This is a genomic window from Veillonella sp. VA141 (assembly GCF_003992175.1).
Classification (GTDB): Bacteria; Bacillota; Negativicutes; order Veillonellales; family Veillonellaceae; genus F0422.
The window spans coordinates 115,343-173,013 of record NZ_RQVM01000004.1; the positions used below are offsets into that span (position 1 = coordinate 115,343).

At 39.7% G+C, this 57,671-nt stretch carries 60 protein-coding genes and 2 tRNA genes (2 of these 62 running past the window's edge); 54 read left to right on the forward strand and 8 right to left on the reverse strand.

All coding sequences use genetic code 11. The features are described from left to right. Positions 1-675, reverse strand: partial view of an aminotransferase class V-fold PLP-dependent enzyme gene (locus tag EO112_RS05655; RefSeq protein WP_127163361.1) — the 5' portion only. 489 nt of this gene lie to the left of the window's left edge; 675 of the gene's 1,164 nt are visible here — the first part of the coding sequence; it begins with the start codon at positions 673-675; its stop codon lies beyond the left edge, outside the window. Positions 676-794: 119 nt separating this feature from the next. On the opposite strand from EO112_RS05655, the gene yedE reads away from it, so the two are divergent. The 16 genes from yedE (at position 795) to EO112_RS05735 (ending at position 14,482) form a co-directional block, all read left to right on the forward strand. Then, positions 795-1,847, forward strand: coding sequence for a YedE family putative selenium transporter (gene yedE / locus EO112_RS05660; protein WP_127163363.1), 1,053 nt, complete (start codon positions 795-797; stop codon positions 1,845-1,847). A gap of 18 nt (positions 1,848-1,865) precedes the next feature. After that, positions 1,866-2,069, forward strand: coding sequence for a sulfurtransferase TusA family protein (locus EO112_RS05665; protein ID WP_127163365.1), 204 nt, complete (start codon positions 1,866-1,868; stop codon positions 2,067-2,069). A gap of 1 nt (position 2,070) precedes the next feature. Continuing rightward, the gene (locus tag EO112_RS05670) at positions 2,071-2,319 is read left to right on the forward strand and encodes a DUF3343 domain-containing protein (protein WP_126940403.1); all 249 of its coding nucleotides are present in this window, start codon (positions 2,071-2,073) and stop codon (positions 2,317-2,319) included. A gap of 253 nt (positions 2,320-2,572) precedes the next feature. After that, a complete protein-coding gene (locus EO112_RS05675; RefSeq protein WP_127163368.1) occupies positions 2,573-3,361 on the forward strand; it encodes a xanthine dehydrogenase family protein subunit M in 789 nt (262 codons plus the stop codon). After that, positions 3,352-3,807, forward strand: coding sequence for a (2Fe-2S)-binding protein (locus EO112_RS05680; RefSeq protein WP_009353384.1), 456 nt, complete (start codon positions 3,352-3,354; stop codon positions 3,805-3,807). Before EO112_RS05675 ends, EO112_RS05680 begins: the two co-directional genes overlap by 10 nt. Next, positions 3,804-6,089 carry a xanthine dehydrogenase family protein molybdopterin-binding subunit gene (locus EO112_RS05685; RefSeq protein ID WP_127163370.1) on the forward strand — a complete coding sequence of 762 codons (2,286 nt, stop codon included), beginning with the start codon at positions 3,804-3,806 and terminating at the stop codon, positions 6,087-6,089. Before EO112_RS05680 ends, EO112_RS05685 begins: the two co-directional genes overlap by 4 nt. Positions 6,090-6,111: 22 nt before the next feature. Then, a complete protein-coding gene (yqeC, locus tag EO112_RS05690) occupies positions 6,112-6,867 on the forward strand; it encodes a selenium cofactor biosynthesis protein YqeC (RefSeq protein ID WP_127163372.1) in 756 nt (251 codons plus the stop codon). Beyond that, positions 6,858-7,511 carry an NTP transferase domain-containing protein gene (locus EO112_RS05695; protein WP_127163374.1) on the forward strand — a complete coding sequence of 218 codons (654 nt, stop codon included), beginning with the start codon at positions 6,858-6,860 and terminating at the stop codon, positions 7,509-7,511. The genes yqeC and EO112_RS05695 overlap by 10 nt, the downstream gene beginning before the upstream one ends. Further along, the gene (yqeB, locus tag EO112_RS05700; RefSeq protein ID WP_127163376.1) at positions 7,486-8,289 is read left to right on the forward strand and encodes a selenium-dependent molybdenum cofactor biosynthesis protein YqeB; all 804 of its coding nucleotides are present in this window, start codon (positions 7,486-7,488) and stop codon (positions 8,287-8,289) included. The genes EO112_RS05695 and yqeB overlap by 26 nt, the downstream gene beginning before the upstream one ends. Before the next feature lie 4 nt (positions 8,290-8,293). Then, entirely contained in the window at positions 8,294-9,019 is a 726-nt protein-coding gene (locus EO112_RS05705) for an XdhC family protein (RefSeq protein ID WP_127163378.1), read from the forward strand. Beyond that, entirely contained in the window at positions 9,009-9,323 is a 315-nt protein-coding gene (locus tag EO112_RS05710) for an XdhC family protein (RefSeq protein WP_009353318.1), read from the forward strand. The genes EO112_RS05705 and EO112_RS05710 overlap by 11 nt, the downstream gene beginning before the upstream one ends. Before the next feature lie 102 nt (positions 9,324-9,425). Further along, a complete protein-coding gene (gene cdaA / locus EO112_RS05715) occupies positions 9,426-10,253 on the forward strand; it encodes a diadenylate cyclase CdaA (protein WP_009353264.1) in 828 nt (275 codons plus the stop codon). Further along, on the forward strand, positions 10,250-11,179 hold the full coding sequence (locus EO112_RS05720) for a YbbR-like domain-containing protein (protein ID WP_127163380.1): 930 nt from the start codon (positions 10,250-10,252) through the stop codon (positions 11,177-11,179). The genes cdaA and EO112_RS05720 overlap by 4 nt, the downstream gene beginning before the upstream one ends. Positions 11,180-11,188: 9 nt before the next feature. Further along, positions 11,189-12,802 (forward strand): NAD(P)/FAD-dependent oxidoreductase, encoded by a 1,614-nt coding sequence (locus EO112_RS05725; RefSeq protein WP_127163382.1) that lies wholly within the window; start codon positions 11,189-11,191, stop codon positions 12,800-12,802. Then, entirely contained in the window at positions 12,795-14,141 is a 1,347-nt protein-coding gene (gene glmM, locus EO112_RS05730; protein WP_062401625.1) for a phosphoglucosamine mutase, read from the forward strand. Before EO112_RS05725 ends, glmM begins: the two co-directional genes overlap by 8 nt. Then, the gene (locus tag EO112_RS05735; protein WP_126940393.1) at positions 14,141-14,482 is read left to right on the forward strand and encodes a hypothetical protein; all 342 of its coding nucleotides are present in this window, start codon (positions 14,141-14,143) and stop codon (positions 14,480-14,482) included. The genes glmM and EO112_RS05735 overlap by 1 nt, the downstream gene beginning before the upstream one ends. Positions 14,483-14,638: 156 nt before the next feature. Here EO112_RS05735 and EO112_RS05740 read toward each other — a convergent pair whose 3' ends face one another. Together EO112_RS05740 and EO112_RS05745 are read right to left on the reverse strand one after the other, a co-directional pair. Beyond that, the gene (locus EO112_RS05740) at positions 14,639-15,574 is read right to left on the reverse strand and encodes a hypothetical protein (RefSeq protein WP_127135716.1); all 936 of its coding nucleotides are present in this window, start codon (positions 15,572-15,574) and stop codon (positions 14,639-14,641) included. Positions 15,575-15,645: 71 nt separating this feature from the next. Further along, entirely contained in the window at positions 15,646-16,542 is an 897-nt protein-coding gene (locus tag EO112_RS05745) for a helix-turn-helix domain-containing protein (RefSeq protein ID WP_164723953.1), read from the reverse strand. A gap of 174 nt (positions 16,543-16,716) precedes the next feature. Here EO112_RS05745 and EO112_RS05750 point away from each other — a divergent pair, with 174 nt between their 5' ends. After that, positions 16,717-17,334: a site-2 protease family protein gene (locus tag EO112_RS05750; RefSeq protein WP_127061440.1), complete on the forward strand. Its 618-nt coding sequence runs from the start codon at positions 16,717-16,719 to the stop codon at positions 17,332-17,334. 150 nt (positions 17,335-17,484) lie between these two features. Further along, a complete protein-coding gene (locus EO112_RS05755) occupies positions 17,485-18,201 on the forward strand; it encodes a DUF4198 domain-containing protein (protein WP_127163386.1) in 717 nt (238 codons plus the stop codon). Positions 18,202-18,856: 655 nt separating this feature from the next. On the opposite strand, the gene EO112_RS05760 is transcribed toward EO112_RS05755, so the two are convergent. Next, entirely contained in the window at positions 18,857-19,768 is a 912-nt protein-coding gene (locus EO112_RS05760) for a Fic family protein (protein ID WP_126940390.1), read from the reverse strand. 490 nt (positions 19,769-20,258) lie between these two features. Here EO112_RS05760 and cooS point away from each other — a divergent pair, with 490 nt between their 5' ends. The 7 genes from cooS to EO112_RS05790 all read left to right on the forward strand — a co-directional run bounded on the left by cooS (position 20,259) and on the right by EO112_RS05790 (position 27,436). Then, complete coding sequence (gene cooS / locus EO112_RS05765) at positions 20,259-22,397, forward strand: anaerobic carbon-monoxide dehydrogenase catalytic subunit (protein ID WP_062401644.1); 2,139 nt, start codon at positions 20,259-20,261, stop codon at positions 22,395-22,397. A 209-nt stretch (positions 22,398-22,606) separates the two neighbouring features. Next, positions 22,607-22,780 (forward strand): hypothetical protein, encoded by a 174-nt coding sequence (locus EO112_RS08280; RefSeq protein ID WP_156439334.1) that lies wholly within the window; start codon positions 22,607-22,609, stop codon positions 22,778-22,780. A gap of 87 nt (positions 22,781-22,867) precedes the next feature. Then, positions 22,868-23,590: a class I SAM-dependent methyltransferase gene (locus tag EO112_RS05770; RefSeq protein ID WP_062401647.1), complete on the forward strand. Its 723-nt coding sequence runs from the start codon at positions 22,868-22,870 to the stop codon at positions 23,588-23,590. A 9-nt stretch (positions 23,591-23,599) separates the two neighbouring features. Next, positions 23,600-24,088: a DnaA ATPase domain-containing protein gene (locus EO112_RS05775; protein WP_062401650.1), complete on the forward strand. Its 489-nt coding sequence runs from the start codon at positions 23,600-23,602 to the stop codon at positions 24,086-24,088. 148 nt (positions 24,089-24,236) lie between these two features. Beyond that, the gene (locus EO112_RS05780; RefSeq protein WP_127163388.1) at positions 24,237-25,778 is read left to right on the forward strand and encodes a nitrite/sulfite reductase; all 1,542 of its coding nucleotides are present in this window, start codon (positions 24,237-24,239) and stop codon (positions 25,776-25,778) included. 181 nt (positions 25,779-25,959) lie between these two features. After that, the gene (locus EO112_RS05785; RefSeq protein ID WP_009353293.1) at positions 25,960-26,643 is read left to right on the forward strand and encodes a PepSY domain-containing protein; all 684 of its coding nucleotides are present in this window, start codon (positions 25,960-25,962) and stop codon (positions 26,641-26,643) included. Between the two features lie 7 nt (positions 26,644-26,650). Continuing rightward, entirely contained in the window at positions 26,651-27,436 is a 786-nt protein-coding gene (locus tag EO112_RS05790; RefSeq protein WP_009353363.1) for an enoyl-CoA hydratase, read from the forward strand. A 183-nt stretch (positions 27,437-27,619) separates the two neighbouring features. Here EO112_RS05790 and guaC read toward each other — a convergent pair whose 3' ends face one another. Further along, positions 27,620-28,606 carry a GMP reductase gene (guaC, locus tag EO112_RS05795; RefSeq protein ID WP_062401653.1) on the reverse strand — a complete coding sequence of 329 codons (987 nt, stop codon included), beginning with the start codon at positions 28,604-28,606 and terminating at the stop codon, positions 27,620-27,622. A 256-nt stretch (positions 28,607-28,862) separates the two neighbouring features. On the opposite strand from guaC, the gene thiT reads away from it, so the two are divergent. The 9 genes from thiT to EO112_RS05840 all read left to right on the forward strand — a co-directional run bounded on the left by thiT (position 28,863) and on the right by EO112_RS05840 (position 42,229). Continuing rightward, complete coding sequence (thiT, locus tag EO112_RS05800; protein ID WP_009353306.1) at positions 28,863-29,417, forward strand: energy-coupled thiamine transporter ThiT; 555 nt, start codon at positions 28,863-28,865, stop codon at positions 29,415-29,417. Between the two features lie 25 nt (positions 29,418-29,442). Then, positions 29,443-30,588 carry a molybdopterin-guanine dinucleotide biosynthesis protein MobB gene (locus tag EO112_RS05805; protein WP_127163390.1) on the forward strand — a complete coding sequence of 382 codons (1,146 nt, stop codon included), beginning with the start codon at positions 29,443-29,445 and terminating at the stop codon, positions 30,586-30,588. After that, on the forward strand, positions 30,588-31,826 hold the full coding sequence (locus EO112_RS05810) for a molybdopterin molybdotransferase MoeA (RefSeq protein WP_127163392.1): 1,239 nt from the start codon (positions 30,588-30,590) through the stop codon (positions 31,824-31,826). Before EO112_RS05805 ends, EO112_RS05810 begins: the two co-directional genes overlap by 1 nt. 194 nt (positions 31,827-32,020) lie before the next feature. Beyond that, positions 32,021-33,334 carry a dicarboxylate/amino acid:cation symporter gene (locus EO112_RS05815; protein ID WP_062401663.1) on the forward strand — a complete coding sequence of 438 codons (1,314 nt, stop codon included), beginning with the start codon at positions 32,021-32,023 and terminating at the stop codon, positions 33,332-33,334. 669 nt (positions 33,335-34,003) lie between these two features. Further along, complete coding sequence (locus EO112_RS05820) at positions 34,004-35,311, forward strand: dicarboxylate/amino acid:cation symporter (RefSeq protein ID WP_009353362.1); 1,308 nt, start codon at positions 34,004-34,006, stop codon at positions 35,309-35,311. 255 nt (positions 35,312-35,566) lie between these two features. After that, entirely contained in the window at positions 35,567-37,237 is a 1,671-nt protein-coding gene (locus tag EO112_RS05825; protein WP_127163394.1) for a formate--tetrahydrofolate ligase, read from the forward strand. Positions 37,238-37,245: 8 nt separating this feature from the next. Further along, positions 37,246-37,866, forward strand: a complete 621-nt coding sequence (locus EO112_RS05830) for a cyclodeaminase/cyclohydrolase family protein (protein WP_127062425.1) — start codon at positions 37,246-37,248, stop codon at positions 37,864-37,866. A gap of 30 nt (positions 37,867-37,896) precedes the next feature. After that, positions 37,897-40,905 carry an AAA family ATPase gene (locus tag EO112_RS05835; protein ID WP_127163396.1) on the forward strand — a complete coding sequence of 1,003 codons (3,009 nt, stop codon included), beginning with the start codon at positions 37,897-37,899 and terminating at the stop codon, positions 40,903-40,905. A gap of 22 nt (positions 40,906-40,927) precedes the next feature. Then, positions 40,928-42,229, forward strand: a complete 1,302-nt coding sequence (locus EO112_RS05840; RefSeq protein WP_009353426.1) for a Na+/H+ antiporter family protein — start codon at positions 40,928-40,930, stop codon at positions 42,227-42,229. A gap of 55 nt (positions 42,230-42,284) precedes the next feature. Here EO112_RS05840 and EO112_RS05845 read toward each other — a convergent pair. Next, positions 42,285-42,360, reverse strand: a tRNA-Lys gene (locus EO112_RS05845). A gap of 240 nt (positions 42,361-42,600) precedes the next feature. Here EO112_RS05845 and rpmG point away from each other — a divergent pair. From rpmG to EO112_RS08285, 12 genes are all read left to right on the forward strand, one after another. Next, the gene (gene rpmG / locus EO112_RS05850) at positions 42,601-42,750 is read left to right on the forward strand and encodes a 50S ribosomal protein L33 (RefSeq protein WP_062401675.1); all 150 of its coding nucleotides are present in this window, start codon (positions 42,601-42,603) and stop codon (positions 42,748-42,750) included. A 35-nt stretch (positions 42,751-42,785) separates the two neighbouring features. After that, on the forward strand, positions 42,786-43,010 hold the full coding sequence (gene secE, locus EO112_RS05855) for a preprotein translocase subunit SecE (protein ID WP_009353261.1): 225 nt from the start codon (positions 42,786-42,788) through the stop codon (positions 43,008-43,010). Positions 43,011-43,022: 12 nt separating this feature from the next. Beyond that, positions 43,023-43,559 carry a transcription termination/antitermination protein NusG gene (nusG, locus tag EO112_RS05860; protein WP_009353394.1) on the forward strand — a complete coding sequence of 179 codons (537 nt, stop codon included), beginning with the start codon at positions 43,023-43,025 and terminating at the stop codon, positions 43,557-43,559. 105 nt (positions 43,560-43,664) lie between these two features. Continuing rightward, positions 43,665-44,090 carry a 50S ribosomal protein L11 gene (gene rplK / locus EO112_RS05865; protein WP_062401677.1) on the forward strand — a complete coding sequence of 142 codons (426 nt, stop codon included), beginning with the start codon at positions 43,665-43,667 and terminating at the stop codon, positions 44,088-44,090. 71 nt (positions 44,091-44,161) lie between these two features. Beyond that, positions 44,162-44,872, forward strand: coding sequence for a 50S ribosomal protein L1 (gene rplA / locus EO112_RS05870; protein ID WP_009353433.1), 711 nt, complete (start codon positions 44,162-44,164; stop codon positions 44,870-44,872). Between the two features lie 181 nt (positions 44,873-45,053). Further along, positions 45,054-45,557: a 50S ribosomal protein L10 gene (gene rplJ / locus EO112_RS05875; RefSeq protein ID WP_009353339.1), complete on the forward strand. Its 504-nt coding sequence runs from the start codon at positions 45,054-45,056 to the stop codon at positions 45,555-45,557. 52 nt (positions 45,558-45,609) lie between these two features. Beyond that, positions 45,610-45,981, forward strand: a complete 372-nt coding sequence (gene rplL, locus EO112_RS05880; RefSeq protein ID WP_009353354.1) for a 50S ribosomal protein L7/L12 — start codon at positions 45,610-45,612, stop codon at positions 45,979-45,981. Between the two features lie 336 nt (positions 45,982-46,317). Further along, complete coding sequence (locus EO112_RS05885; protein ID WP_127163398.1) at positions 46,318-47,037, forward strand: YaaA family protein; 720 nt, start codon at positions 46,318-46,320, stop codon at positions 47,035-47,037. 31 nt (positions 47,038-47,068) lie between these two features. Further along, positions 47,069-48,181, forward strand: a complete 1,113-nt coding sequence (gene hydE / locus EO112_RS05890; protein WP_062401686.1) for a [FeFe] hydrogenase H-cluster radical SAM maturase HydE — start codon at positions 47,069-47,071, stop codon at positions 48,179-48,181. Positions 48,182-48,199: 18 nt separating this feature from the next. Next, positions 48,200-48,766, forward strand: coding sequence for a carbonic anhydrase (locus EO112_RS05895; RefSeq protein ID WP_009353427.1), 567 nt, complete (start codon positions 48,200-48,202; stop codon positions 48,764-48,766). A 50-nt stretch (positions 48,767-48,816) separates the two neighbouring features. Then, positions 48,817-48,907: transfer RNA gene (locus EO112_RS05900), tRNA-Ser, on the forward strand. 280 nt (positions 48,908-49,187) lie between these two features. Next, positions 49,188-49,358 (forward strand): hypothetical protein, encoded by a 171-nt coding sequence (locus tag EO112_RS08285; protein WP_156439335.1) that lies wholly within the window; start codon positions 49,188-49,190, stop codon positions 49,356-49,358. Positions 49,359-49,536: 178 nt separating this feature from the next. Here the strand turns inward: EO112_RS08285 and EO112_RS05905 are convergent, their stop codons facing one another. Next, positions 49,537-50,196 carry a YigZ family protein gene (locus EO112_RS05905; RefSeq protein WP_062401689.1) on the reverse strand — a complete coding sequence of 220 codons (660 nt, stop codon included), beginning with the start codon at positions 50,194-50,196 and terminating at the stop codon, positions 49,537-49,539. A gap of 347 nt (positions 50,197-50,543) precedes the next feature. Between EO112_RS05905 and EO112_RS05910 the strand changes: the two genes are divergently transcribed. After that, positions 50,544-52,697, forward strand: coding sequence for a cation-translocating P-type ATPase (locus tag EO112_RS05910; protein WP_127163400.1), 2,154 nt, complete (start codon positions 50,544-50,546; stop codon positions 52,695-52,697). 326 nt (positions 52,698-53,023) lie between these two features. Here the strand turns inward: EO112_RS05910 and EO112_RS05915 are convergent, their stop codons facing one another. Beyond that, the gene (locus EO112_RS05915) at positions 53,024-53,212 is read right to left on the reverse strand and encodes a hypothetical protein (RefSeq protein ID WP_009353434.1); all 189 of its coding nucleotides are present in this window, start codon (positions 53,210-53,212) and stop codon (positions 53,024-53,026) included. A 528-nt stretch (positions 53,213-53,740) separates the two neighbouring features. Here EO112_RS05915 and EO112_RS05920 point away from each other — a divergent pair. From EO112_RS05920 to rimM, 7 genes are all read left to right on the forward strand, one after another. Continuing rightward, entirely contained in the window at positions 53,741-54,562 is an 822-nt protein-coding gene (locus tag EO112_RS05920) for a MerR family transcriptional regulator (protein WP_164723954.1), read from the forward strand. A 224-nt stretch (positions 54,563-54,786) separates the two neighbouring features. Further along, positions 54,787-55,110, forward strand: coding sequence for a YlxM family DNA-binding protein (gene ylxM, locus EO112_RS05925; protein WP_127163402.1), 324 nt, complete (start codon positions 54,787-54,789; stop codon positions 55,108-55,110). 1 nt (position 55,111) lies between these two features. Then, positions 55,112-56,461, forward strand: coding sequence for a signal recognition particle protein (gene ffh / locus EO112_RS05930; protein ID WP_127163404.1), 1,350 nt, complete (start codon positions 55,112-55,114; stop codon positions 56,459-56,461). 27 nt (positions 56,462-56,488) lie between these two features. Then, positions 56,489-56,752: a 30S ribosomal protein S16 gene (rpsP, locus tag EO112_RS05935; RefSeq protein WP_009353289.1), complete on the forward strand. Its 264-nt coding sequence runs from the start codon at positions 56,489-56,491 to the stop codon at positions 56,750-56,752. Positions 56,753-56,773: 21 nt separating this feature from the next. Continuing rightward, positions 56,774-57,001 carry a KH domain-containing protein gene (locus EO112_RS05940; protein ID WP_127163406.1) on the forward strand — a complete coding sequence of 76 codons (228 nt, stop codon included), beginning with the start codon at positions 56,774-56,776 and terminating at the stop codon, positions 56,999-57,001. Between the two features lie 12 nt (positions 57,002-57,013). Continuing rightward, complete coding sequence (locus tag EO112_RS05945) at positions 57,014-57,421, forward strand: YlqD family protein (protein ID WP_127062411.1); 408 nt, start codon at positions 57,014-57,016, stop codon at positions 57,419-57,421. Next, on the forward strand, positions 57,421-57,671 hold the 5' portion of the coding sequence (gene rimM, locus EO112_RS05950; RefSeq protein WP_127163408.1) for a ribosome maturation factor RimM. It continues 247 nt past the right edge of the window; only the first 251 of its 498 coding nucleotides appear in the window; it begins with the start codon at positions 57,421-57,423; its stop codon lies beyond the right edge, outside the window. The genes EO112_RS05945 and rimM overlap by 1 nt, the downstream gene beginning before the upstream one ends.

Genomic DNA, 57,671 nt, shown 5'->3' on the forward strand with positions numbered 1-57,671 from the left:
TATGGGCTGTATTTGATGAGCTACATCTTTAGTAAGGAGAAAGCCGCCGATGCCTTGAGGTCCAAGTAACCCTTTATGACCAGTAAAGCATAGAATGTCGATATTCATATCTTTCATATGGATAGGTAAGATACCAGCTGATTGGGCAGCATCTACGATACATAATAGATTGTGTTCTCTGCAAAAAGCTCCGAGTTCAGCGATAGGTTGTATGGTACCGCATACATTAGAGACATGAGTCACTAGAATAGCCTTTGTAGTAGGTAAGAGAAGTGATTCTAAGGTGGAGGTAATCATTTTACCTTGAGGTGTGCTTGGAATAGTGGAGTAAGAAACACCTTTCATAGATAATTGATGGAGCGGACGCATGACTGCGTTATGCTCTAAACTGGAGATTAGGAGGTGATCACCAGCGGAAAAAAGACCTTGTAAGACCATATTTAGACTAGTTGTCACATTGGGAGTAAAGATGATGTATTTTGGACTAGGTCCACCTAATAGTTGTTGTAACTGTTGGCGTGTTTCTAGGATCAAACGTTCCACTTGGTACGCATCTTCGTTAGAGGAGCGATGAACAGAAGCTCCATTATAGGAAATGTAATCATACATAGCTTGCGCTACAGTGGGCGCTTTCGGGAAAGAGGTACTGCTATTATCTGCATAGATAGACTTCATAATTATAACTCCTTTTAATATGTATATTATAATTAGTATAAAGTAATGCGTGCAAAATATCAATTTGTAGGGACTGAAGTAAACTAGTCGAAGAGGTAATGTTTAGTAGGAGAGGTACTATGAGTGTAATAAGTGAAAAGCAAAGAATTATTATTGCTGGATTAATTATTGGTGCGATTGCTAGTTTGTTAGTGCTAGCGGGAAACCCACAAAATATGGGTTTTTGTATTGCCTGTTTCATTCGTGATTCTGTAGGTGGCTTGGGTCTGCATAGAGCAGCACCAGTTCAATATATTCGACCAGAGATTATTGGATTAGTGTTAGGAGCCTTTTTATTATCTTGGTTCCGTGGAGAGCGATCTGCTAAAGGTGGTTCCGCTCCAGCAACACGATTTACCTTAGGATTCTTTACTATGATTGGTTGTCTTATTTTCTTAGGATGTCCATTCCGTATGATTTTGCGCTTAGCAGGTGGTGACTGGAATGCAATCATGGGTCTATTAGGATTCACAGGTGGTATTGCAGTAGGCACAGTATTCTTAAAACGTGGTTATTCCTTGGGTAGAACCTATATTGTATCTAAAATGGACTCCTATATTATGCCAGCAGCACAGGTGATTCTATTAGGTCTTGTGGTGGCAGCGCCAGCGTTCATTTTCTTTACTGAAAAAGGACCAGGTGCCATTCATGCTCCGTTGTGGATTTCTTTGGCAGCTGGTTTAGTAGTAGGTGGCTTGGCACAATATAGCCGTCTTTGTATGGTAGGTGGTATCCGGGATATCATTCTATTTAAAGAAACAAAATTAATTCTTGGTTTTATTGCAATTCTTGTAGCAGCGTTCCTAGTGAACATTTCTGTAGGTAACTTCCATCCTGGTTTTGTGAAACAACCAATTGCGCATACAGATGGATTGTGGAACTTCTTAGGTATGGCCTTGGCAGGTTTATGCTGTACATTAATGGGTGGTTGTCCATTGCGTCAATTAATCTTATCTGGTGAAGGTAACTCCGATTCCACAATTACAGTAGTGGGCCTAGCAGCAGGCGCAGCATTCGCACATAACTTTGGATTAGCAGCCACTGGTACAGGTGTTCCAGTAGCGGGCCAAATTGCGGTAGGTGTAGGTTTTGTGATTGCCTTAGTAATTGCTGTTAAAAATATGCGTAAATAGGAAACATAGGAGGTAAGCATGATTGATGTAAGAGGACTATCTTGTCCAGAACCAGTTATTATGGTACAAAAAGCAATGGCATCAGGTGAAAGTCAATATACTGTGCAATCTGATTCTAAAACAGCGGTAGAAAATATTACTCGATTTGTATTGGCTCAAGGTTATACAATCGTGTCTAAAGAAGAGAATGGTGAGTATATCCTCACTGTTACAAAACAATAATATGGAATATGTAGCAACATTTTATTCTCATTTTGGAGCTATACAATTTGAACAGTTTTGTAAACAAAGAGCGATTACTGTACATTTACAGCCTGTACCGAGGTGGTTAAGCTCTTCTTGTGGTACATGTGCAATTTTCCAAGTGGATCGATGCATTGTTGAAGACATTCCTGAAGATATTTTAGAAGATATAGAGCAGGTTGTAGAGAAACAAACAGAAGGATATAGAGAGATCTATAAAAGTAATTAAACATCTTGCAAACTATATCTCATATAAAGTTGATATTAGGCATACATAAACTTAGTCTCGAATAATGATAGATTCATTGTAGTTCGAAGTAGTTTGTGTATGCCTATTTTTATAGCAATGATTGTGAGTAACATATGATGTATATGGATTATGCATATATAGATGCTTAGTATCTGAGATAATTCATATGCCAAAATCTTCATATACATGGTACAATAAGGATATAGAGATGTTGGAGTCAGGAGGTATAAGTATGCTTATGTTTATGCAAGTGCAACAGCCTAAAACAGTAGAAGAGGCACATGCACTCATGGTGAAGCAAAAGATGGCACCTATCTTAGCTGGTGGTTGCTGGACGCGATTGGGAAATCGTAAATGGCCTATGGTGATTGACTTGTCTGAATTAGGTCTCCGTTATATTGTAGAGGACGAAACGGAATACCGCATTGGTGCCATGGCTACACAACGAGATGTAGAGGTGTACGAACCATTTAAAACATTCTGTAGAGGAGTGCTCCCAAAAGCTGTGAAAGATATTTTAGGTGTTCAATTCCGCAGTATGGCTACCATGGGGGGATCGGTAGCAGCAAAGTTCGGTTTCTCTGATATTATTCCTGCCTTATTAGCATTACGAGCAGAAGTACGTTTGTTTGAAGCGGGCCGTATGCCGATAGAACAATATTTAACGTATGGAACAAGAGATTTATTACTTGAAATTATTGTGCCAAAACAAGAAGTACCCGTAGCGATTGAAGCATTACGGAAATCTACTTCAGATTTTCCTTATTTAACGGGATCTGCACGATTAGATGATCAAGGCTACTCGGTATATATTGGTTGTCGACCAGGTAAACCAGCATTAGCTGCGAAATCCTGCCAGATTATTAATGAAAAAGGATTGGATGCTTTGGATGAAGCGGTAATCTTGATTCAAGAGGATTTATCCTTTCAAAGTAACTCACATGCAAGTGCAGAGTATCGCTTAGAGATGGCAAAAAACATGTTTAAACGATTGGTAAAAGAGGTGGCACAATGGAAATAATGTTACAAGTGAACGGAGTGAAACGAAATATTCTCATCGAAACGGATGAAATGTTATTAGAAACATTGCGTAACTTAGGCTTTTACAGTGTACGTTGCGGCTGTGATACAACAAACTGCGGTTTATGCACTGTATGGGTAGATGGTGATCCTATATTATCTTGTGCATACCCTACATTCAGAGCTGTGGGTCATGAAATCACTACCTTAGAAGGTGTAGCGGAGGAAGCTGCAGAATTAGCGGATTGTTTGGCTGAAGAAGGGGCTGATCAATGTGGCTACTGTACAACTGGCATGATGATGAGTGCCATTGCATTAAGCCGTAAATACCCAAATGCTACTGATGAGGAAATTAAAGCTTACCTAAACAACAATTTATGCCGTTGTACTGGTTATGAATCGCATATGCGAGGGATTCGTAAATTTTTAGGAGGCAAAACACTATGAAACATTTAGGACAAAGTTATAAAAAAACAGACTCCACAACGATTTTAAGTGGTAAAGCCGCCTATACAGAAGATTTTATTCCATCCAATGCCTTATGTATTAAGATACTTCGCAGTCCTCATGCCTTTGCTAAAATTGTGGATATTAATATTGATGCCGCTTTAAAAATACCTGGTGTGGAAGCAATATATACCTATAAAGACGTGCCACAAACTCGATTTACCTTAGCTGGTCAAAGTTATCCAGAGCCATCTGCGTATGATATGTTGATTTTAGATCAAGTGGTTCGCTATGTGGGGGATGAAGTAGCTTTAGTCGTGGCTGTGGATGAACGGACAGCATTGAAAGCTATGCCTCTTATCAAAGTAAAATATGAGGTCTATGAACCAGTCTTGGATATGCATACAGCTATCGATCATCCTAGCATCATTCACGCTGAAGATGACTTTCACTATAACTTCCCAGTAGGAGGAGACCCTAAGCGAAATATTGCTTGTTCCTATAGTCATGTAGTGGGTGATTTAGAAACGGAATTGGAAAAATGTGATTATGTGGTAGAAGAGTCTTACTTTGACCAAGCCACCTTACAATCGGCGATGGAAACTTTTAGGACCTTTGCTACCATAGACCAATTTAATCGTCTTGTGATTACAAGTTCGACACAGGTACCATTCCATATTCGTAGACATGTGGCGCATGCTTTGGGGCTTTCTGCGGCTCAAATTCGTGTTATCAAGCCTCGTATTGGCGGTGGTTTTGGCTCTAAACAAACGGGTTGTACAGAAATGTTCCCAGCTTTTGTCACATGGAAATTAAAAAAACCATCCTATATCGTATACGATCGTCACGAAGCGAATAACTGTTCCACTAGCCGACATGCAAGGGATTGGAAAGTTCGTGTAGGTGCCACAAAAGATGGTATTATCCAAGTTATTGACATGGTAGCTGTATCCGATGCAGGAGCACATGGTAGTCATGCGTTGACAACTTTCACAGCAGGAGAACATAAATCCTTGCCTCTATATAACAAAACGAAAGCGATTCGTTATGAATCTAATGTAGTGTATACAAACCATATGCCAGGCGGTGCGTTCCGTGGGTATGGTGCTACAGAAGCCTTGTGGCCACTGGAGTGTGCTATTACGAAGTTGGCGCATGCTATGGGTGTGGACGAAATTGATTTACGATTGAAAAACTTAATTGGTGTAGGGGAAACTGCGCAATCCTTCCATCCAGGTGAAGTGTTGGCATCTGGTCTATTGAAAGAAGCCATCCAAAAAGCGAAAGAAATGTCTCACTGGGACAATCGTCCAAAATCATGGAAAATCGATGACCGCTATAGGGGTGGTTTAGGAGTAGCTCTTGCGTTCCAAGGATCGGGGATTGCCAATATTGACTCTGCCTCGGTAGAAGTGCGCATGCTTGATGACGGTACGTATATGTTATTTACGGGGTCGACAGATATGGGCCAAGGATCCAATACGGCGTTAGCACAAATTGCTTGTGAAACTTTGGGCTGTCCCATGGATATGATGGTTGTCTATGAAGCAGATACTGACGTAGTACCATTCGATCCGGGATCTTATGCATCGAGTACGACTTATGTGACAGGGACTGCTACGAAACTGGCTTGTGATGAGTTGAAAGAAAAAATCTTGCAAGAATTTGGTCGTATCTTAGAAGTGAATCCAAGTACACTTTCGTTTGATGGGGAAAAAGTGTGGACTGAAGATGGTTCCAAAACAATGACTACTAAAGAGTTAGCACCGAAACTTGTATCAGGCCCGAAAGGACATTACTTAAGCGGTATGGCTACTTGGGGTAGTCAAACATCTCCACCTCCTTTCATGGTGGGTATTGCAGAGGTGAAAGTAGACCTTGAAACTGGTAAAGTAACGCCTGAAAACTACTATGCGGTAGTTGACTGTGGTACTGTTGTCAATAGAAACCTAGCCACTGTACAAACAGAAGGTGGTGTTGTGCAAGGTATCGGTATGGCATTATATGAAGAAATTCGCTATTCGTCTCGTGGTGTGTTAGAAACAAACAATTTCATGCATTATAAATTACCAACACGGTTAGATACTGGTAATGTTCGTGTAGACTTTGTGGAATCCTATGAACCAACTGGTGCTTACGGTATTAAATCCATTGGGGAAGTTGTTATCAATACATCTTGTCCAGCTATTCAAGGGGCTATCTTGAATGCTACAGGTGCTGAGGTCACTACATTGCCAATGATTCCAGAACGCGTATATATGGCGTTACAAAAAAATAAGTAGAGTAAGTAATAGGAGAGTCAAGATGAGTGATAGGAAGTACTGGGAGTCCTTACTAGAACCTGGGATACTTGCTGTCGTAGGGGCTGGTGGCAAAACAACTGTTGTATCTAAACTAGGTGCTGTGGCAGTTAGTCTAGAGCGACCAGTAGTGGTATCGACTACAACAAAGATGGGATCTGAACAAGTGGCTCCTTGGAACCCCTACTATGGGGATGACCTAACACTTGGTGAAACTCATATAGAACAACAATTGGCACAAGGACGGATGGGTTCTTGGTTTCAATCCGTAGCAGGTCATAAGGTACTAGGATTAGATCCAGAGTTGCTAGATAGAGTACAAGAGCGTCATCCAGATTGGTCGATTATCATAGAGGCAGATGGAGCGAAAACTAAGTGGTTAAAAGCCCCTAAACCTCATGAACCAGTGATACCGACTAAAACGGCGACTACCATTGCAGTAGTGAATATGCAGGTGTTAGGCAAACCGCTCACAGAGGACTATGTACATCGCATAGAAGAAGTACAGGCTATCATGGAGATTCCATTAGGGGATAGGATAACTCCAGAAGGAGTTGTGAGACTGCTACGACACGAGCAAGGTGTCTTTCAATATGCTCGGGGGAAACGAATCGTATTCTGTACAGGTTGTGATACGGTGGATTCAACAGTGGTGGATGCATTTTTACAAGCTTTGCAATCCCTTTCATTGCACAAAGTGGTGTTGGCTAATGGATATCGTGAAAATTGTTGCATACAAAGGATACTAACATGGCAATAGGATGTGTATTATTAGGGGCTGGACAATCGAAGCGTATGGGATGTGCTAAGCAATTGTTGACCTATCAAGGACATACCTTGCTAGAGAGTGCCCTCTCGAAGTATAGCAGGATACAACCTCTAGCGGTAGTTATTGACCCATGTATGGGTGTGGAGGATATGGTGCATAAGGTACAGGGGATTCCTGTGCCTAATGAGCATCCACAATGGGGGCAGGGCACATCTATCCGATTAGGAGTAGAGGCCTTATTGCAATGGGAACACACACAGAAAGAACGTTTAGAGGCAATCGTATGTGGTGTGATTGACCAACCTCTATTGAATGTGCAAGTCATTGACGACTTGTGTAATACTTTCAGAGACATTGGCGACGAGAAAGCCATTGTACAACCACAGTATGGACCGAACCAAGAACGAGGTAATCCCGTAGTATTTGGGAGATATTGGGCGGATGCATTACGCTTAATTACTGGAGATATGGGAGGGCGTGTCATTTTGAGAGGTGAAGGAGCTCCTCATGTTACATATGTATGGCTTGAAAGGCAATGCACTATGCATAGTGGTATAGATGTTGATACGAAAGAAGACTATGATCGTATTGTGAGCGAAGGAGGACGTTATGAAACCAATGATTCTCATCCGTAGCGGTGGAGATGTGGCATCTGGCGCTATTTATCGATTGTGGCGAGCAGGGTATCCTGTTGTGATTAATGAAATTACGATTCCTACCATGATTCGTAGAGAAGTGTCCTATGGGAATGCAGTGCATCGAGGGGAAATGATCTTAGAGCGATTGCGCTCACGTCATGTACCCTTACAAGATGTAGCGAAATTATTAGCTAGTCGGGAAGCAATTCCTGTGGTCACTGAGCCTTATGAAACAGTACTAACCACGATGAAGCCAACTATTGTAGTGGATGCCATTTTGGCGAAGCGAAATGTGGGAACTCAAAAAAGTGATGCTCCTTTAGTCATTGGATGCGGTCCCGGATTCAATGCTGGCAAGGATGTGCATGTTGTAGTTGAAACTATGCGTGGTCATACCTTAGGACGATGTATTTATGAGGGTCCAGCTTTAGCCAATACGGGGATTCCTGGAAATGTGGGAGGCTATACTCATGAACGAGTGATAAAGTCCCCAACGGAAGGTCTATTTGTAGCGAAAAGTCATATTGGAGATCAAGTAGAGGCGGGTTCTATCATAGGCTATGTAGAGGATGTACCAGTGCATGCAAAAATTACCGGCACTTTACGAGGTATCTTAGCCTCTAATATATTAGTAACGAAAGGCTTTAAATTAGCGGATGTGGACGCACGATGTGAAGAGAGCCATTGCTTTACTATATCAGATAAAGCATTAGCTGTCGGCGGTGGTGTGATGGAGGCCATCACTGCTTGGGAATATGAGCAGATAAAGGAGTAGTACCATGAATCTGATTGATATTGCGCAAGAACGTATGGCAAAGGATGAATCATCGTTGATTGTAACGATTTTATCTGGAGAGCGACAAGGCGATAAAGTGATGTATAGCCATACTGGTGACGTGGTGTATGGCAATGCTATTGAAGGCTTTACAGTACCTCAAAGAATAGAGCCACAATTATTTTCTATTGAAGATATGGAGTGTTTCCTACAACCAGTAGAAAAAGATCCGGAAGTCCTCATACTAGGAGCTGGTCACGTAAGCCGTTGTGTGGCTGACCAATTTTTATTCATTGGTTGTGGCGTTACCGTAGTGGATGACCGATCGGAATACTTACAAGAAAACTTTTTTGATTCTCGTGTAAAACGAGTGCATTTAGATTTTAAATCATTAAAGGATAATTTAAACCTTCATGCGTATACGGGCATTGTGGTAGTCACTAGAGCTCATGAGTTCGATAGTATATGCTTGCACCAAGTGCGTCATGTGTTGCCAACCTATGTGGGTGTGATGGGCAGTCAAAAACGTATTTTCCATGCTTTTGAAGTGTTGAAAGAAGAAGGATGGACACAGCAAGAGCTAGATATGTTATATGGCCCTATTGGATTAGATTTAGGAGCCCAAACTCCAGAAGAGATAGCACTATCCATCGTAGCAGAATACATGGCGGTGTCCTATCGTAAACAAGGCGGTTTTTTATCGAAAAAGAGGTATGCACATGAAGTATGAGTTTATAGAATATCTACAACAACATAAGCAAGATACATTGGCAGTGACAACGATTTTACAAACTCATGGCTCTACACCACGTAAAGCGGGTACTACTATGATTGTGCATCCTGATGGATCTATCTTTGGCACCATTGGTGGTGGCCGTGCGGAAAATGAAATTCGTTTGAGTGCGGTAGATGCATTAAAAAAGAAAGAACGTTTTCGTCGTATTTATGTGGATTTGAACGATGATGTGGCGATTAAAGAAGGTATGGTCTGTGGCGGTAACATGGACGTACTCATCGAAACTTACCATGTATAACCAATAGGTTTACTAGAAAAAAATACCAATATAGGATACAATAAAAGGGTACATGCATGAGCATGTACCCTTATTTGTATTAGAAAGGATAGGAGATATTCTATGCTGTTTCAATTACAAACTACATTAGCCACATTGCGGTTCTTAGATATCGTAGATATTATATTTGTAGCGACGCTATTTTATTGGTTATATCGTCTAGTTAAAAATACAAGAGCCTTAGGCTTATTAAAAGGCTTGGGTGTGTTAGTTGTTCTTAATATTGTGGCACACTTCATGGGTTTGCATACCATAAGTTGGATTATGCAACAAAGTGTGGCAGTCCTTATGATTGCGTTACCTATTGTATTTCAGCCAGAATTACGACGTCTCTTGGAACAATTGGGTAGTGGTACTGGATTTTTCTCATCCCGTACTAAAATTTCTAAAGAAGAGCTCACATCCATTGTGAAAGAAGTAGTTATTGCTTGCCGTAGTATGTCTCGTCGCAAGATAGGGGCTCTCATGGTCTTTGAAAGAAACATGAAGTTAGATGTATTATCCATGCAGGGGACTCGTATCGATGGACTTGTGACCAGTGAACTACTGATGAATCTGTTTTATCCGAAATCTCCTCTTCATGATGGAGCGGTTATTATTCGTAACGGTCGTATTGAGACTGCCGCAAGCTTACTTCCAGTAAGTCAAAATCGTGATGTGAGTAAAGAATTGGGTACACGACACCGTTCAGCCTTGGGGCAAAGTGAAGAAAGTGATGCCTTAGTGGTAGTGGTTAGCGAAGAGACGGGACAAATTTCTTATGCCTTAGGAGGGCAGATTCACCGTGGTGTCACAGAAGATACGTTGCGCACAGTTATGTTGTCCTTATTGGAGCCAACACCAAGTGCAGTCAGTTCTTTACTTAAGATAAAACGAGGTGAATCGAAATGATGCATTGGATAACAGGTTTAAAACATAATTGGGGGATGAAATTATTTTGTCTATTTTGTGCCATTGGTATGTGGGTATTTGTTATGAAGGACCAAAATCCTGTGATAGAGATGACATATACTGTACCAGTACAAGTGCAAAACTTGGATCCTAACTATTTAGTAGAAGGTGTACCTACGGAAGTGCGTGTCCATTTACGAGGACCTCGCAATGCTATCTTTGATATTAATCCGTCTGTACTGAAAGCCTATGTAAATTTAAAGAATGCTCATGTAGGACAGGAAAATATAGCCATTAACTTTACAGCACCTACAGGGACTTTCATTGACAGTATGACCCCTGAAAATGTAACCGTTACGGTGGATGAATATATGGTAAAAGAATTGCAAGTGCAGGCACAACCATTGGGGACAGTGCCTAATGACATTGCCATTAAAGAGTCTAAAATTATGCCTACGACGGTAACTATTGCGGGGCCAGCTCACCTTGTGAGCAAGGCTACTTATGCGGTGATTCGGATTAATTTAGATAAACATCGTGAAAGCTTTACTGAAGTAGGAGAAATTCTGCCAGTAGATACATCTGGAAATGTGGTAGAAGGTCTTACGGTTACACCAAAGGGAGCTCAAATTCAATATGATTTAGAGCGTATTCGTATGGAGAAAAAAGTACCTGTTCAAGCCAATGTAGTAGGTAATGTGCCAGTTGGATATACAGTGAAACGAGTGGTAGTGGAACCAAAAGAATTGACGATTGTAGGAAAAGAATCCATTTTAAATGGTATTGATGGAGTGAAAACCATTGATATTCCAGTCAATGGCGCTACAGGTAGTTTTACGGGGAACTATAGCTTTGTATTACCAGAAGGTGTGACTACGTCGACAGACCGAGTTGTAGTAAAAGTAGAAATAGAACCTCATATGTAGGAGATTGTCATGTTACGTATCATAAATTTTCGGATACCCGTACAAGATGCTGAACGGTTAGAAGAATTATTGATTAAAAAATATAGCCCTTTACAAGGACGTATTACAGCGATTCATGTGGTACGACGGGCTGTGGATGCGAGAAAGAAACCGCATATTACTTTTGTGTACACTATGTTCTTAGAAGTAGACCAAGAACAACAATTGATAAAAAAATTAAGTCGGTATAAAGATATTACTTTGATGGAACCTGAAATGCCGGAACCTATTGTGCGTGGTACTATGCCTATGCAACATCGACCAGTGGTGGTAGGTTTTGGACCGGCAGGAATGCTAGCTGCCTTTTACTTAGCGCGAGAAGGGTATCGTCCTATCGTGTTAGAACGAGGTCAAGATGTAGACCAGCGTACCTTAGATGTAGAACAGTTTTGGAAAGAAGGTATTTTCAAACCCGAATCGAATGTACAGTTTGGTGAAGGTGGAGCAGGTACCTTTTCAGACGGTAAATTAACCACTCGTGTAACCCATCCAAGACTTCATGAGATTGCTACGTACTTTGTAGAATTTGGAGCTCCTGAAGAAATTTTATATAAACATAAACCTCATGTAGGAACAGATATTTTGCGCCACATGGTAAAAGCTATGCGACAGCAGATTATTGCATGGGGTGGAGAAGTTCGTTTTGGTGCACAGGTTACAGATATTGAAGTACAAGATCAAGTTGTAACCGGTGTTGTTATTAATGGAACAGAACGAATCTCTGCAGATATTGTGATGTTAGGGGTTGGTCACAGTGCGCGCGATACCTATCGTATGCTCTATGACAGAGGTGTTCATTTAGAGGGGAAGTCTTTTGCTATTGGTGTTCGTATCGAGCATGATCAAGATGTGATCGACACGTCACAATACGGAGTACATCCAGCAGATATTGGCTTAGGAGCTGCAGAATATTCCTTGGTGTATCACGATAAAGAGCAAGATCGTTCTTGCTATAGTTTTTGTATGTGCCCAGGGGGACAAGTCGTTGCCAGTGCCTCTGAAGAGGGTGGTGTAGTCACGAATGGTATGAGTTTATACGCTCGTGACAGTGGGATTGCGAATAGTGCGTTGGTGGTCACGGTAGGACCTCGAGACTTTGGAGATCATCCATTAGCTGGGGTGGACTTTCAACGAAAATGGGAAGAACAGGCTTTTATCGTGGGAGGTCGCAATTACCATGCGCCAATTCAGACGGTAGGGCATTTCTTAGGTCGTACAGAGACAAATGACGTACAACGTGAGGCATATAGCTATGAACCTGGTGTGACACCAGCAGATATTTGTCAATGCTTGCCGGAGTATGTGACGAATACATTAGCGGAGGCGTTGCCATATTTTGGGCGACGCATACAAGGCTTTGATGCGGACCATGTGTGTATGACTGGGGTGGAAACACGAACATCAGCACCGCTTCGCATCGTACGAGACGAAAATAGACTTTCACAGTCCACGAAGGGATTATATCCCATCGGGGAAGGTGCAGGATATGCAGGAGGCATCATGAGTGCCGCTTTAGATGGGGCAGAAACTGCCATACTAATTATGAATACATATGGCTCTTTGAAAGGAGATCATCATGAGTAGATTATTCGGTACAGATGGGGTACGAGGCTTAGTGAATGAATTTTTAACGCCAGAGTTGGCCTATCATTTAGGTCGCGCAGCGGCGTCTTACTTTGGACAATCCGTAGATCGTCCTACTTTTCTAATTGGACGTGATACACGTATTTCTGGTGGTATGTTGGAAAATGCCTTAGCCTCTGGTATCTGCGCTGTAGGTGGAGATGTGATTATTTTAGGAGAAGCACCGACACCAGCGATTGCCTATTTAGTGCGTCAGAAAGGATGTACTGCAGGGGTTGTCATTTCTGCATCCCATAATCCGTATCCAGATAATGGTATTAAATTTTTCGACGGTAATGGATTTAAATTGCCAGATGCTGTAGAAGATGAAATTGAAAAGTTATGTACAGCTAGTGCAGACGATTGCTTGCCACGACCAACAAAAGGTGATATTGGTCAAATCTTCTACCATCAAGACTGGGTGGAAGAATATGTAAACTTCGTAGTATCCACTAGTGATATGCTAACTGGTTTGAAAGTAGTCTATGACGGAGCCCATGGGGCAGCTTCTTATGTGGGGCCTAAGATCCTTCGCCAATTAGGAGCAGAGGTAGTTGCTATCAATGTAACACCAACGGGTACAAATATTAACGATAATGCAGGGTCTACTCATTTAGAGGGCTTGCAAGAGGCAGTGCTAAGAGAAGGCGCTCAGGTTGGTATTGCCAATGATGGTGATGCAGATCGTTGTTTAATGGTTGATGAAAAAGGCCAAGTCTTAGACGGTGACCAAATTATGTTGCTTTGCGGTTTACACTTGAAAGAGCAAGGTAAATTGAAAGAGAACATGATTGTAGGCACAGTGATGAGCAATATCGGATTCCATAAGGCAGCTAAAGAATTGGGCATGCAAACATGTAGCACTGCTGTGGGAGACCGTTATGTGTTGGAAAAAATGCTAGCTGAAGGGTATTCGATTGGTGGTGAACAGTCTGGACATGTCATCTTCTTGGATTACAATAGCACTGGCGATGGTTTATTGACGGCAGTACAAACCTTATCCATTATGAAAGAAAAAGGAAAATCCCTATCTGAACTAGCTGGTTTGATGACGAAATACCCACAATTGTTGGTGAATGTACGCGTCTTAACTAAAGCAGGTTGGGAAACGAATACAGCCATCCAAGATGTTATTCGTGAAGCAGAAGAAGAACTGGGTGCTAATGGTCGTATCTTAGTGCGTCCATCTGGTACTGAGCCATTGATTCGCGTTATGGCGGAAGGTCCGGAGCAAGAACAATTGGATGAATTATGCCATCGTATTGGACATGTAATCCGCATTGAACAAGGAGAAGCCTAATGTTTCGGTTAGTGACGGATGAAGAAACCTATGAACAGGGAACTTGGCACGATGTAGAGAAGGTATTACATCAAATTGTAGCAGATGAACGCGTGTTCTTTAGTTTGTTTTGGGACACACCAAAAGAAAACTGCCACTTTGTCCAAGCTATTATGGATGAAGATCATCCAGATCAATTAAATCTGGAAATTGCTTTAGATATAGACGGATATAATCACATGTATGTAAAACGATATGTCACTACAAAGTGGTGTATAGAGACTTTACAATCCATGGATAGAGAGAGTCGTATACCAGATGTAACCGATTGGGAGTTTGTTGGAGCATTTCCACAAGGATAGACTTTTACATATACAAAAGAGGAAAGTTGATAACTTTTAATCAACTTTCCTCTATTTTATTTACGGGCTATTTTGTTACAGTCTTATTGTATTGGGAAATAGTTTGTTATAGTCATTGTATAGTCATTGTATAGTCATTGTATAGTTAGCGATAGATTATTCTGCAATCGGTGCTTGTAATAATTGATTGCCTGTATCCATGCCAACTGGAGCAGGACTTACCAAATATAAGCAAAGCACGATGAGGATGGTTAAACCGATGATTAACCAAGAGAATTTGCCAGACTTACTGAATCCGTAGTATCCAAACATGCGGATACCGAAGGCACAACCAACGGCAGCAATTAAGGAAGCCAAGGAGAATTGGTTTTCTAGTACAAACAGAACCATGGTACCAGCAAAAGCACCAATCACTGTGACCATAGGCACAATGCGATCAAATGGAGATGGAAAATTTCGTTTTACCCCATGAATATAGGAGGAGATTTCCAATCCGAATAGACCTAATAGTAAGGATAAGGATGGCCAAATAGCAGTCCAAGATTGACGCATAGCATAGCGATTAGCCCCTGCATAGTAAGCAAACCAAGTTAAGCCCAACATAGCAATCCCCACCAATAGGAAGTACCAAGTATCAGGAATATGACGGTATGCTAAGACACCAACAATAGTCCAACCAGCCGCAAGTAAGGAGGAAACTCCAATTTGTTGCAGGGTAGGACGCTCTGCTTGTGGAATGCGTTTGTATAAGGCTGCACCTAATTCCAAGATAAAGAAGAAAATAAATAAACCGATAGATAAGTGCGGAGATACGAGACTTAATCCAAAAGAGATAACAAGAGGGATCGCTAACTTCCAACCTGGAAAGAAGGTCAACTCTTTAAAATCTAATCGTACATCCTGTGTTTCTAAGGTGAATGTATTATACAAAGTGAATGTCAACATAAATGACACAACTTCTACTGGTGTAGCACCCCAATATAATAGGGTCGGTACCAGTAAGAATGAGATGGTAATCCCCGTAAACCGGGAGATAAACGCTGCTACGATACCTATCGTAAAGTAAGGTAGTAGGGCAAAGATATACTCCATGATGAACTCCTTTTCAAATAATGATAGACTTACTTTTAGTATACGTTACTTTAGAACGCATAGCAAGGATATCAATGGATAGATTTTTCTTTAGGTAATATATCTTTTACAATGCGACGAATCGTTTCTGGATGGCATCCGTAATGGGTGGCAATTTCAGCTATGGAAAGTCCTTCTCGTTGGTGGAAGATCTGTATAGCATGGGCGAAGTCGCGGATACGTCGTGCTTTTTGATAGACCCCATGACGGATTAATAGATTACGAATAGTATGATACTTAGTCTGATAGGTGCTCGCTAATTGTTGTAAGGAGGTACCTTGTACATAGTCAGAAATAATGGAGTATGTAGGAAGTTGATCTTTATTCCCACGTAATATAATCCCTTGTTCTCGTAATCTCGAGGCAATGGTAGAGGCTTTGACATCATATAGTTTACCAATATGAATGGTAGAGAGTTTGTGTTGTGTATAGAGATGACAAATATCATCGATAGGTAAGTCAATGCGTTTCATACTATTTCGAAGAGGAATACCATGACGTTGTAAGATATGAATAATCGTAGAAGGTGCCACCTGTAATTCTCGACCAATCATGGCGGCACTAGATCCTTTATCGTAGGATTCTAGGATATAGGAGATAGGTAATGCTGTTAGGGAAGAACTAGGGCGAGGTTCTTTTAGGTGCCATTCATGTAAACGGCTATAGATGGTTCGAGAGGACACATGAAAGTGCTGGGCGATGGCGTCGATGGATGTACCACTTGTATAGAGTGCAATTAGTTCTTCTTTGGGAATGCAGGGAGTTCTATTGTGAAAAGGAATCTCATAGTCTCGTAGGCGTTGACAAATAGTGCTTTGACTGCAGTGTAATTGCTTGGCAATAGTGCTTGTGCTTATGTGTTTCGTCACATATAGGTGGTATAGTAATTCATAAGGAATGGGAATAATGAACTTTTTTTGCTGCCTCATAAGATGCCTCCTTGTGAAAGATAGATTACTTTCAGTATGCATAGAATGAAGCATGTTGTCCACTCACTGTTAGGAGGGTGTATGACTGGTAGGAAATTTTCTATCACCTATGGAGGAAGGAGACGACTATCGTGTATAATAAAAGGAACAGTTTTAATGATAGAAGGAGATACTATGAAAGATATGATTCATTATATTGCGATGCTACCAGCTATCGCTATTGCTATATCTATATTTAACTATGCTCAGGCGAAGATGGCCATCCACCTAGGGGATACGACACCGAGACAATGGGGGCGAGATACAATCAATCCTTTTGCTCATATTGATTTGCTTGGTATTTTGGTGATGCTCATTGCTAGCGTAGGGTGGAGTAAACCAATTCCATTTTCACCGTATCACTTTAAAAATCCACGGACAGGGATGATACAAATTGCTTTAGCAGGTCTAGGCGCTAATATTTTAGTGGCATTCTTAGCCTATGCTGGTATGTCTGTGGCTATGCAAGTCAGCACAGTGAGCACAGGTTTACAAATGGTTATGTCCTATATTGTGACACTGTGCATCGGATTTGGTGTCTTTAACATGTTACCAGTGCCTGGCTTTATAGGATTTTATGTGCTATTGCAATATGTGCCTTATGAATGGCAAGAAAAATTATTGGGCGCTCAGTTATGGTTCTTTATCGGTATTTTGGTATTGGGACAATTTGGATTCTTAGGAGCCATCATCCGTCCAGTATTTGCAGTGATTTTAGGTGTTTTTGAAAGTATAGTTCAGTTGATTCTATAACAGAATAGTATGCGTTTTTTGTATATATAGATAGTTATTGTATTTGGTTATAGAAATAATTCATAATTAAAAATAAATCTTGCTAGTCATTCTCAGAAGGTGTAGAATAAAAGTGTTATAAATTTTATATTTCATAGGAGGGTATCCATCATGAAAAAAAGTAAGTTAGCAATTCTTGCATTAGCTTTAGTAGGTGCAGTTTCTGTAGGTACAAATGCGTCTGCACATGGCGTATGGTTTGCAGAACGTATTGATCAACCAACATTAGTATTAGGGGAAGGTCCTGTAGATAACGGATATATGCCATCTATGGTAAAAAGTTTTGAAGCATATGATGTAGCGTATAATCCGCTAAACGTGAAAGTAATTCCTCATGAGCACAATGTAACTATCGAAAAAAATGAAATGTTAGGTACAACAGCAACTACATTTGACTATGGTTACTTTACAAAAGATAAAGACGGCAAAATGCATAAAGCTATGATGAAAGATGTACCAAATGCGGTAAAATCTACTCATGCAGTAAAATACAATGTAAACTACTGGAATGCAGCAGTAAAACCTGAACGTTTGAATATGCCAATCGAAATCGTTCCAAGTGTTAACCCATTGACATTGCGTAAAGGCGACACTTATGAAATCCAAGTGTTCAAAGATGGCATGCCTTATGCTAACGCTCCATTGATCAAAGACGTTCTTAACGACTTGACTAATGAAAGCCAAGCTGACGCACAAGGTAAAGCAATGGTTACAGTAGCTGCTAACGGCGTGAACGTAGTAGGCGTAGAAGTAGCATTCCCAACTGAAACAAAAGGAGAACAAACTAAATACTTCTCTAGCTTGTCCTTTACAATTCAACCAGAATAAGACGTCTCTTGTAACGCTATAAAAACTTGTGGCGGTCTTAATTAGATAAAGGAAAGAGCACGGTATACCCCCTCTCAAACGGTATTTCATAATGTTTGTTCGGGGGCACACCGTGCTCTTTTTTGTTTGTCTTATTTAGTCAGTATGATCGGCCACAAGTTTTCTACGCGTAACTGCGTTCCTCAGGGGATGTTGTTTGTTCGGGGGCACACCGTGCTCTTTTTTTGTTTGTCCTATTTAGTCAGTATGATCGGCCACAAGTTTTCTACTCATCACTGTGTTCCTTAAGGAAAATCAAATCATAATATAAACGATTTGATAAATTTTGTGATATAATAAGTTTATAGAAGGGTCGCCGACGTGAGTTGGGCTCATCTCTTCCTAATATGGGAGGAGGTGGTACTATGACGAAGTATGAAAAGATTAGCTTAATCATTTCTATTTTGACATTGGTAGTTAACATCATTGCCTTATATAAGTAAGCAATGAAAACGCCTAACGTAAAAGAGGTCTCTCATACCTCAACACGTTAGGCATCATCACATTTTTTAGTTGCTTGAGATGAGCCTAACGCCTCAGACACGTTGATGGCTCTTCTTGTTATATGTATATTGTAGCATACTTCTAGAAAAAATACTACCTGTATCTACGTACTTTAGTGTGGAATCTCAAGGTATTCCAATAGACGTTTGATCGTGTCTTGTCCATCGTAACAGGTATCGATGAGGTATCCTGGTTCACGTAAAAATTCTGTTAAGCCTCGATAATAAAAATATTTTTTGCTATCTTCGATGATAAAGGGGATTAGATTGTGTTTTAGACACTCTTTAAAGGCAATGAGTCTACCTACTCGGCCGTTTCCATCTTGAAATGGATGGATGCGTTCGAAACGGAAATGAAATTCCAGGATATCTTCAAATGAAATATGTTGTTTGCTGGTATACCATGTTAGTAAATTTTGTATATCTCCTGCTACTTGCTCAGGTTTTGAGGTTTCTATGCCACCGACTACATTCGGTCGTGTTTTGTAGTTTCCTACTTTGAACCAAGGAAGTCTTTCGTCTTTAGTATTATTTTTTAATAGATAGTGAAGGTGTTTGATGTTTTCTTCTGTGAGAGGATCTTCTGCGATATCAATGCAGTAATCGATGGCTCTGAAGTGGTTGACGGTTTCGATAATATCATCAACGGACAGACTTTCATCTCCGTGGATCGTGTTCGTTTCAAAGAGATGTCTAGTTTGCTCTTCGTTCAACTTACTGCCTTCTATGTGGTTGGAGTTATAGGTCATGCGCACTTGCAGTTCATGGTAAAGTCCACCGGAGATTCCATGCTCTTTTTCTTCTCGCAACTGTTTAAGGATGGGGTTGTCAGACTCTAGTGTGTAGAGATCTGTTGGGGAACAAGAAAAGTACTCACATAACTTGCGTATGACTGAGGGTGAAAGTCTTTCACCTTTAGAAATTTTTGCGATAGTTCTTGAAGACATGTGAAGTAATTGCGTTAAGTGAGATTTGTGTAGGTTATGTTCTTGTAATAGACGGAGTAATCCTTGATAATTATACATATGGCACCTCTTTCATCTTTACTTATCATATAAAAAACAGGATAAAAAGTAAAGATTTAAGAAAAAAAGTAAAGATATACGTTTAATAAGTAAAGGATAATGAAAGATTGGACGATAATTTATTCTCAAGCTCCTGAAAGCTATCCCGTACTTGATGAGCAAATCTTGCTAGCTATATTATTCTATCGATTAAAGAGTTTAATTCCTGAAATTTACGGGAATTAAACTCTTTTGCTTTGTGAAGGAAAACTGAAAATATCGGATTTGATAAATATAGTAAATGCAGCCTTTCTTGATAAAAATGAGTCAAAAAAATCTCAAAAAGTAATTGACAGATGTCTAGTCAGAGAATATACTTAAGGTAATTTAAAACCTATTTAGGAGTAGGGTTTAAAACCTACAAGTATAGTGTTTTAAAAATCGAAATAAAAGTAGAATATGTTTTCATGTTATTGACGGTTGGCCTATGTAGGCCCCTAGGAGGTTCATTATGAGTAAAGATGTGGAAAACAAAAATACCCATGACCATAGCCATGGCGAACATCATCACCATCATGATCATGACAATCATCATGACCATTGCCATTGTGGCGGTCACCATCACGACCATGATCACAGTCATGACAAAGCACTACCAACGGATAAATGGGTGCCACACACTCATGAACCAGGCGTGCCTCATGAACATGGTGTAAATGACTACATGAAAGCCGTTGCTGAATATCGAAAAACATGGCCTACCAAACAAGATGTTATCGAACAAACACCAGATCCTGCTGTGCGCGAAATGATTCTCCGCATGGAGCAAATTGGTTGCGATACAGTATTTGATCGTTTTGATAAACAACAACCACAATGTACATTTGGTATTGCTGGTATATGTTGTCGTATCTGTTTCATGGGCCCTTGTAAAATTACACCTAAGAGTCCTCGTGGTGTTTGTGGTGCCGATGCTGACCTCATCGTAGCTCGTAATATGACACGTGCTGCTGCAGGTGGTTTGACTCAACATGGTGCACATGCTCGTGAAATTTTGATTTCTTTGAAAGCTGCTGCTAATGACCAATTGGACATTCCGATTTTAGGGGAAGAAAAAATCCGTACTGTATGTAAGGCTTTCAACATCCCTGAAGAAGGTCGTTCTTTAAAAGAAGTAGCTAATGATTTAGCGGATGTATTGCTCGAAGATTTGAGCCGTGCATTGCCAGGTGAATATAAAACAATTACAGCGTTGGCTCCTGCAGAGCGTCGCGAAGTTTGGAAAAACTTGGATATCTTGCCTGTTTCCGCATACAATGAAGCCTTTGATGCATATCATCGTACAACCGTAGGTACAGATGGCGATTGGGAAAGTAATATGAAACAATTCTTGCGTTGTGGTCTTGCTTTCACATTTACTGGTGTAGTAGCTGCAGATATCGCTACTGATGCATTATTCGGTCAAGGCGGTCGCCGTACATCCAAAGTTAATATTGGTGCTTTGAAAAAAGGTTATGTTAATATAGCTGTTCATGGTCACTTACCAACATTGGTTTCTCAAATTTGTACAATTGGTGCGTCCGAAGAGTATTTAGAAAAAGCAAAAGCTATCGGTGCTAAAGGCATCCAATTCTACGGTATTTGCTGCTCTGGCTTATCCAGTATGTACCGTTATGAAAATGTAATTCCATTGTGTAATGCTATCGGTGCTGAACTTGTACTTGGTACTGGCGCTCTTGATTGCTGGGTAGCTGACGTTCAAGACGTATATCCTGCTATCATGGACGTAGCACGTTGCTTTAACACAAAAGTTATTACTACATCTGATGCAGCTCGTTTGCCAGGTGCTGAGCATATCGGTTACGATCATCACCATACTAACTTGTCTGAGACAAAAGAATTGGCGCGCAAAATTTTGGATCGTGCTCTTGAAGCTCATGAATTGCGTAAAGGTATGCCTGTATTCATTCCACCATACGAAATCACTGCAGAAGTTGGTTTCTCTCCAGAATCTACTGTTAAACATTATGGTTCCTTCAAACCATTGGCAGAGGCTTTAAAATCTGGCAAAGTTCGTGGTATCGTTAACGTAGTAGGTTGTTCTAACCCTCGCGTTATCTACGAAAAAGCTACTGTAGATATCGTTGATACACTTATTAAAAATGGTTGTATCATCTTAACAAATGGTTGTGCATCCTTCCCATTGATGAAACTTGGTTACTGTAATACAGATGCTATTAAAAAATGTAGCCCTGCATTACAAGAGTTCTTGGGTGATGATCAACCACCAGTATGGCATGTTGGTGAATGTGTAGATAATGCTCGTTCTTCTGGTATCTTTGGTGGTATTGCGGCTGAATTAGGTCTTAACTTACCACAAATGCCATTTGCAATGTCTAGTCCTGAATGGTCTAACGAAAAAGGTATCGATGCATCCCTTGGCTTCCGCCTAATGGGGATTAACTCTTACCACTGCGTTGAGCCACCTACACAAGGCTCTGATGCTGTAACAAAATGGTTGAAAGAAGACACTAAACACACATTAGGCTCTGTTATGTATGTAAATACTGATCCTGCTAAAGTAGCTGAGAAAATCTTGGCAGATATGGATGAAAAACGCGCTGCTTTAGGTTGGGCTGAAGTAAAATAGTTTATCTTTTTGATAAATTATAATTTGTAGTTAAGTATACAAACACGCTCTATAGATCTTGTAGTTATTATAAGGGCTCTATACTAAATGTTGGGGCTACTCATATAAGAGTAGCCACCAACATTTTTTTGTTGCAATAAAATAGACATATACAAACTCAAACCGTATCATTAAAAGCAACCACTCAATTAAGAAAGGATGAGTCATATATGTCTACAGTTAATTATACAGAAATTATCTTTAAAATTAAAGAGGAATATATCAAACATACAAGAGTAAATGAGGACGGATCTGTTCATTTCACACTTGAAATGCCAGTAGCTGAGCAAGTATGTCCACATTGCGGAGCACGTACTTTAGTGTGGAATCTCAAGGTATTTTAGTAGGCCTTTATCCATCTGTTCGTGACTCAAGATACATACAAAACTATGTTCCTCATGGTATAATACGATACGATGCAAGGAGGGTATATGCAGATACGAGATAGAATTATGGCCTATTGGAAAGGGCGAAGCGATGATTTTGGAGCACTGCGCATGAAGGAATTACAATCGAATCTAGCGCCACGATGGTTGCGAGAGATTACTCCGCATCTTAAGGACACCCATCAACGGATTTTAGATTTGGGCACGGGTACAGGCTTTTTTGCCTTTTTACTGGCCCAAAAGGGCTATTCGGTGACCGGCATTGATTTGACGGAAGACATGATTGCGGTGGCGAAGGAGCAAGTGTTGGTATTGCAGGACTCATTACAAGGTACGGTGGACTTTCACTGTATGGATGCGATGAAATTAGATTTTTCAGATGAGTCCTTCGATGTGATTTTAGCGAGAAATTTAACCTGGACCCTGCCAGATGTGGAATCAGCCTATAAGGAATGGTATCGGGTGCTAGCTCCCAAAGGGGTACTCATTAATATTGATGGTGATTATGGGGTAGAACTGAAAGTGCCTGTGGTAGCACAGCACCATATTCATGAGACAGTATCGAATGAGGCTCTGCAAGAATGTATTGCCATTACGGAAGAACTATCCATCAGTCGTATGGATCGACCCCATTGGGATGTGCACATGATTCGTAAAGCAGGCTTTTCCAGAGTGTATTTAGATATGACGGTCAGCAGCCGTATTTATGATGAAGAAGATGAATTATATAATCCAGTGCCACTCTTTTCTATTGTGGCAAGGAAATAAGGAGTAATTATGCAAACATTTGAAACTTTCAAGGTAACAGAACAAAATAAATTCGCTATGGCATCTGCGTTGGCGATGACTGATTTTACAAAGTGTTTTGAGTCAGTACTTTTTGTATTTGGCCAATCTGGCGTGGGTAAGACGCATCTATTGAAAGCCATGGAGCAAGAGGCTGTAAAACAGAATGCAGCGATTCGTGTGCGCTATGTAACGGGCGCGCAATTCATCAAAGAATACAACGACAGCGTTACCTATGGTGAAGTAGCTGATTATATGGAAGAATACTGCAAATTACATCTACTCTTAGTGGATGATGTACAAGATATTGTGTATAGTGATGATGAAGGGGCGAAGAAAATGTTCATGCGCCTAGTACTTGGTATGAAAGCAAAAGCGCGTCGCTTGGTGGTGACCTTTGATGAAAGCTTTGACTCTGAGGACCGTTCTAATGATTTACAAAACGAACTCACTGATGGTGTTGTGGCGTTTATGGAATAATTAAGCCTATATTAGGGTGCACTATGTGGAATGTATATACCCCATAAAAAGAGCCGGATTTCAAGGTGTAGAAATCGTTTTTAATATCTGTTATACTTGGGAAGAAGAGTTTTCTATTGAGCGAGTGCTCAGGAGAGGAGAAAGTATAATGGCTATTTCAGAAGAAGTACGACAACGATTTGCGGGAGAGTTTGAAAAGTTCCAAGCAGGGATTGAAGGTTTCTTTAAGAAGGAAATCGCCCCAAAGGATTTCAAAGGCATTGGTGGAGGATTTGGTAGTTATGCAGAACGCGGACATGAAAGTGCAATGTTGCGTTTGCGTTTCTTGGGATCTCGTATTCTTCCTTACCAAATGAAATTCTTGGTAAATTCTGTAAAGAAATACGATTTAAAATATGTACATTTCACAACAGGTCAATGTATTCAATTCCATCAATTACAAGGTGAACAAATCTTAGAGTTGTATAAAGACTGTTTTGAACATGACATCTATAATCGTGGTACTGGTGGAGATAACTTGCGTAATGTAACGGCAAGCCCATTACATGGGGTACATCCTGATGAGCCATTTGCAGTGACTCCTTACTTGCAAGCAGCTAGTGAGTATGCTGTATCTTTAATTGGTACCTTAGCATTACCACGTAAATATAAAATTGGTTTCTCTGTGGTAGACAATGAGGGCCATGCAAATTATAAAGATTTAGGATTTTTGGCAAAAGAAAATGGTACCTTTGATGTCTATGCTGGTGGTGGCATGGGTGGTGGTTCTGCATTCGGCGTGTTAGTAGCAGAAAATGTAGATCCAAAAGAAACATTACAACATATCGATGGCATGTTGCATTTGTATCATGAATTGGGTGACTTTAACAATCGTGGTAAAGCACGTTCTCGTTTCATTGCACAACGCTTAGGGGAAGAAGAGTTCCGTAAAGCGTATCATGAATATTTAGAAAAATCTAAAGCAGCCCATGATTTGACATTGTTTGTGGCGCCTTATGAAGTGAAAAAAGTAGGTACCACAACACCGGCTACACCGTTGGCAGAGCCACAAAAGCAAGAAGGCTTGTACTACATCCAATACAAACCATTAGTAGGTACACCGCCAATCGACGTATTCGTAAAATTATTTGATTACGTAGGCGGTTTAGAAGAAACAGAAATCCGTATTTGTGGTGATGAATCTGTGTACATCGTAAACTTAACAGGAGAAGAAGCGGATGCAGTAGCGGCTATTATCGCTGATACTCATGCGAAAAATAACTTCGAGCACACTGTATCTTGCGTAGGTGCTACGATTTGTCAACTCGGGTTCCAAGATTCTTCTGGATTGGTAAAAGTAATTAAGAAGACCTTAGAAGCGCAAGGATTATCTACCGATCGTTTACCACAATTACATGTATCTGGATGTTTATCTTCTTGTGGTACACATCAAGTAGGCTCCTTAGGGCTTCATGGTTTTACTAAACTAGTGGATAGTAAACCGCAACCAGCTTTCAAAGTGTTCATCAACGGTAATGGTGAATTAGAAGGCCCACGTATGTCTGATGAAGTGGGTGTAGTCACAGTGGAAGATATTCCTCAATTCTTCATTGACCTTGTGAAAGCACTGGAAGTAGCAGGACAAGATTTTGACACATGGAAAGATCAACAACCAGAAGCATTCCAAGCAGTAATCAGTAAATATCTATAATGTATATAAAAACGTTCTTACTTAGGTAGGAGCGTTTTTACTTTGAGTAACTATGTACTATATTGAAGAAATTGCATAGATACGGTATAATGAAAGAGATATCTCAAGATTGAGAATGCAAACTTCGTGGAGTATAGTCATGTAAGTTTTGTTCATAGAATTGTATATATAGGAGAGTCCAATGAAAAAAAGTACATTAGCCTTAGTAGGAGCTATGGCATTTGCCACAACCTTTGCAGTAGCGCCACAAGCACATGCTGAAATCAATGAATATTCTAACTTAAATGATAAAACAGTGGTGGTGCGCCAACCTGGTCAATCCATGGTATTGTCCATGCGTGAAGTAGCAGGTATCTTTGTGGGCCGTTATGTAAAAGCAGCCGTTAGCTCTATTACACTGGATCCATCAAAAGGTAATTATCAGTATGTGGTGGTAGGATATACACCGAAACAAAAAATTACCATTGATGTAGACGTAATTACTGGTAAAGTAGTGCGTGAATTCCGTTCTAGCAAAGCAAAAGATGTAGCGTCTAAAGTCTTTAATCCATTGAAAGTAATTTCCCCAAAAGAAGCGGAAGTAGCAGCTCGTGCTTTGGTAGGAGAAGGTTCTTTCACTAGAGGATGGGAAATTAAAGCGGAAAATAATGAAGTGCATTATATGGTGCGCACACAAGATAAAGATGAAAAAGAATATAGTGTAAAAGTAGATGCTGTGACAGGTCAAGCCTTAGAAAAAGGAGAACCTATCGACTGGGCAAAAATTAAAGCAGATCGCTTGCGTAATGATGGGGTAGGTAAACCATTTACATTACAAGAAGAACCAGAAGATGTAGATGCAGATCCTACGAAAACATTAAAATAGGTGAAGTATGACGTATCAAAATATTATATTTAGCATCGAAGGTAATGTGGCGACTATAACATTTAATCGTCCAGAAGTACAAAATGGCTTTAATGTGCCTATGTGCCAAGAAATTTTAGATGCTATTCGTGTAGTTAAAGAAACGGATGAGGCCCGTGTATTAGTATTCAAGGCTGAAGGTAAGGTTTTTTCTGTAGGTGGAGACCTAACAGAAATGAAGCGCGCTGTAGAAGAAGACGATACGGAGTCTTTGTTTGAGATTACCCACTTGGTGATGGAAATATCTTTGGCTATGAAACATTTGCCAAAACCTGTAGTCATGTGTACTGATGGTGCTGTGGCAGGGGCGGCTTTTAATATGGTGTTGGCAGCAGATATGTGCGTAGCTTCAACGAATAGTCGTTTCATTCAAGCTTTTGTCAATGTGGGACTAGCACCTGATGCAGGTGGTATGTACTTGTTGAGCCGTGCTGTAGGTATCAACAGGGCTATGCAACTGGCTATGACAGGGGAAGCGGTAACAGCTGAAAAAGGTAAGGAATATGGCTTTGTCTATAAAGTGTGTGAACCAGAGATTTTGGAACGCACAACGAATCGTTTAGTGCAACGCTTGGCGAAAGGGCCAGTTCAATCTTTCCGAGCGATGAAACAAATGATGTGGGCTAGTTTCTTTACAAATTTTGAGGAATATGCGGAGTTAGAAGTAAAAATCCAAAATTCCTTAGGAGAAACAGAAGACTTCCGTGAAGGTGTGCGTGCTTTCGCTGAAGGAAGACGACCTAAATTTAAATAGTGCATCTGAGGATGTGAAAAAAGAGCTATTACGACTAAATAGGGTCGATAATAGCTCTTTTTGCATTGGGGAAGGTACATCTCGTAAGGGATATTCTGTTCGTATATAAAATAAGATGTATGGTTCAAAAGTATTCCAATACAAAGAGGACCCTCCTAGAGAAGAGTCCTCGTGTATATGTGATTAACGATCGCCGTTAAAGATAGAGTTTTTAACAATGACATAATCAACTTTTTTGATGGCTTGTAGTGTAGTACCACCAGCGTAGGAGATAGAAGATTGCAAATCTTGTTCCATTTCAGTCAATGTATCAAAGATACTGCCTTTGGATTGGATTGTGATTTTTTTGCCTTCTACGTTTTTCCGTTCCCCTTTTTGGTGTTCAGAAGCACTACCGAAGTATTCTTTATAAGCTACGCCGTCAATAGTCACTTCTTTACCTGGGGATTCGATATGACCAGCGAATAAAGAGCCAATCATAACAAAGGAAGCTCCGAAACGAATAGATTTGGCAATGTCACCGTGATCACGGATACCGCCGTCTGCGATGATAGGTTTTGTGGCTGCTTTTGCACACCAACGAACAGCAGATAATTGCCAACCACCAGTACCAAAACCAGTTTTTAGTTTTGTGATACATACTTTACCAGGTCCGATGCCTACTTTAGTAGCATCAGCACCAGCATTTTCTAGTTCACGAACGGCCTCTGGAGTACCTACGTTACCAGCGATAACAAAGCTTTCAGGAAGCTCACGTTTAATGTGTTGAATCATGTCGATAACGCTGTTGGAATGACCGTGAGCGATATCGATAGTAATATATTCTGGGCATAGATTTGCTTCTTTTAATTCCTTAACGAATTCAAATTCCTCTGGTTTTACACCGATGGAAATAGATGCAAATAAACCTGCCTCATGCATGTCTTTTACAAAGTCCAAACGTTTTTCTGGTTGGAAGCGGTGCATGATGTAGAAATAGTTTTCAGCCGCTAATTGTTTTGCTAATTTTTCATCGATGATGGTTTGCATATTAGCTGGCACAACTGGTAAGCGGAATGTATGATTTCCCAGTTTCACAGTTGTGTCACATTCGCTACGGCTGGATACGATACACTTATTCGGTATCAATTGCACGTCTTCATAATCGAAAATGTTTGTAGTATTGATCATTATTTATTGCCCCCTAAATAGACAGAATTAGGATTACGACATAATCCTTATTTATTATACATAAGACCTCTTATCTTGGCAACAATAGGAAGGATATACTTAGTCATTTTTGATATGCTAATTTGTACTAAAGGAATCCTGTATTTTGTGAAAAAATATATAGATAAAAATAGATTAAAAGTGATACAATAAAAAGAAATATAATGAGGATTTGATAATATATTTCAATGTATCATAGTGTAAAAAGGAGATAGATATGAGTTATACAAGTTCAAGAAAAACAAAAATGCTAGTAGAAGGCGGTCTAGTCATCGCTATGGCACAAATTCTGAGCATGTATGTGATTTACCAAATGCCGCAAGGTGGTGCAGTGAAAGCAGCTAATTTGGTACCCCTTTTAATTTATGCTTATCGTTGGGGTGGTCGTGCTGGCATGCTAACGGGAGTTGCCTATGGGATTGTCCATTTTTTAGTGGGATTTAAATTCTCCATTCATTACATGAGCATTATTTTGGATTATATTTTGGCGTATGGTGCCATCGGTATGGCAGGATTCTTTGGTGGTTCTAGTACTGTGAAAGCCTTCTTTGGGGCAATTTATGCAATTTTAACACGCTTTGCCATGTCTGCCATTAGTGGTGTGGTTGTGTTTGGATCTTATGCGCCAGAAGGGATAAGTCCTTGGATTTACTCCTTAACGTATAATGCAACATATATGTTGCCAGATATGGTGATTAATCTTGTAGTATTGGCATTGTTGTATGTGCCAGTGATGCGTGGACTAGGTCGTGTGACACCAAGCCATAAATAAGAAAAGATCTAGACAGGAGATATCTATGATTTCTGAATTAGGAATTATTGTGTTAGCGGGTGGACTTAGCACCCGTATGGGGACAGATAAAACGAAATTGCCATGGGGCAGTACCACTTTATTAGGAGAAATGCTCCGCAAGGCGGTCCTCACAGAATGTGGAGAAATTTTGGTCTCCATTAATCGAGAATTAGAAGAATCAGAGGCACATATTATTGAAGAGGCTCGTTCTTTTGGTCGACATATTCAATTAGTGCCAGATACAATTGCTATGAAAGGCCCTCTTAGTGGACTGCAATCAGCCCTTTCAGTAGGTACTCGAGAAGCCTATATCGTAGTGTCTGCAGATATGCCATGGTTTTCCTTTCATTGGTTGCCGTCTTGGGAAGTGCATATAGATGCATTTTTACAAGGCGAATTATTAGCTATGGTTCCCTATGTAGGATTACAGGAATACGAGCCATTGGCGGCCATTTATAAACGATCTGTGCTAGATACGATTCAAGAATCCCTAGAAGGTGAAGATGTGTCTATGCACGGAGTATTAGATAAGATTCCTTATATGGAAATGGATATGATTGAAGAAGCAGAGCTATATAGCAATGTGAATACTAGATTATCCTATAAGTTGGCAAAAGCTAAATCTGCCAATCGTGAACGCTCTGTTCCTATTGTGACCATTAGTGCGAGCCAATCTAAGTCGGGTAAAACGACGGTGGCTACGTCTCTCATCAATCGCCTTTCACAACGAGGTATCGTGGTGGGAATGGTGAAAAGCGACGGTCATGGATTTAGCATGGATCAGGAAGGTACCGATACATGGAAGGCTAGTCAAGCAGGGGCTAAAGCGGTGGCGATAGCTGGACCCAATGGATATGCCATGGTAGTACATGGTGAAAGTATGCAACGACAACAGCAACTCATTCGTTTGGCCAATGAAATGCCAGTAGATTTGGTGCTCCTAGAAAGTAGAAGTCATGGGGTGGCACCTATTATTGAAGTGGTCCGTGCCAATCATAATGATACACGGTTACAGCAATTAGAAGATATTGTGGCAGTAGTTACAGATATAGATGATACATTAGATGGGAATACTATCTGCGAGCAATTTAGTTTCAGCGATGAAGATATGGATCGATTAGCAGATTGGATATTGAAGGAGTTGTTATAATGCAAGTAGTAACAGTAGAAGAAGGCTTACAGTTGCTAGAAACTCCTTTTACCCAAAATAGATATAAAATAGAGAGAGAATCTGTATCCATTGGACACTCCTATGGTAGAGTGCTAGGAACGACGGCTTTAGCTAAGATGAATTATCCTCCTTTTAGGCGTTCGGCTATGGATGGTATTGCCATTCGATATGCAGAAGATACAAGGACATATCGTATACTAGAGACTATTGGCGCAGGTGAAGTCTTTCAAAGTCAATTAGCGCCTGGTGAAGGGATTCACATTATGACGGGTGCCATGATACCAGATACTGCAGATACGGTGGTGGTAAAAGAAGCTCTTACTTGGAGTAATGATATGGAGGTGACTGTACCTAGTCGCATAGAACGGGGGCAACATATTATCCTCGAAGGGGAAGATATACAAATCGGTCAAGAATTATTGCCTGCTGGTACTGTATTGGAAGCGGAACAAGTTGGAACTTTAGCGGGGCAAGGATATAGTGAAGTCTCAGTGTATCGTAATCCAAGAGTTATTGTGCTCACCACAGGGCGTGAAGTACAAGATCCATCAGAGCCACTACGAGTGGGGCATATTTATAACTCTAATCGGTATTTACTAGAAGGCACCTTACATGCTTTAGGTGTTGATGTAGTGGGAGTAGCCCATCTATCGGATGCGCCAGGTACAGTAGACGAAAATATTGCTACCGTACAACATATGCTAGATACATTGGGACCGGTAGATATGATTATCAGCACCGGAGGTGTATCTGTAGGTGACTATGATACTATGCCTGAATTGTACGAGCGATTAGGGGCTAATACATTATATCGACGGTTACATATGCGCCCAGGTGCTGCATCCTTCGGTGGTATTATTACGATTGAGGACCATAGTATATGGTGCATGGGCTTATCTGGTAATCCTACGGCCGCGATGAATCAGTTTTACTTATTGGTGCTGCCTGTGTTAGAGCGGTTATCTGGACAGACAGTAATGACTAGGTGGATAGAATGTTACCTAGGTGAAGTGGCAGATAGAAAACATCCTCTTGACCGTTATTATCAAGGGCATATTAGATACGAAGCAGGGTCCTGCTGGGCATACCCTAACTTAGGGATGACATCGGGAGGTTTAAAATCTTTATCGGTAGCTAATGGTTTAATTAAAATTCCAGGGAATAGCGATCGATTAGAGAGAGGAACATTAGTAAAAGTGTTACCGTTTACTCGATAAAAAGAATAAAGAAACAAAAATATGAATAAATACCCTGTTTTATGGGGGTTCATCTTGTAGAATTAGAAAAAATCTGCTATAATAATTCTATAGAATTTTATAAGTAAGGTCTACAAAGAGACACATCGTACATGTACCCTGTGCCTCTTTTTGTATGGACTTTAAAGGGTAGTATTTATGAAAAAGGAGATTCTATGGCAGTATTAAAAAGACTTGGCTTATCTGGCTGGATTGTCATTGGCTTACTAGCAGGGGTATTAGTAGGTTCAGTAGCACCAGATTTTGCAAAACAATTAAAACCATTAGGCGATGTATTTATTCGTATGATTAAAATGATCGTAGTACCATTGATTTTCAGTTCCCTTGTCATGGGCATCGCTGGTACGGGGGACTTTAAAAAATTAGGCCGTTTAGGGGGCAAAGCTATTCTATGGTTTGAAGTTGCTACTACACTGGCATTATTTGTAGGGTTATTCGTAGTTAATGTATTTGAACCGGGCGTAGGAGTGAACTTAACAGCTACAGGTAATGCCGTAGACATTGCTAATAAAGCAGCAGCAAAAGGCGAGATGGACCACGTACAAATGTTGGTAAATATCATTCCAACGAACATTGTAGACGCTATGGCTCGTGGTGATATGTTACAAATTATCTTCTTTAGCTGTATGTTTGCTATTGCAGCAGCAAGTATTGGTAAAGAAGGGAAACAAATTGTTGAACTTTCCAAAGACTTGGCTCATATTATGTTCAAAGTGACGCACTATGTAATGTATGTGTCTCCTATCGGTATCTTTGGTGCCATTGCATATACAGTAGGTAACTTTGGCTTGGGTATGCTAGTGCCATTGATGAAGTTAGTATTCACCTTGTACGGTGGTTTGGCGTTATTCTTAATCCTTATCATTGCTATCGCTTCTTTCTTTACAAAAGTAAACTTATTTAAACTAGGTAAAGTATTGAAAGAGCCAATCGTGTTGGCTTTCTCTACAGCGGCGTCTGAAGCAGCATTGCCAATTGCCATGGAAAAATTGAAAAAGGTTGGTATTCCTAACCAAATCGTAAGTTTCGTACTACCTTTGGGATATACATTTAACTTGGATGGCTCCACGTTGTACTCATCCTTAGCGGTAGTATTTATTTCTCAAGTGTATGGTGTGCCATTTCCATTAGAGCAGCAATTATTAATGGTATTAACGTTGATGTTGTCCACGAAAGGGATTGCAGCAGTGCCAGGAGCATCATTGATTGTTATTGCTGGTACAGCAGCGGCCTTTGGATTGCCAGTAGAAGGCTTAGCATTAATCCTTGGTGTAGACCGTATATTAGATATGGCGCGTACTGTATGTAACTTATCTGGTAACTGTTTAGCAGCTGCTGTTGTAGGGCGTTGGGAAAACGAAGTATCTGCGGAGCGTTTGTCAGAATTAATGGAACATCCTTTGACTGATGAAGAAGTGGAAGCTTTAGAACAAGCAAGCTTTGAACACGTAGGTGAACAACAAGCATAATTAATTACACTGAGATCGTTGCAATACAAAAAAGACTGTTTACATTTACTATGTAAGCAGTCTTTTTTTTGTATTTCACTATACGGTGATGAGAGTATTAATGTTGTCGAAATACTTAGATTATATAATAGTATAAGTGCAGCAAAAAAGAAAAAATACCATGTACATCTAATAGATGCTCATGGTATTCGTTGATAGAGTTCTTTAGGCCATCTGTAGGGAAGAGTAGAGGAGAAGACCTAAAGATGTGAATGAAGGATGTGTATTTATGTGCGACATACCGTAGAGGTAGCATGGTAGAGGTAGCTGGTTATGTCGCATACATATATTATTAGGCCCTATAAAGGAGTTGAGGAGTTTATAATATACGTACATCACTTCACAAGAAAGAGAGTATCATAGTGTTGCTACTCTTTATGTGTAGTATAAACTAGAAGCGTCAAAAGAATGTCAAAATATAAAACTTTTTATTAAAAATTTTTTGAAAAAAGATTTTTATATTTTTTGTATACATTAATTGTACTATTGTATCTCTGTAAAGGATTTGTTATAATGCTTTCTATAGAATTTTAGAATAGGTTCTGAAAGAGACATTCTGTACTTGTACACCATCGCCTCTTTTTATATAACCTAAGCAAGTATTGGTATGTAAAAAGGAGATTCTATACTATGTTAAAGAAAATTGGACTGTCCGGGTGGATAGGCATTGGTCTTTTGGCTGGTGTGCTAGTAGGTGCAGTGGCACCAGATTTTGCGAAACAATTAAAACCTTTAGGTGATGTATTTATTCGCATGATTAAAATGATTGTAGTCCCTTTAATTTTTAGCTCCCTAGTAATGGGTATCGCCGGGACAGGGGATTTTAAAAAATTAGGTCGTCTTGGCGGAAAAGCGATTCTATGGTTTGAATTAGCTACTACGTTGGCGTTATTTATTGCATTGTTTGCTGTGAATGTAGTAGAACCCGGAGTGGGTGTGAATTTGACAGCTAGTGGTGGCGCTACGGATATCGTTAACAAAGCAGCCTCTAAAGGTCAAATGGACCATGTGCAAATGTTAGTGAATATTATTCCAACAAATATTATTGACGCCATGGCTCGTGGAGATATGTTACAAATTATCTTCTTTAGCTGTATGTTTGCTATTGCAGCAGCAAGTTTGGGTAAAGAGGGAAAACAAATTGTAGACTTATCAAAAAGTATAGCCCACATCATGTTTAGAGTAACCCATTATGTCATGTATATTTCTCCTATCGGTATTTTTGGTGCTATTGCGTATACAGTTGGTGCCTTTGGGATTGAAATGCTGATTCCATTATTAAAATTAGTATTTACTTTATATGCGGGGCTAATTGTGTTCCTTGCCATCGTATTGGGTATCGCATCGGCTTTAACAAAAGTGAACTTATTTAAATTATTCATCGCATTGAAAGAGCCTACTATCTTAGCGTTTACCACAGCCGCATCAGAGGCAGCATTACCAATTGCTATGGAGAAATTGAAAAAGATGGGGATTCCCAATCATATTGTAAGCTTCGTACTTCCCTTGGGATATACATTTAATTTAGATGGCTCTACGTTGTACTCTGCATTGGCGGTTGTCTTTATTGCACAAGTCTATGGTGTTCCATTTCCGATTGATCAACAAATTTTAATGATGATTACGTTGATGTTGTCCACTAAAGGAATTGCAGGGGTACCAGGCGGCTCCTTAATTGTGGTGGCAGCTACAAGTGCAGCCTTTGGACTGCCAGTGGAAGGCTTAGCTTTAATTTTGGGGATAGACCGTGTGTTAGATATGGGTCGTACCGTATGTAACTTGTTAGGTAATTGCATCGCTGCAGCTATTGTGGGGCGATGGGAACAAGAAGTATCTGCAGAAGATTTAAAACGATATATAGATCATCCACTAACAGATGAAGAAGTATCGGCTCTAGAACAAAAACATTTGGAAGCTATGGCAGATGCGCATGCATAATAGAATGTAAATAAACACCATATATACCAGTTCTGGATATATGGTGTTTTTTTATAACTTGTTATAGAAAAGGAAAGTGCTTTAAGTGTAATTATTGATAGACGAAATATGGTAAATCGTTGTATGATGTTCGTAATAGACTATTTCTTTACTATAGTACTAGTGAAAAGTGTTGGAATTCTTGAACAGTAAAGAATTGCTGTAACCTGCGTTATGGTCATGCAAGTGCATAGCGATGTATAAGGAGGGAGACTCATGTTAAGTGATATTGAAATTGCCCAACAGGCACAAATGGAACCTATTGTGGAAATTGCAAAACGATGCAATTTAGCAGAAGATGAATTAGAATTATATGGAAAATATAAAGCAAAAGTGTCCTTTGATGCGATGGAACGCTTACAGGATACGCCGAATGGTAAGCTGGTACTAGTTACAGCCATCACACCTACACCAGCAGGAGAAGGCAAGTCTACCACTACTATTGGATTGACGCAAGCTTTACAACAAATTGGTGTGAATAGTATTGCTGTATTGCGCGAACCATCCTTAGGACCAGTATTCGGTGTCAAAGGTGGTGCTGCTGGCGGTGGTTATGCGCAGGTAGTGCCAATGGAAGATATTAATCTTCATTTTACAGGGGATATGCATGCCATAACGGCGGCTAATAACTTGTTATCAGCAATGATTGATAATCATATTTTCCAAGGTAATGCACTACAAATCGATGTGCGTCGTATTAGTTGGAAACGCGTATTAGATATGAATGATCGTGCTTTACGTAATGTGGTCATTGGCATGGGTGGCCCTATGAGTGGTGTACCACGAGAAGATCATTTCATGATTACGGTGGCCTCTGAAATTATGGCTATTTTATGCTTGGCTCGTGATTTAGAAGATTTAAAAGCACGATTTGGTCGTATTGTAATTGGTACAAACCTATCTGGAGATCCTGTATTTGTTCATCAATTAGGTTGTGAAGGAGCGATGGCACTACTTATGAAAGATGCTATCAAACCTAATTTAGTACAAACGTTAGAACATACACCAGTACTGATCCATGGTGGTCCATTTGCGAATATTGCTCATGGATGTAACTCTATCATTGCTACCAAGCTAGGATTAAAATTAGGTGATGTAGTCATTACAGAAGCGGGATTTGGGGCGGATTTAGGAGCAGAGAAATTCTTACATATTAAGTGTCATTATGGAGATATCTTCCCTGATGCAGTGGTCATCGTAGCCACTATCCGTGCCTTAAAAATGCATGGAGGAGTGCCAAAATCAGAGTTGACCAAAGAAAATGTAAAAGCACTAGAACGAGGCTTTGTGAATTTAGGGAAACAAATCGCCAATATGAGAGCCTTTGGGTTACCAGTATTAGTGAGTATTAATAAATTTGCTGCGGATACACCAGCTGAAATCGATGCATTATTGCAATTATGTGATCATTACGGTGTAGATGTAAGCCTTAATGAATGCTGGGAAAAAGGTGGAGCCGGCGGTATTGATATGGCAAAACAAGTGATGGGTATGCTTGAAGGAACAGATATCAAGCCAACTGCTTTATACGATGTGAAAGATAGTATTCCTAATAAGTTAACGGCTATTGTAAGAGAAATTTATGGTGGCAATGGTGTAGAATTTACCAGTGCAGCGAAAAAGCAAATTGCTCAATTGGAAGAATGGGGATTGGCAGACTTACCGGTATGTGTGGCAAAAACACAATATTCCTTAAGTGATAATCCGGAGTTACTAGGAGCCCCTACAGACTTTACGATTACTGTGCAAGATGTACGAATTGCCAATGGGGCTGGATTTATTGTGTGTCAAACAAGCAATATTATGGTCATGCCAGGGTTACCGAAACAACCAGCCGCTCTTGGTATGGATGTAACAGCAGAAGGGACTATTAAAGGATTGTTTTAGGAGGAATGATGGAATTACATAACGCATCTGTATTAGAGTTTATTCGTGACCTTGGTTCTAGTGCACCAGCCCCAGGAGGTGGCAGTGTGGCGGCGATGAATGGCGCTATGGCGGCCGCTTTAATTGAAATGGTAGCGAATTTAACAATTGGGAATGCAAAATACGAAGCGGTCCATGAGGAGATGAAGGCTATTCAAAAAGAAGTAAGCCAAGTCAAAGAAGACTTTGTTCACTATATTAATAAAGATAGTGCTGCTTTTATGGAGTTAATGGGAGCTTTCAAATTACCAAAAGAAACAGATGAAGAAAAAGTATTTCGTAAAGCTGAAATACAACGTACCACGAAACAAGCAGCCTTAGTGCCTTATGAAATTGGTAAATTAGCATATACTTTATTACCCTTGACGGAAACAGTCATTGTAAAAGGAAATACCAATGCCATTACGGATGGGATGATTGCTACAATTAATGCAAGAGCTGCTGTAAAGAGTGCCTTTTTAAATGTGAAAATCAATTTAGGATCTATACAAGATGCAGAGTTTGTGAAACAATTGGCAGATAGCATGGAAGAGATAGAAGCTGTGTTAGATGCAGAGGAACAACGATTGTTAGGTCTTGCTAAGGTATAAGACCCATCATAATGGAATGAAGGAAATCATATGGGGATAGAAATTCATTTATTAGGGACACCACGGATACAAGTAGATGGGAAAGATATCTTTTTTACCTATGGAAAAGTACAAGCGCTCATTTATTATATGGTGGTAAAAGGAGTAGCCCTCCGGGATGAAATTAGCGGTTTATTGTGGCCGGAAAAATCGGAGGTCAATGCCAGAAAAAACTTAAGAAATGCCATTTATGAGGCAAAAAAGCTATTGGGGGCAGATGTATTTGTATCACCGAGGAACGCTGTATTACAATGGAATCCTACGGCACATATCTATGTGGATGTACATCAATTTCAAAGGAACCCTAAACAATATATAGATATTTATAAAGGGGAATTTTTACAAGGATTTTATGTAAAAGATGCAGTGGCTTATGAAGATTGGTATTTAGGGGAACGAAGTCGTCTTAAATCTATGTACATGGAGGCGGTCTATGATTTAGTAGATGCAGGGATTGAGGAAAAAAATATCGCCTGTATTGAGCGATATATTCCTGTCCTATTGTCCTATGACCCCTATAACGAAGAGCGGTTTAGTGCGATTTTGGAACTGATTATGAGCCAAGGTTTCACGACCATGGGGAAACAGTTATACCATCAACTACAATGTATTTACGCAGATGATTTAGATGAAAGTGTACCTAACTCTCTTCGAGAAGCCATGCATTTATCAAAAGTACAAAAGCAAGAGGCAGTGTCCTTTGTAGAACATACGATGTTGAAGGGCCGTGATGCAGAAGCAGGAGAGGTGCAGAAATATTTGCACTTCTTTGAAGATACTCCCTTAGCTTTGCGTATCACAGGAGATACGGGAAGCGGTAAAACGAGCCTCGTAGAATATATACGAGATAAAGTAGAGCCCTACCGATGTGTGTTAGATAGCCAATGTTATGAAGAGGAACAAGGCTTGCTATTGCATGCGTGGATTCCTATTGTGGGAAAGATACTTGAAGAAATCGAATTACAAGGTCTGGAAAACATCGAATTACGGCGTATTTATGAAATCTTTCCACAGTTAGATCGACGTATGGCTCGAGACTTGGGCTTTTTAGAAGTAACGGAAGCATTGCCTTTTGATGTAGTGTACCAAGCAGTATCAAATCTGCTAGAACAGGTGTCGGAAGAAATTCCTTTTACATTGATTTTTGAGGATGTGCAATGGATGGACTCCTTAAGTTTTTCTTTGTTGAGTTTATTGCTGTTACATCATAGGTCTGAACGTCTTATGATCATTGTCACTGACGTAGAGGAAGTAAAAGGCATGCATCAACGAACCTTGCAAAGTTTAGAACAGCAGAAAGCATTGCAAAGTATTTCCTTGTTGCCTTTACCAGATGAACGGATGCGAGCTTTTATCTTAGACCGAGAACCTACGTTACAGGACACAGATATAGTGGATCAATTAGTGGAAGTCAGTCGAGGCAATCTGTTAGTGCTGATAGAAAGTATGCAACTATGGAAAGAATATGGTTCTATTTATGGTTTGACTAAAGATATGGAACTGCTCTACAGTAAGAAATGCGATACTTTATCTGAAGAAGAGCGTAAATTGGCGGAGTTTATCAGTTTATTCTATAATGAAGCACCATTAGGGATGATTGAACAATATATGGGCTTGGACAAACTACGTCTGTTGCAAACTTTAGAAGAGTTGGAAAGAAAAGGATTCATTGATTACCGTACACAACATGGTGAAGTGCAATATAGTTTAAAGCAATTCAAGTGCAAAGAGTATTTACGAGATCAAATGGCTATCGATCGCCGTCAAATTTTGCATGCCTATTTGGGAGAAGCCTGGGAAAAACGGTTAACACACTCCAAGGAAGATATGATTCGCTATAAGCAACTAGAATTTCATTTCCGTGAAGCAGGACAATACCAAAAAGCTTTAATGTATAAATTAAAATCTTTTATGCATTATTTAAACTTTAATAAAGATGCCTCTCCAGAACTTGGCGTAGGGGAATTATCTTCTGTCTATGCAGGGTATTTTATGGGAGAAGTAACGGGTAAAGCCTTGCAGGAAATAGAAGATGAGTTAGCTCATGTGTACACATTGTATGGAGATGTGCCAGAGGTGCGGGCCTTAGAATTGCCTTACCTATACGGAGCAGGCAAATATTACATGAGTATCGGTGATAAGGAGCGAGGTTTAGGATACTTTCAAGAATTATTAGAGGAAAGTACGGAACAAGAAGCATCGAATTATAAGTTGAAAGCTTATAAAGAGATGATTTATTATCACTTGCAAATGCGTCATATTCTAGAGATACATCAATATACCACAAAGGCTCTTGCGTTGGCAGAGCAGTACCATTTCAAAAAGGAGATTGGGGTTATATTAAGACTGAAAGCGTTGGCTTTCATTATGGAAGGTCAGCCAGAACAGGCCATTCCTCTCCTAGAGGAATCTATACGCTTATTCTCGGTAACCCAAACTGTGGCTCGTAGATATGCTATCAATATCGCAGCTGCTTACAACTACTTAGGAGATATTGAAAAAAGTCAGTCTCGTCTAGAGACGGCATTAGAGATGTATCAAAAAGTACTGGACTATTGTGATCAAACGGAACTATATAGTTCATGGATTGTATTTGCCACCAATGCGGGTATGACAGCTTTTGCATTGCAGCAATATGAATTAGCGGGTACCTATTTTCAAAAGTCCTATGAATTATGCTTGCAATATACCATAAGTCGACGGAGACCGACTATTGAGGCATACCTTGGTTTGTTAGCCCGAATTAAAGGAGATACGCAGACAGCTGTATCCTATTTGGAATCTGCCCAATCTCATGGTGTAGTAGAGCAACATGGACAAGAAGTTGGTCGTGTGCATTGGGCTATTTGTTTCCTCAAAACTGAGTATCCTAGTGCAGAGGTGGATCAAGCTTTTTCTAAAAGTTTGGCTACCTATGGTACAATAGCATTGCAACAATTAGACGGCTATGGAGATGTATGGGAACGAACGTACCTGGAACAGTTGCTCCAAGCTGAGTAAGTACAAAAGAAGGAGATCCTAAATGGATATAGTGTTAAACCCCATAGTGCTATCAGTCATCGCCATGTCGATTCTGTGTTTGCTACGATTTAACGTGTTGTTATCGGTTATCGTAGCTTCCTTAGTGGCAGGCCTAGCAGGAGGGATGACGGTAACTACTACGATTGAGTCATTAATCGGTGGTATGGGTGGCAATTCGGAAACTGCATTTAGTTATATTTTACTGGGAGCCTTAGCCATTGTCATTGGACGGTCTGGGCTAGCTACAGTTGTTACCAAGAAGATTACTAATATTGTAGGTACGAAAAAAGTAGCATTTACCTTGCTCATCGCTTTCGTAGCATGTTTTTCGCAAAACTTAATTCCTGTGCATATTGCCTTCATTCCTATTTTAATTCCGCCCCTATTAGTGGTGATGAATCGAATGAAATTAGATCGTAGAGCGGTGGCATGCGCCTTAACATTTGGTTTGAAAGCACCGTATGTATCTTTGCCAGTTGGCTTTGGATTGCTGTTTATGACTATTATAAAAGATCAAATGGTAGCGAACGGTGTGAATGTATCGATTTCTGATATAGCTTCTGTCATGTGGATTGGTGGTATATCCATGGTGGTAGGATTATTGCTTGCCATTGTGTACTATAGTCGAAGTCGTGAGTATGAAGATATTGCGGTGGTGCAAGAAGAATCTACAGAGCATACAACTCGTATGACGCCGGATTGTTGGAAAGGATTAGCAGGGGCAGCAGTGGCTTTTGTGGCACAGCTGTATTTTAAATCTTTGCCCATAGGAGCGTTAGCAGGATTGGCAGTATTCTTTGCTACAGGCCTCATCAAATGGTCAAAAATGGATGAAGATGTGGATGGTGGTATTCGCATGATGGGGACTATTGCCTTTGTCATGTTAATTGCCGCAGGTTATGCCAACGTATTGCGAGAAACAAACTCTGTGGAACATTTAGTATCAGCCACAGTGACTATTATTGATTCAAAATTAGTAGGTGCCATCGTGATGCTTATTGTAGGATTGCTAATTACTATGGGAATAGGCACTTCCTTTGGTACCATTCCAGTGATTGCATCCATTTACATTCCTATGGGATTACATTTAGGTTTTTCAGTACCAGCTATCATCTTATTAATCGGTATCGCAGCAGCCTTAGGAGATGCAGGTTCGCCAGCATCGGATTCTACATTAGGGCCTACATCAGGACTCAATGCAGATGGACAACACAATCATATATGGGATACTTGCGTGCCAACATTTATATTCTATGACATTACCTTGCTAGTAGGTGGTGTCATAGGGGCGCTGGTATTATAAAGTAAAAGGACTGTCTATATAACAAAAGAACCGCACTGTTGTGCGGTTCTAACTGTGGTGGAACACCAGGGGTTCGAACCCTGGACCCTCTGATTAAGAGTCAGATGCTCTGCCAACTGAGCTAGTGTTCCATGCAAGATGGTAAATTATGGTTTTATTATAGTCCTATCATTCAATTTTGTAAATGAAAAATTTATAAATAACATAGGAAACTACTTGCTATTTAAGATGTTCTATGTAATAATATAGAGGTCAGGAAAAACCTGGCTTTTTTAGATTGCATTTGACATAGGCTTCCACTTGTGGTAGTCTATATTAGTATGTTTATGAAGTAATAGCCGTCTAGGCACTTTAAAGAGAGGTGTAAACTGATGCGTAACGCAGTAACTATGGCTTGTACTGAATGCAAGCAACGTAACTATCAGACAAACAAAAACAAAAAAAATAACCCAGATCGTATTGAAATGAATAAATTCTGTAAATTCTGTGGTAAACACACGTTACACCGTGAAACAAAATAATTGTTAATTATTTGTTGACGTGAGGATGTGATATCATGGCAGGAACTAATTCAAAAGCTCAAGCACAACAAAATGGTAACGGTAAATTCGTTCGTGAAGTGCGATCTGAGCTCAAGAAAGTAGTCTGGCCTACAAAAAAAGAGCTTGTGAACTATACGATTGCCGTATTTATAGCAGTAATTTTAATTTCTGTTATTATTGGTATCGTTGACACAGTATTTGCAGAACTTTTTAAGTTGTTAAAGAGTGCTGTAAAGTAGGAGGCTTTTTTAATGGGAACAGATAAAAAGTGGTATGTCTTACATACTTACTCAGGCTACGAAAATAAAGTTAAAACCACTTTGGAGTTGAAAGTTCAAGCTATGGGAATGGAAGATGTGATTTCACGCATCTTAATTCCAATGGAAGATGAAATCGACGAAAAAGATGGTGTAAAAAAAGTAGTAAAACGCAAAGTCTTTCCAGGCTATGTGCTGGTAGAAATGGAAGTAAATGACGAATCTTGGTATGTGGTGCGTAATACACCAGGTGTTACAGGATTTGTTGGTTCTGTAACAAAACCAGTGCCACTATCTGATTCTGAAGTAGCCTATATCTTGAAGTCTCAAGGTTTGGATCAAGAACCAGTACAAACTCTTGATGTTGAAGTAGGAGAAACTGTCCGAATTACATCCGGTGCCTTTGAAGATAGAACAGGCGTTATTACTGAAATCAATCATGATCATGCAAAACTACGTTTAAATGTAGAGATGTTTAATCGTGAAACCCCAGTAGAGGTAGAATATTCTCAAGTTGAGAAAATTCTTTAATATATTATATAACTCTAACCTTTTTAGGCGGCCGGGAGGTTGCCAGTGGGAGGGGCAATTTCGCTCCGTTACCACCACATTTTGACGCAAGGAGGTGTAATCACCATGGCTAAAAAAGTTAGTAAAGTTGTGAAATTACAGTGCGAGGCTGGTAAAGCGAGTCCAGCGCCACCGATTGGTCCAGCTTTGGGTCAAGCAGGTGTTAACATCATGGGCTTCGTTAAAGAATTTAACGAAAGAACAGCTCAACAAGCTGGTCTTATCATCCCAGTTGTTATTACTGTATACGAAGATAGAAGCTTCACTTTCATCACAAAAACTCCACCAGCTGCAGTTTTATTGAAAAAAGCAGCAGGTATCCCAAAAGGATCTGGAGTACCTAACCGTGATAAAGTAGCTAAAGTTGGTCGCGATAAAGTTCGTGAAATCGCTGAACTTAAAATGCCTGACTTAAATGCTAACACTGTTGAGCAAGCTATGCGTATGGTAGAAGGTACTGCACGCAGCATGGGCATTGAAATCGTTGATTAATTAGCGTACGGTATGTGACTCACATATCGGTGGGAGGGACATCCCGTTACACCACATAAGGAGGAATAAAAATGGCAAAAGTAGGTAAGAAATATGCTGAAGCAGTAAAACTTATCGAAGCAGATAAATTCTACGAACCAGTAGAAGGTATTGAATTAGTTAAGAAAACTGCCACTGCAAAATTCGACGAAACAATCGAAATCGCTTTCAATTTGAACGTCGATCCTAAATACGCTGATCAACAAGTTCGTGGTGCCGTTGTATTACCACATGGTACAGGTAAAACTCAACGCGTACTCGTATTTGCGAAAGGCGACAAAATTAAAGAAGCTGAGGATGCTGGCGCAGATATCGTTGGTTCCGAAGAATTAGTAGCAAAAGTACAAGGTGGTTTCAGCGACTTCGACGTTGTTGTAGCTACTCCTGACATGATGGGCCAAGTTGGTCGTTTAGGTAAAATTTTAGGTCCTAAAGGCTTAATGCCAAACCCTAAAGTTGGTACTGTAACACCTGACGTAGCTCGTGCTGTTAGCGAAATTAAAGCAGGTAAAATCGAATACCGTACAGACAAAGCTGGTATCATTGCATGTCCTATCGGTAAAGCATCTTTTGATGATGCGAAATTACTTGACAATTTCCGTACAATCGTTGATACTATTGTTAAAGCTAAACCTGCAGCAGCTAAAGGTCAATACATTAAAACTGTGACACTTAGCTCCACTATGGGTCCTGGCGTTCCTATGAACGTGTTTAAATTAACAAGCACTAGCAAGGAACAATAATTATATATGTTCTCTTAGCTGTAGACGGCTGGCATCATTTGATTTAATGAGGAAACTCGCCCGCTGAGGCTGAATCCAATCTATTATGGAATGGTTCTCGACCTCAACGTCTTCGTTGAGGTCGTTTTTACGCTAAGATAGTACATAGAAAATCACCAAAAATCTACAAGGAGGTATTCTAATGGCTGTCACTCAACAAAAACAAGCAGTTGTAGCTCAAATGAAAGAAACTCTTTCTGAAGCGAAAGGTGCTGTATTAGTTGGTTATAGCGGTTTGACTGTTGCTCAAGTAACAGATCTTCGTCGTAAATTCTTGGCTGAAGGTGTAGAATACAAAGTAATCAAAAATACTTTGACTCGCATCGCTGCTAACGAATTAGGTTACGAAGCTTTCTCTGAGCATTTAGAAGGTCCTACTGCATTAGCAACTTCTAGCACAGACGCTGTAGCTCCAGCTCGTATTCTTGAAAACTTCATTAAAGACACAAAAACTGAAGCTTTAACTGTTAAAGCTGGTATTGTGGAAGGTGAAGTTCTTGACGCTGCAAAAGTACAAGAAATTGCAAACTTGCCGAACCGCGAAGGTATGCTTTCCATGCTTCTTTCCGTGCTTCAAGCTCCAGTTCGCAATGTAGCTTACGCAGTAAAAGCTGTTGCGGAAGCAAAAGACGAAACTGTTGCATAATAGCAACACAATTAACTAAGAAAACATATATCAAAAATGGAGGATATCAATCATGGCATTGAACATCGAAAACATCGTTGCTGAATTAGAAACTGCAACTATTTTAGAACTTAATGATCTTGTAAAAGCAATCGAAGACAAATTCGGCGTAACTGCTGCTGCTCCTGTAGCTGTAGCTGCTGCTGGTGCTGCTGCTGGCGGTGCTGACGCTAAATCCGAATTCGACGTAATTCTTAAAGACGCTGGTGCTTCCAAAATCAACGTAATCAAAGTTGTACGTGAAGCTACTGGTTTAGGCTTAAAAGAAGCTAAAGCTATCGTTGACGGCGCTCCTGCTGCTGTTAAAGAAGGCGTAGCTGCTGCTGACGCTGAAGCTTTAAAAGCTAAATTAGAAGAAGCTGGCGCAACAATCGAATTGAAATAATCGATAAAGCGTATAACAAAGCCCCTTGAACACTTGTGTTTGAGGGGTTTTCTTTACTTATAATTTTTCTAATATTCTTGATATGATATGGTCTTTGTCTATAATATATGAGAGGAATAGAATAAGATTGTGGAATGCATCATGGGTATTAAAAAGATACTTAAATATGTATGATGGAGTCCATATCCATTTTATTCGATGTATGATATACTATATAAGTCTACAACAATACTATGAATACTAACAAGATTGAAAATAGATAATATCATGATTATTGGGTATTAAATAAATAGATATATTAAACGATAGAATAGTACTGTTAGAATAGAGGAGACTATGAAACTAATTATATCCCCTAGTAAAACAAAAGATATAAAAGGCACTCCTAGTGGACCTATGTTTGCATCATATATGACGGAGCAAATTGTGAAACACATGCAAGGTGTATCAAAAGAAGGTCTAGGGAAGGCTTTAAAAATAAAAGATACAGTTTTAGATGAAGTATATGATTTTTATCAAAATTATGACAAAGAAGTAGAAGGTATGGCAGCGCTTAGCTATGACGGGCTATCTTTCAAAAATTTTGATTATGATGGACTTTCAGAGGAAGGAAAAGCATTCGCCAATACCCATGTATGGATAGGGTCTGCCTTGTATGGCTTAGTAGCCCCTAACAGTGGTATCAAAGGATATCGGCTGGATTTAATTGATCCTGTATTGAAAGAGGAAAAAACAAATCTCTATGCCTGGTGGCAACCTTTAGTGGATGCCGCTGTAGGTGAGGAAGATTGGATACTCAATTTGGCATCTAAGGAATATTCTAAATGGATTAACCATCCTAAGATGGTAACCATAGAATTTTTAGAGCATCGTAATGGTGTGTGGAAGCAGCTTAGTACATCGTCAAAACAGATGCGTGGTTCATTGGCACATTATATCTGTGAACATCAAGTGACAGAACTTTCACAGTTACCAAAAGAATTAAAAGGATTTGTATTGGATCCATTGCCTACAGATATAGATGGGTCAATTATCATTGCCTATCGTAAGGAATAATAAGTATTACATGTGTTCTAATAGAGGAAATATGACAGTAGATAGTATTTTACAAAAAGATCTCGTCGGTGACGAGTGGTTAACGGAAGAGGAACTACGATTCCTTATGACCATTACGGATGAGGAAGAATTACAAAAAATATATAAAAAAGCCTATGAGGTAAAAGCTGCTTACGTAGATAAGGTAGCCTATTACCGTGGACTCATTGAGTTTTCCAATCGTTGTATCAAAAACTGTTTATATTGTGGTATCCGTCATGAAAACAGCAAGACAGAACGATTTGATATGTCTCGTGATGACGTATTAAAAATGGCACAATGGGCCTACGACCATGAGTATGGCTCTTTAACATTACAGTCCGGAGAACGTACGGATGATGCCTTTGTAGATTATGTGGTGGATTTAATTCGCGATATTAAAAAGTTAAGCAACAATGAGCTAGGCATCACCATGTGTGTAGGGGAGCAATCGGAAGAAGCATACCGACGTATGCGTGAAGCAGGTGCGGACCGGTATCTTCTTCGCATTGAAACGACGAATAAAGACTTATTTGAGATGATCCATCCAAAGGATGCCTTACACTCCTTTGAGACACGTGTGAATTGCTTGAAATCTTTGCGCAAGGTAGGATTTCAAGTCGGTACCGGTGTTATGATTGGTTTACCTGGACAAACACTAGATGATCTTGTCAACGACATTTTATTCTATCGTGATATGGATATCGATATGATTGGTATGGGACCGTATGTGGTACATCATGATACTCCTCTAGGGCAACGTGCTTTGGAGTTAGGCATAGACTCACAAGAGGGTAAACTAGAGCGGGTGCAGTTAGGATTAAAAATGATTGCCTTAACACGTCTATTCTTAAAAGATGTTAATATTGCAGCTACCACAGCATTGCAAGCTTTAGACAAACTAGGTCGTGAAAAAGGATTGGCGGCTGGAGCGAATATCTTAATGCCTATCATTACAGTACCAGAGCATCGTGCGAAGTATTTATTATATGATAATAAGCCATGTGTGGATGATAATGCAGACCAATGTAAAGAGTGTTTAACTCGTCGAGTGATGTCTATTGGTGATCGTGTAGGTTGGAAACAGCAAGGTAATTCACAACATTATAAAAAACGAATTCGATAATTTTATGTGAGGTGACTGATGAATTTATTAAATGAAATATTACGACATAATCGAGAATTTCTAGACAGTACGACCAAAGAACATGGGGATGAGCCACCAACAGTAAGTAAGGTGCCAACTCGTGAAATTGCGATTTTGACGTGTATGGATACGAGATTAGTAAACTTTATGGAGCAGGCTCTCGGCATTGAACGGGGTCATGCAAAGGTGATTAAATCGGCGGGTAACTCCATTTCAGGTATGTTTGATAGCGTGGTACGTAGTTTGTTAGTTTGCATCTATGAGCTAGGAGTATCTGAAATTTTTGTGATCGGTCATTATGAGTGCGGTATGGCGAAAACTACTTCTGAAAGTTTGACTACAGCCATGTTGTCGCGTGGTGTAGCACCTGAGGCGATTCAAATGGTGCGTCACGAATTAGAGCATTGGGCCGATGGATTTTCTCACCCAGTAGATAATGTACAAGAAACGGTGAGCATGCTTCGAATGAATCCGTTGATACCCAAAGATGTGGCAGTTCATGGATTAATGATGCATCCAAATTCTGGAGAAGTAGAAGTTGTAGAAGTTGGCTATGAACTTTAAAAAAGAATTGACAAATTGAATCTTTCTATGGTATTCTTAGTAAGTATCATGGAGGATTACTCAAGAGGCTGAAGAGGACGGTTTGCTAAATCGTTAGGTCGGGTTACCGGCGCTAGGGTTCGAATCCCTAATCCTCCGCCACAGGACAAGAGCACATATGTTATACATGTGTGCTTTTTGTTTTTTATTTTATTAAAAATCGTCAAATAAACGTCAAAAAGTTATATCTAATATGCTTGTTAGTTATCATTAAATTTGATTTAATAAAAATACTATAAAAAGTATTATAAAAAATAGTTTATGAGATAATAACTATCTGTCATTTCACAAATGTTTTGGACTCTTGTATACTACAGACATGCAATAAGAGTACACTTAACTGGAAGAGTAGAGTGTTATGACAAGGAAGGAAGTAACTAATATGAGTTTAGTAACAGCATGGATAGAAAATTTAAAAAAACATCGTTTAGAAGCATGTGAAGCAAGTCAATGTAAAGATAATAGCATTAAAGGCTGGCCACATCCTTGGACTTCTGAATTACAAGATGAAGAAGTTGTAGAAGTGTTTGTAGCAGAATGCTGCAGCCATTAATTTAGCGTACTTTCCCTTTATATAGAGGACTCCAACAAGAAGCACAAAAAACCACGGTGAAGGAAGACACCGTGGTTTTTTGTTGCTTATGTTAGAAACTGAGTATCCTTTAGTTAAAAGGTTTAAATCAGAAGTCTTATTTGATGATTACCTGTCGTGTATATGTGAGATGTAACCCTTACTCTTCAGATATATTTGTGGTATAGGGCAATTCTACCATACGAACATCTTGCAATTGCCAAGTTAAGTTACCACCAGTTAGATTCGTCAAATCAGCTTCTAAGGAGGTCACAGCTTCTGGTTCTACATAGATTTCAATAGATACTAGATCTGTAAACGATGCTGTATAGTGAAGCCCTAGAGTTTGTAGTTGGCGCTCTATGGCTCCAAAGTTAGAATAATCTATGGAGATAGTCACAATTTGGCGAGGTGCAATAAGTAGTTTAGCCCCTTCTTGGACAGCCTTAGCTGCACTATGAGAGTACGCACGAATGAGTCCTCCTGCACCTAACTTAATACCTCCGAAATAACGAGTAACCACGACAGCTACATTTGTAATGCCTGTTTTTTTTAATACTTCTAGCATCGGCTTTCCTGCCGTCCCTGAGGGCTCTCCATTGTCAGAGGAACGCTGTTGTTCTTGGCGAGGGCCGATAGCATAGGCGGTGCAGTTGTGAGTAGCATCCCAAAATTCTTTGGATATACGTTGGATAAATGTTTGTGCTTCTGCTTCAGTAGTAACAGGAGCGATAGTAGAAATGAAACGTGACTTTTCGATAATATATTCAGTTCTAAACTCATTGGCTATAGTGATATAAGATTGGGGGATATCTGACATAGAAACTCCTGTATATGAATAATAAATATTAGTTTACAATCCTTGTGTATCTATAGTATAACATAAGTTAGTGGAACACTGTTGCTATACGAAATATAGAGTGTTAGATCTGTATAATCGGACAGCGTAACACGGACAGGATACAATAGTTTGTGTAAATACGGTGGGTTAGACAATCGATAGCTATCAAATCGCTGTAAGCCACATACTGCAAGATTTGTATAAGAAATATACTGTTAAATTTGTATAGGGTATATACTATGAAAAAGGTTGGATATATGTTAATATATTCATAGTAATAAATATAGGTATCTTTCACATAGAAGCATATAGCATGAGGAGGAAGTATGCATAAAGAAGAATTTTCTATTATTGGCATGCACTGCGCTGCTTGCGTAGGGCGTGTAGAAAAAGCAGTTAGCAAATTAGATGGTGTAGAAGATGTGAAAGTCAATTTGCTCACCAATAAAGGAACCGTAACGTATACAGAAGGTAGCACAATAGGTGCGGCAGAGGTCATTGCTGCTATTGAAAAGATTGGCTTTGAAGCACATATTGCTACTGATGCGGATATGAAGGTAGAAAAACCATCTCATAAAGGGCAATATATTCGCTTAGGTGTGGCAGCCCTCATGGCGATCCCTATGATGGTATCCATGATGGGTCACTATTTATGGCATTGGCCGATGTTATCTCATGAAATTGAATTAGTCTTAGCTACGATTGCTCAATTTGGAGCGGGCTGGATTTTTTATACTAGCGCTTTTGCGGCGATTCGCAGTGGCACGCTTACTATGGATGTGCTCGTAGCATTAGGCACGTCCGTAGCGTACGGATTTAGTATCTATCAAATGGCAGTAGGGAATCATGATGTGTATTTTGAAACCTCTGCGTGGCTTATTACCTTTATTTTATTAGGTAAATTATTGGAAGAAATTGCTAAGGGACGTACGTCTGAGGCTATTCAAAAATTAGTGGCATTACAACCTAGCGTGGCCCATGTGGAACGCAATGGGGAGTGGATGGATATTCCTACGAAGGAGATTGTCCTAGGTGACAAAATCCAAGTACGGGCCGGCGAAAAAGTGCCAGTAGATGGAATTATTTTAGAAGGTCATTCCACAGTGGATGAGGCTATGCTGACAGGTGAAAGCGTACCTGTAGAAAAAGGTCAGTCTAGTCAAGTCATAGGCGCCACAGTTAACATGTCGGGCACATTTATTATGAAAGCCACTGCTATTGGGGAGGAAACTATGTTATCCCAAATCATCAAAGTAGTGGAACAAGCGCAAGCATCTAAAGCGAGCATTCAGCGTATCGCGGATGTGGTAGCATCCTATTTTGTGCCGGTAGTCATCGGTATTGCCATTCTTACCATGATTATTTGGTATTTTGCATTAGGATCTACGGTAGGAGAAGCTTTATTATATGGCACAGCTGTGCTTGTAATTGCCTGCCCGTGCGCCTTGGGGTTGGCGACACCCACATCCATCATGGTAGGTTCAGGCCTTGGGGCAGAACATGGTGTGCTTATTAAAAGCGCAGAATTTTTAGAAAAAGCAGGTCATATCAATGCCATCATCATGGATAAAACTGGGACTTTAACGGAAGGAAAGCTATCTGTTACGAAAGTGATATATACAGCAGGTGATGAAATGTATAATTTGGCTTTCACAGTGAATCTTGAAAAAGGATCCACTCACCCTATTGCACAAGCCATTGCTAAATACGGTGCTAGCAAAGGCGTGCCACAAATGATCGTGAAAGACTTCCAAGATATTCCAGGAAAAGGATTGGAAGGACATATAGCGGATAAATTGATTCGGGTTGGTCATACTCGCTGGATGCAAGAACTAGGTGTTGATATCACGCCATGGCAAGCGGAGATCCACAGTCTGGAAGAACAAGGCAATTCTGTATCCGTCTTGTTAGTAGACGGCACAGTACACGGTATTTGGGCTGTAGCAGATACATTGCGTCCAGAAACTCCTGAGGTTGTAAAGGCTTTACAAGAGCAAGGCATCGATGTGTGGATGGTCACAGGAGACAATGCGCGCACAGCGAACTATATAGCTGCCCAAGCAGGAATTACTCACGTAGTAGCGGAAGTACTGCCACAAGATAAAGCAAATACCATCGCCACATTACAAAGTCAAGGAAAATCCGTTGGCATGGTGGGAGATGGTATCAATGATGCGCCAGCTTTAGCGCTAGCAGATATTGGATTTGGTATCGGTCATGGTACGGACGTAGCCATTGAGGCGGCGGATATCGTATTAGTGCGAAATGATTTGCGCACCTTAGTACAAGCCGTGACGATTAGTCGTAAAACGATGACAAATATTAAACAAAATTTATTCTGGGCATTGATCTTTAACTGCATTGGTATTCCATTGGCAGCGATAGGGTATTTGAGCCCTATCATTGCCGGAACCGCCATGGCATTTAGCTCTGTTACGGTGGTGAGCAATGCATTGCGATTAAAACGTGCAAAAGTGTAATCATCGGCCTATATGATGATCCGGAGAAGTTCATAACTTTATTGTAATATCTATGTAATAGGGCTTACATGAATATTCACCGTATGCCATACAATAGACAAGGACTATAACAAATACGAACTAGGTACGATTTGCTATAGTCCTTTTTGTGGATATTATACAAAATGCTGGAATTATGTATATAAGAGTGGTTAGTAATAGTTTTAACACAAAAATAGAACCCCAACTCAAGGGAAGAAGAGTTGGGGTTTTGTTTCGGACATCGTCCTATCTATTTCACTCAAAGGTTGGGGTATATTCTAATAGTATGGGCGTACGTATTTGAATCAACCTTTTTTGTGCTTACATTTACCAGCCGTGTTGCCGCTCATAATGCGGTTGAACATAGCATGGATTTCCTCGGAAGATTGACCTTCTTCACGAGCTGCTTCAATATGACGCATTGCCATATCGTAGCGTGCTAATTTTTCTGGATCGTTCGCGTAAAATTCGCGACCTTTGTGTCCACATGCCATAGGAATAGCCTCCTTTTACAATATAGTTTATACTTATTAACTTGCTCATTGAGAACTCCTGTACATCTAGTACCTGTCCTCTGTTATTATAATAAAGTATATGGTTGTGGTGGAGTCAACAAATAAAAAGAATTATTTTTAAAATTTTTCATATCTGTTATTAACCATTGATAGTATAAGGTTTATAGAACTTGAAAGGTTTTGGACTAGACTTTTTTATGAGAATTAATTTAATAATAGATAAAAATATATGAATGAAACTCAATATATTAAAAAGCCCATAGTTATGCTATAGTATAGGTGTAGTTAAAACTATATACCTGTAGTTTAGTTTTACTAAAACACTTATGTATTACAGGAAATAAAATAAAAGAAGTATTATAAAGATTGCAGATAATATAGAGATTGCAAATATTGTGAATGTATTATAAGCAATACAAGTATTAAGAGGATTAAAGGCGTTACATGTATTAAATCTGTTAGAAGACCTAAATGCCTGTTGGAAATACAGTAGAAAGGATAGTATCTATGCGAAATATTTATATGACGATTGGAGATGTGTCGAAAATTTATGGCATATCAAAACAAACGATCTTATACTATGAAAAATTAGGACTATTTCTGCCAGCAAAAATTGAAGATAATGGATACCGCTATTACACATTAGAAGAGTGCTATCGATTAGAGATTATTTTGACCCTAAAAAAACTAAATCTATCCTTGAAAGATATTCAAGACTATGTGGAACATCGAGGTCCGCATATGTTGAAAACCTTATTAGAAGATGCACGCTATGGCTTTGATCGAGAGATTAATGATTTATATACAAATAAAATGAATTTAGAGAGAACCTTATTTAACTTAGAACGATATTTAAAAATACCTAAAAATCGATTATTCTTTGGTATGAAAGAAGAATCTTTTTATGCACTAACTTCTTATGATGCAACAGAAAAAGGAAAGAAAAAGTTGTTTACTTTATTAGAACATCAAGCTAGGCTTATAGAGGAAGTCCCTTTTAAAGCTATTCAAATTGGTATGGCTATCGATGGAGAAGACTATGAACAGGGAGATATCACCAAGTACAGCCATTATTGTACAGATGTAGGGTTTGATTATGAAGGAGACATGGAGATTGTTACTCGTCCTAGAGGGATGTATCTAGAAATGTTTTATACGGGTCTTTATGAAGAACAGGCTCAGTGGATGTACGATAAAGTAAGTAGTTATTTGTCTTATGAGGGATTACAAATTGCAGGTTCCGTATATATAGAACCAGTACGGAATTATTGGACAGAGACAAAACGTGAAGACTATTTATCTAAAATTACAGTACCTGTTGAGGAATAGGTGAAACATGTACGCCGAAAAATTGGAAACAAAATATAAAAAATGAGTTACCATAAGACGCGATGCAGTACAAAATATTATAAGATGTTGTGGTATAGATTATTTTGTGTGTAAAGGCAATTCACTTTACAACTATTGACAAGTTAGGTAAATATTGTTAATATAGGGTGTAAATATTTTTTGCTTGACAGATAATGCTTTCAAAACGCTTAGAAGGAGGGATCATGGAAGAACGAATGACAATTAGTTTGTTGTTAGATTTTTATGGATCTTTGCTGACGGAGCGACAACGAGAGTGTTATACCTTACATCATGAAGATGATATGTCACTAGGTGAAATTGCAGAAGAAATGCATATCTCTAGGCAAGCTGTTCATGATAATATTGAACGAGCAAAAGCTAGTATGGAGGGGTATGAACAAAAGTTACACCTCATTGAACAATATTTACTACGGCGAAAGATTGTGAAACAGATTAGAGAAGAGCTAGTATCTGCTGCCATTACATATGAATCGATTCAATCATTATTAACACAATTGGAGGGCTAGTATGGCTTTTGAAAATTTAACGCATAAATTACAAGAAGCCTTTGCATCCTTAAAAGGAAAAGGTAAAATTTCTGAAGAAGATGTTAATCTAGCGTTACGACAAGTTCGGTTTGCTTTGTTAGAAGCTGACGTAAACTTTGGAGTAGCGAAAGATTTCATTGCCCGTATCAAGGATAAAGCCTTGGGTGAGGAAGTGTTTGGTTCCTTGAACCCAGCGCAAACGGTCATTAAAATTGTGAATGACGAATTAACCGAGTTATTAGGTGGCACTGAAAGTCGTATTATGATTTCTCCGAAACCTCCCACAATCATTATGTTGGTAGGTTTACAAGGGGCAGGTAAAACGACTACGGCTGGTAAGCTGTCTGTACATCTTCGTAAACAAGGTAAGAATCCAATGCTAGTAGCAGCCGATGTGTATCGTCCAGCAGCGATTAAGCAATTGCAAGTAGTGGGAGCTCAAATCGATGTTCCTGTATTTGCGAATGAAACGCCAGGTGCGAATCCTGTGGAGATTGCTAAAGCGGGTATTGAAGAGGCAAAACGCTTATTCAAAGACATTGTTATCATCGATACAGCAGGTCGCTTAGCCATCGATGAAACCTTGATGGATGAACTAGCTAATATCAAGGGTGAAGTAAAACCGCATGAAATCTTACTAGTGGTGGATGCCATGATTGGTCAAGATGCAGTAGGCACAGCCGAAGCATTCAATAATTACCTAGGCCTCGATGGTGTCATTCTAACGAAAATGGATGGCGATGCCCGTGGTGGTGCAGCACTTTCTATTAAAGCTGTCACAGGTACGCCAATTAAGTTTACCGGTACTAGCGAAAAAATGGATGGTTTAGAAGTATTCCATCCAGATCGTATGGCATCTCGTATTCTTGATTTAGGCGATTTCAAAACGTTGATTGAAAATGTGCAAAGTTCTATCGATGAAGAAGAAGCGAAAAAAATGGCAGAGAAAATGGCCAAAAATAGCTTTACTTTAGATGATTTCTTAGCGCAAATGAACCAAATACGCAAATTAGGGCCCTTGCAAAATATCTTGGGTATGTTACCAGGTATGGGGAAATTGAAGGACCAATTAGCAGGTTTTGATTTAGATAATAAAGAAGTGCGTCAAATTGAAGCTATCATCAAATCTATGACGATGGCAGAACGTACGAATCCTAATATATTGAATGGATCTCGGCGCAAACGTATTGCGGCAGGATCTGGCACTACAGTGCAGCGAGTAAATCAACTGATTAAACAGTTCGATGATGCTCGTAAGTTTATGAAGCAGATGCAGTCTATGAGCAAAGGTAAGAAGGGGATGTTCCCTAAATTACCGTTCATGGGATAATATTCTATTTAAGGAGGTGAAAGAAGAATGTTAAAAATCCGTTTAACTCGTTTAGGTGCTAAAAAAGCTCCTTTCTATCGTATCGTTGTTGCTGACTCCCGCGCTCCACGCGAAGGTCGTCCAGTTGATACAGTAGGTCAATACGATGCTACTAAAAACCCAGCAATCGTTAATATTGACGAAGAGAAAGCATTAGAATGGTTGGGTAAAGGTGCACAACCTACTGATACTGTTCGCTCCTTGTTCAAAAAACATGGTGTTATGCAAAAATTTGCTGACGCTAAAAAATAATTAATAGAGAGGCGTACTGTGATGCAAGAATTAATTACATTAATTGTTCAATCATTAGTTAAGCAACCTGAAGCCGTTTCTGTTACTATGGAAGTTCACGATCAAGTGGAAGTCTATGAAATCCGTGTCGCTCCTGATGATATGGGTAAAGTAATTGGAAAGCAAGGTAAGATTGCGAAAGCGATTCGCGCTGTGGCTAAAGCAGCGGCTATTAAAGAGAACAAGAAGATATCCGTTGATATTGTCTAAAAGGGTGGTAACATGGAAGAAATGACATTACGCGTACCCGTGGCAATTAAGTCTAAGGTTACGGACACTTTAAAAAACAAAATTATTGCTGATTTACAACAACAAATGGATATGGTAGATCAAGATTTACAACAAATCGAATTCCAAGCTAAACGTTTGTTAAGTGAACAAGCAAAAATTGATGCACAAGGTTTAATCCAATTGCGTCAACAAATCGAGGAAGAAAAGCAACAACGCGTAGCTTTCAAAACTCAAGTAGCAGAGCGTTTGAAAGAAGCAGAAAAGCTTGAAATTGGTTCTGAAATTGCCCAAGGTCAAATGGAGCAAACTATTACTGTGAAAATCGGTGATAATTTAGATGCTCTTATGGGATCTGAAATTTTGCTAGAAGATGGCAAAGTTGTGGCATTCCGTCAATAATGGATACACAAGAACTGATTACCATCGGTGTGATCGTCGCTCCGCACGGTGTGCGGGGCGATGTTCGTATATTACCGAGAACAGATTTTCCTGAGCGGTTTATGAAAATGGATGAATGCTACATCAATGGTCAACTATACCATATTACATCTGCAAAATTTCATAAACAGTTTATCTTGGCTACCTTTAAAGAGTTACCTGATCGCACAGCTGTGGAGCGTTTAGGTAAGCAAGAAATTAAAGTGCCAAG

Bases quoted from the DNA above. Each gene is read 5' to 3' on its own strand.
- rplK (WP_062401677.1), top strand. From the start codon at position 43,665: ATGGCTAAAAAAGTTAGTAAAGTTGTGAAATTACAGTGCGAGGCTGGT.
- EO112_RS05695 (WP_127163374.1), top strand. From the start codon at position 6,858: ATGGCAATAGGATGTGTATTATTAGGGGCTGGACAATCGAAGCGTATG.
- EO112_RS05895 (WP_009353427.1), top strand. From the start codon at position 48,200: ATGAATTTATTAAATGAAATATTACGACATAATCGAGAATTTCTAGAC.
- hydE (WP_062401686.1), top strand. From the start codon at position 47,069: ATGACAGTAGATAGTATTTTACAAAAAGATCTCGTCGGTGACGAGTGG.
- EO112_RS05910 (WP_127163400.1), top strand. From the start codon at position 50,544: ATGCATAAAGAAGAATTTTCTATTATTGGCATGCACTGCGCTGCTTGC.
- EO112_RS05755 (WP_127163386.1), top strand. From the start codon at position 17,485: ATGAAAAAAAGTAAGTTAGCAATTCTTGCATTAGCTTTAGTAGGTGCA.
- EO112_RS05710 (WP_009353318.1), top strand. From the start codon at position 9,009: ATGAAGTATGAGTTTATAGAATATCTACAACAACATAAGCAAGATACA.
- EO112_RS05705 (WP_127163378.1), top strand. From the start codon at position 8,294: ATGAATCTGATTGATATTGCGCAAGAACGTATGGCAAAGGATGAATCA.
- EO112_RS05750 (WP_127061440.1), top strand. From the start codon at position 16,717: ATGAAAGATATGATTCATTATATTGCGATGCTACCAGCTATCGCTATT.
- rpsP (WP_009353289.1), top strand. From the start codon at position 56,489: ATGTTAAAAATCCGTTTAACTCGTTTAGGTGCTAAAAAAGCTCCTTTC.
- yqeC (WP_127163372.1), top strand. From the start codon at position 6,112: ATGAGTGATAGGAAGTACTGGGAGTCCTTACTAGAACCTGGGATACTT.
- EO112_RS05775 (WP_062401650.1), top strand. From the start codon at position 23,600: ATGCAAACATTTGAAACTTTCAAGGTAACAGAACAAAATAAATTCGCT.
- EO112_RS05825 (WP_127163394.1), top strand. From the start codon at position 35,567: ATGTTAAGTGATATTGAAATTGCCCAACAGGCACAAATGGAACCTATT.
- EO112_RS05840 (WP_009353426.1), top strand. From the start codon at position 40,928: ATGGATATAGTGTTAAACCCCATAGTGCTATCAGTCATCGCCATGTCG.
- rplJ (WP_009353339.1), top strand. From the start codon at position 45,054: ATGGCTGTCACTCAACAAAAACAAGCAGTTGTAGCTCAAATGAAAGAA.
- rpmG (WP_062401675.1), top strand. From the start codon at position 42,601: ATGCGTAACGCAGTAACTATGGCTTGTACTGAATGCAAGCAACGTAAC.
- rplL (WP_009353354.1), top strand. From the start codon at position 45,610: ATGGCATTGAACATCGAAAACATCGTTGCTGAATTAGAAACTGCAACT.
- EO112_RS05915 (WP_009353434.1), bottom strand. From the start codon at position 53,212: ATGGCATGTGGACACAAAGGTCGCGAATTTTACGCGAACGATCCAGAA.
- EO112_RS05785 (WP_009353293.1), top strand. From the start codon at position 25,960: ATGAAAAAAAGTACATTAGCCTTAGTAGGAGCTATGGCATTTGCCACA.
- cooS (WP_062401644.1), top strand. From the start codon at position 20,259: ATGAGTAAAGATGTGGAAAACAAAAATACCCATGACCATAGCCATGGC.
- EO112_RS05760 (WP_126940390.1), bottom strand. From the start codon at position 19,768: ATGTATAATTATCAAGGATTACTCCGTCTATTACAAGAACATAACCTA.
- EO112_RS05920 (WP_164723954.1), top strand. From the start codon at position 53,741: ATGCGAAATATTTATATGACGATTGGAGATGTGTCGAAAATTTATGGC.
- EO112_RS05805 (WP_127163390.1), top strand. From the start codon at position 29,443: ATGATTTCTGAATTAGGAATTATTGTGTTAGCGGGTGGACTTAGCACC.
- EO112_RS05885 (WP_127163398.1), top strand. From the start codon at position 46,318: ATGAAACTAATTATATCCCCTAGTAAAACAAAAGATATAAAAGGCACT.
- yqeB (WP_127163376.1), top strand. From the start codon at position 7,486: ATGAAACCAATGATTCTCATCCGTAGCGGTGGAGATGTGGCATCTGGC.
- yedE (WP_127163363.1), top strand. From the start codon at position 795: ATGAGTGTAATAAGTGAAAAGCAAAGAATTATTATTGCTGGATTAATT.
- EO112_RS05675 (WP_127163368.1), top strand. From the start codon at position 2,573: ATGCTTATGTTTATGCAAGTGCAACAGCCTAAAACAGTAGAAGAGGCA.
- rplA (WP_009353433.1), top strand. From the start codon at position 44,162: ATGGCAAAAGTAGGTAAGAAATATGCTGAAGCAGTAAAACTTATCGAA.
- EO112_RS05940 (WP_127163406.1), top strand. From the start codon at position 56,774: ATGCAAGAATTAATTACATTAATTGTTCAATCATTAGTTAAGCAACCT.
- EO112_RS05670 (WP_126940403.1), top strand. From the start codon at position 2,071: ATGGAATATGTAGCAACATTTTATTCTCATTTTGGAGCTATACAATTT.
- EO112_RS05830 (WP_127062425.1), top strand. From the start codon at position 37,246: ATGGAATTACATAACGCATCTGTATTAGAGTTTATTCGTGACCTTGGT.
- EO112_RS05820 (WP_009353362.1), top strand. From the start codon at position 34,004: ATGTTAAAGAAAATTGGACTGTCCGGGTGGATAGGCATTGGTCTTTTG.
- ylxM (WP_127163402.1), top strand. From the start codon at position 54,787: ATGGAAGAACGAATGACAATTAGTTTGTTGTTAGATTTTTATGGATCT.
- EO112_RS05810 (WP_127163392.1), top strand. From the start codon at position 30,588: ATGCAAGTAGTAACAGTAGAAGAAGGCTTACAGTTGCTAGAAACTCCT.
- guaC (WP_062401653.1), bottom strand. From the start codon at position 28,606: ATGATCAATACTACAAACATTTTCGATTATGAAGACGTGCAATTGATA.
- EO112_RS05790 (WP_009353363.1), top strand. From the start codon at position 26,651: ATGACGTATCAAAATATTATATTTAGCATCGAAGGTAATGTGGCGACT.
- EO112_RS05725 (WP_127163382.1), top strand. From the start codon at position 11,189: ATGTTACGTATCATAAATTTTCGGATACCCGTACAAGATGCTGAACGG.
- EO112_RS05720 (WP_127163380.1), top strand. From the start codon at position 10,250: ATGATGCATTGGATAACAGGTTTAAAACATAATTGGGGGATGAAATTA.
- glmM (WP_062401625.1), top strand. From the start codon at position 12,795: ATGAGTAGATTATTCGGTACAGATGGGGTACGAGGCTTAGTGAATGAA.
- EO112_RS05745 (WP_164723953.1), bottom strand. From the start codon at position 16,542: ATGAGGCAGCAAAAAAAGTTCATTATTCCCATTCCTTATGAATTACTA.
- EO112_RS05945 (WP_127062411.1), top strand. From the start codon at position 57,014: ATGGAAGAAATGACATTACGCGTACCCGTGGCAATTAAGTCTAAGGTT.
- EO112_RS05815 (WP_062401663.1), top strand. From the start codon at position 32,021: ATGGCAGTATTAAAAAGACTTGGCTTATCTGGCTGGATTGTCATTGGC.
- EO112_RS05685 (WP_127163370.1), top strand. From the start codon at position 3,804: ATGAAACATTTAGGACAAAGTTATAAAAAAACAGACTCCACAACGATT.
- EO112_RS05835 (WP_127163396.1), top strand. From the start codon at position 37,897: ATGGGGATAGAAATTCATTTATTAGGGACACCACGGATACAAGTAGAT.
- EO112_RS05770 (WP_062401647.1), top strand. From the start codon at position 22,868: ATGCAGATACGAGATAGAATTATGGCCTATTGGAAAGGGCGAAGCGAT.
- thiT (WP_009353306.1), top strand. From the start codon at position 28,863: ATGAGTTATACAAGTTCAAGAAAAACAAAAATGCTAGTAGAAGGCGGT.
- cdaA (WP_009353264.1), top strand. From the start codon at position 9,426: ATGCTGTTTCAATTACAAACTACATTAGCCACATTGCGGTTCTTAGAT.
- EO112_RS05665 (WP_127163365.1), top strand. From the start codon at position 1,866: ATGATTGATGTAAGAGGACTATCTTGTCCAGAACCAGTTATTATGGTA.
- EO112_RS08280 (WP_156439334.1), top strand. From the start codon at position 22,607: ATGTCTACAGTTAATTATACAGAAATTATCTTTAAAATTAAAGAGGAA.
- EO112_RS05905 (WP_062401689.1), bottom strand. From the start codon at position 50,196: ATGTCAGATATCCCCCAATCTTATATCACTATAGCCAATGAGTTTAGA.
- ffh (WP_127163404.1), top strand. From the start codon at position 55,112: ATGGCTTTTGAAAATTTAACGCATAAATTACAAGAAGCCTTTGCATCC.
- EO112_RS05735 (WP_126940393.1), top strand. From the start codon at position 14,141: ATGTTTCGGTTAGTGACGGATGAAGAAACCTATGAACAGGGAACTTGG.
- nusG (WP_009353394.1), top strand. From the start codon at position 43,023: ATGGGAACAGATAAAAAGTGGTATGTCTTACATACTTACTCAGGCTAC.
- EO112_RS05780 (WP_127163388.1), top strand. From the start codon at position 24,237: ATGGCTATTTCAGAAGAAGTACGACAACGATTTGCGGGAGAGTTTGAA.
- EO112_RS05680 (WP_009353384.1), top strand. From the start codon at position 3,352: ATGGAAATAATGTTACAAGTGAACGGAGTGAAACGAAATATTCTCATC.
- secE (WP_009353261.1), top strand. From the start codon at position 42,786: ATGGCAGGAACTAATTCAAAAGCTCAAGCACAACAAAATGGTAACGGT.
- EO112_RS08285 (WP_156439335.1), top strand. From the start codon at position 49,188: ATGAGTTTAGTAACAGCATGGATAGAAAATTTAAAAAAACATCGTTTA.
- EO112_RS05740 (WP_127135716.1), bottom strand. From the start codon at position 15,574: ATGGAGTATATCTTTGCCCTACTACCTTACTTTACGATAGGTATCGTA.